Annotated in this window: 42 protein-coding genes and 10 pseudogenes (2 of these 52 only partly in view); 39 read left to right on the top strand and 13 right to left on the bottom strand. The window is 60.0% G+C overall.

Going from position 1 to position 57671, the window contains the following annotated elements; genetic code table 11:
* From ACFOJ9_RS04095 to ACFOJ9_RS38830, 7 genes and pseudogenes are all read left to right on the top strand, one after another.
* Positions 1–5059 carry the 3' portion of a DUF3320 domain-containing protein gene (locus ACFOJ9_RS04095; RefSeq protein WP_378922621.1) on the top strand. It extends 905 nt beyond the left edge of the window, so 5059 of the gene's 5964 nt are visible here — the last part of the coding sequence; the start codon falls outside the window, past its left edge; it ends in the stop codon at positions 5057–5059.
* A 13-nt stretch (positions 5060–5072) separates the two neighbouring features.
* Positions 5073–6196, top strand: a pseudogene (locus ACFOJ9_RS04090) (metallophosphoesterase family protein).
* Complete coding sequence (locus ACFOJ9_RS04085) at positions 6193–8826, top strand: AAA family ATPase (RefSeq protein ID WP_095088828.1); 2634 nt, start codon at positions 6193–6195, stop codon at positions 8824–8826. Before ACFOJ9_RS04090 ends, ACFOJ9_RS04085 begins: the two are co-directional and overlap by 4 nt.
* A 36-nt stretch (positions 8827–8862) precedes the next feature.
* Positions 8863–9066, top strand: coding sequence for a hypothetical protein (locus ACFOJ9_RS04080; protein ID WP_378977014.1), 204 nt, complete (start codon positions 8863–8865; stop codon positions 9064–9066).
* 519 nt (positions 9067–9585) lie between these two features.
* Positions 9586–9804, top strand: coding sequence for an HAD family hydrolase (locus ACFOJ9_RS04075; RefSeq protein WP_378920658.1), 219 nt, complete (start codon positions 9586–9588; stop codon positions 9802–9804).
* 210 nt (positions 9805–10014) lie between these two features.
* Positions 10015–11328, top strand: coding sequence for a sigma-54 dependent transcriptional regulator (locus ACFOJ9_RS04070; RefSeq protein WP_378920656.1), 1314 nt, complete (start codon positions 10015–10017; stop codon positions 11326–11328).
* Positions 11329–11542: 214 nt separating this feature from the next.
* Positions 11543–12212 (top strand): annotated as a pseudogene (locus ACFOJ9_RS38830) (transposase); the annotation flags it as partial.
* Here ACFOJ9_RS38830 and ACFOJ9_RS04055 read toward each other — a convergent pair.
* Positions 12211–12647, bottom strand: a pseudogene (locus tag ACFOJ9_RS04055) (transposase); the annotation flags it as partial. The pseudogenes ACFOJ9_RS38830 and ACFOJ9_RS04055 overlap by 2 nt on opposite strands.
* Between ACFOJ9_RS04055 and ACFOJ9_RS04050 the strand changes: the two are divergent.
* From ACFOJ9_RS04050 to ACFOJ9_RS03955, 20 genes and pseudogenes are all read left to right on the top strand, one after another.
* Positions 12618–12821, top strand: a pseudogene (locus ACFOJ9_RS04050) (IS256 family transposase); the annotation flags it as partial. The pseudogenes ACFOJ9_RS04055 and ACFOJ9_RS04050 overlap by 30 nt on opposite strands.
* A gap of 383 nt (positions 12822–13204) precedes the next feature.
* Positions 13205–14167 carry an NADH-quinone oxidoreductase subunit B family protein gene (locus ACFOJ9_RS04045; RefSeq protein WP_378920652.1) on the top strand — a complete coding sequence of 321 codons (963 nt, stop codon included), beginning with the start codon at positions 13205–13207 and terminating at the stop codon, positions 14165–14167.
* Positions 14168–14225: 58 nt separating this feature from the next.
* Positions 14226–15824, top strand: a complete 1599-nt coding sequence (locus ACFOJ9_RS04040; protein WP_095090101.1) for a nickel-dependent hydrogenase large subunit — start codon at positions 14226–14228, stop codon at positions 15822–15824.
* A gap of 98 nt (positions 15825–15922) precedes the next feature.
* Positions 15923–16237, top strand: coding sequence for a hypothetical protein (locus ACFOJ9_RS04035; protein WP_095090103.1), 315 nt, complete (start codon positions 15923–15925; stop codon positions 16235–16237).
* A gap of 18 nt (positions 16238–16255) precedes the next feature.
* Positions 16256–16579 (top strand): hypothetical protein, encoded by a 324-nt coding sequence (locus ACFOJ9_RS04030; protein WP_095090105.1) that lies wholly within the window; start codon positions 16256–16258, stop codon positions 16577–16579.
* Positions 16558–17079 carry a hydrogenase maturation protease gene (locus ACFOJ9_RS04025; RefSeq protein WP_245331252.1) on the top strand — a complete coding sequence of 174 codons (522 nt, stop codon included), beginning with the start codon at positions 16558–16560 and terminating at the stop codon, positions 17077–17079. The genes ACFOJ9_RS04030 and ACFOJ9_RS04025 overlap by 22 nt, the downstream gene beginning before the upstream one ends.
* Positions 17064–17390 carry a hypothetical protein gene (locus ACFOJ9_RS04020; protein ID WP_378920649.1) on the top strand — a complete coding sequence of 109 codons (327 nt, stop codon included), beginning with the start codon at positions 17064–17066 and terminating at the stop codon, positions 17388–17390. The genes ACFOJ9_RS04025 and ACFOJ9_RS04020 overlap by 16 nt, the downstream gene beginning before the upstream one ends.
* Positions 17391–17492: 102 nt before the next feature.
* Positions 17493–18503 (top strand): hypothetical protein, encoded by a 1011-nt coding sequence (locus tag ACFOJ9_RS04015; RefSeq protein ID WP_095090109.1) that lies wholly within the window; start codon positions 17493–17495, stop codon positions 18501–18503.
* Between the two features lie 37 nt (positions 18504–18540).
* Positions 18541–18753 carry a hypothetical protein gene (locus tag ACFOJ9_RS04010; RefSeq protein WP_095090111.1) on the top strand — a complete coding sequence of 71 codons (213 nt, stop codon included), beginning with the start codon at positions 18541–18543 and terminating at the stop codon, positions 18751–18753.
* 9 nt (positions 18754–18762) lie between these two features.
* Complete coding sequence (locus ACFOJ9_RS04005) at positions 18763–18987, top strand: hypothetical protein (RefSeq protein ID WP_095090114.1); 225 nt, start codon at positions 18763–18765, stop codon at positions 18985–18987.
* Between the two features lies 1 nt (position 18988).
* On the top strand, positions 18989–19861 hold the full coding sequence (locus ACFOJ9_RS04000; protein ID WP_378920645.1) for a NifU family protein: 873 nt from the start codon (positions 18989–18991) through the stop codon (positions 19859–19861).
* Positions 19861–21054, top strand: a complete 1194-nt coding sequence (locus ACFOJ9_RS03995; protein WP_378920643.1) for an NHL repeat-containing protein — start codon at positions 19861–19863, stop codon at positions 21052–21054. The genes ACFOJ9_RS04000 and ACFOJ9_RS03995 overlap by 1 nt, the downstream gene beginning before the upstream one ends.
* Positions 21051–23477, top strand: a complete 2427-nt coding sequence (hypF, locus tag ACFOJ9_RS03990; protein WP_095090123.1) for a carbamoyltransferase HypF — start codon at positions 21051–21053, stop codon at positions 23475–23477. The genes ACFOJ9_RS03995 and hypF overlap by 4 nt, the downstream gene beginning before the upstream one ends.
* Positions 23478–23479: 2 nt before the next feature.
* Positions 23480–23761, top strand: coding sequence for a HypC/HybG/HupF family hydrogenase formation chaperone (locus tag ACFOJ9_RS03985; RefSeq protein ID WP_095090125.1), 282 nt, complete (start codon positions 23480–23482; stop codon positions 23759–23761).
* A gap of 96 nt (positions 23762–23857) precedes the next feature.
* Positions 23858–24550 (top strand): D-sedoheptulose-7-phosphate isomerase, encoded by a 693-nt coding sequence (locus ACFOJ9_RS03980; protein WP_095090501.1) that lies wholly within the window; start codon positions 23858–23860, stop codon positions 24548–24550.
* Positions 24547–25704 carry a hydrogenase formation protein HypD gene (gene hypD / locus ACFOJ9_RS03975; protein ID WP_378920640.1) on the top strand — a complete coding sequence of 386 codons (1158 nt, stop codon included), beginning with the start codon at positions 24547–24549 and terminating at the stop codon, positions 25702–25704. The genes ACFOJ9_RS03980 and hypD overlap by 4 nt, the downstream gene beginning before the upstream one ends.
* Positions 25701–26768: a hydrogenase expression/formation protein HypE gene (hypE, locus tag ACFOJ9_RS03970; protein ID WP_095090128.1), complete on the top strand. Its 1068-nt coding sequence runs from the start codon at positions 25701–25703 to the stop codon at positions 26766–26768. The genes hypD and hypE overlap by 4 nt, the downstream gene beginning before the upstream one ends.
* Complete coding sequence (locus tag ACFOJ9_RS03965) at positions 26768–27106, top strand: hydrogenase maturation nickel metallochaperone HypA/HybF (RefSeq protein ID WP_095090130.1); 339 nt, start codon at positions 26768–26770, stop codon at positions 27104–27106. The genes hypE and ACFOJ9_RS03965 overlap by 1 nt, the downstream gene beginning before the upstream one ends.
* A complete protein-coding gene (gene hypB / locus ACFOJ9_RS03960; protein ID WP_378920637.1) occupies positions 27106–28227 on the top strand; it encodes a hydrogenase nickel incorporation protein HypB in 1122 nt (373 codons plus the stop codon). The genes ACFOJ9_RS03965 and hypB overlap by 1 nt, the downstream gene beginning before the upstream one ends.
* 174 nt (positions 28228–28401) lie before the next feature.
* A complete protein-coding gene (locus ACFOJ9_RS03955; RefSeq protein ID WP_378920660.1) occupies positions 28402–29409 on the top strand; it encodes a HoxN/HupN/NixA family nickel/cobalt transporter in 1008 nt (335 codons plus the stop codon).
* A gap of 654 nt (positions 29410–30063) precedes the next feature.
* Here the strand turns inward: ACFOJ9_RS03955 and ACFOJ9_RS03950 are convergent.
* A complete protein-coding gene (locus ACFOJ9_RS03950) occupies positions 30064–30402 on the bottom strand; it encodes a glycine cleavage T C-terminal barrel domain-containing protein (RefSeq protein ID WP_378920635.1) in 339 nt (112 codons plus the stop codon).
* Positions 30403–30484: 82 nt separating this feature from the next.
* Positions 30485–30682 (bottom strand): annotated as a pseudogene (locus ACFOJ9_RS03945) (hypothetical protein); the annotation flags it as partial.
* A gap of 113 nt (positions 30683–30795) precedes the next feature.
* On the opposite strand from ACFOJ9_RS03945, the pseudogene ACFOJ9_RS03940 reads away from it, so the two are divergent.
* The 3 genes and pseudogenes from ACFOJ9_RS03940 to ACFOJ9_RS03930 all read left to right on the top strand — a co-directional run.
* Positions 30796–31206: pseudogene (locus ACFOJ9_RS03940) on the top strand (S1 family peptidase); the annotation flags it as partial.
* Positions 31207–31349: 143 nt separating this feature from the next.
* The gene (locus tag ACFOJ9_RS03935; protein WP_378920633.1) at positions 31350–31961 is read left to right on the top strand and encodes a PAN domain-containing protein; all 612 of its coding nucleotides are present in this window, start codon (positions 31350–31352) and stop codon (positions 31959–31961) included.
* A 296-nt stretch (positions 31962–32257) separates the two neighbouring features.
* Positions 32258–32716, top strand: coding sequence for a hypothetical protein (locus tag ACFOJ9_RS03930; RefSeq protein ID WP_206073790.1), 459 nt, complete (start codon positions 32258–32260; stop codon positions 32714–32716).
* Between the two features lie 5 nt (positions 32717–32721).
* On the opposite strand, the pseudogene ACFOJ9_RS03925 reads toward ACFOJ9_RS03930, so the two are convergent.
* Positions 32722–32933 (bottom strand): annotated as a pseudogene (locus tag ACFOJ9_RS03925) (SMC-Scp complex subunit ScpB); the annotation flags it as partial.
* 1491 nt (positions 32934–34424) lie between these two features.
* Here ACFOJ9_RS03925 and ACFOJ9_RS03920 point away from each other — a divergent pair.
* Positions 34425–35405 carry a LysR family transcriptional regulator gene (locus tag ACFOJ9_RS03920; RefSeq protein ID WP_095090136.1) on the top strand — a complete coding sequence of 327 codons (981 nt, stop codon included), beginning with the start codon at positions 34425–34427 and terminating at the stop codon, positions 35403–35405.
* Between the two features lie 71 nt (positions 35406–35476).
* Here the strand turns inward: ACFOJ9_RS03920 and ACFOJ9_RS03915 are convergent, their stop codons facing one another.
* The 9 genes and pseudogenes from ACFOJ9_RS03915 to xopAG form a co-directional block, all read right to left on the bottom strand.
* Entirely contained in the window at positions 35477–37090 is a 1614-nt protein-coding gene (locus ACFOJ9_RS03915; RefSeq protein ID WP_378920630.1) for a hypothetical protein, read from the bottom strand.
* 108 nt (positions 37091–37198) lie between these two features.
* Complete coding sequence (tssM, locus tag ACFOJ9_RS03910) at positions 37199–40012, bottom strand: type VI secretion system membrane subunit TssM (protein ID WP_378920628.1); 2814 nt, start codon at positions 40010–40012, stop codon at positions 37199–37201.
* A 57-nt stretch (positions 40013–40069) separates the two neighbouring features.
* Positions 40070–41356 carry a type IVB secretion system protein IcmH/DotU gene (gene icmH / locus ACFOJ9_RS03905; RefSeq protein WP_378977010.1) on the bottom strand — a complete coding sequence of 429 codons (1287 nt, stop codon included), beginning with the start codon at positions 41354–41356 and terminating at the stop codon, positions 40070–40072.
* Positions 41346–41636, bottom strand: coding sequence for a type VI secretion system-associated FHA domain protein (locus ACFOJ9_RS03900; protein ID WP_378920624.1), 291 nt, complete (start codon positions 41634–41636; stop codon positions 41346–41348). Before ACFOJ9_RS03900 ends, icmH begins: the two co-directional genes overlap by 11 nt.
* Before the next feature lie 26 nt (positions 41637–41662).
* Positions 41663–42979 carry a type VI secretion system baseplate subunit TssK gene (tssK, locus tag ACFOJ9_RS03895; protein WP_378977008.1) on the bottom strand — a complete coding sequence of 439 codons (1317 nt, stop codon included), beginning with the start codon at positions 42977–42979 and terminating at the stop codon, positions 41663–41665.
* A 482-nt stretch (positions 42980–43461) separates the two neighbouring features.
* A pseudogene (locus tag ACFOJ9_RS03890) lies at positions 43462–43599 on the bottom strand (IS5/IS1182 family transposase); the annotation flags it as partial.
* A 511-nt stretch (positions 43600–44110) separates the two neighbouring features.
* Positions 44111–45256 (bottom strand): annotated as a pseudogene (locus tag ACFOJ9_RS03885) (recombinase family protein); the annotation flags it as partial.
* A 380-nt stretch (positions 45257–45636) separates the two neighbouring features.
* Positions 45637–46335, bottom strand: a pseudogene (locus ACFOJ9_RS03880) (IS5 family transposase); the annotation flags it as partial.
* Between the two features lie 237 nt (positions 46336–46572).
* Complete coding sequence (xopAG, locus tag ACFOJ9_RS03875) at positions 46573–48147, bottom strand: XopAG/AvrGf1 family type III secretion system effector (RefSeq protein ID WP_378926033.1); 1575 nt, start codon at positions 48145–48147, stop codon at positions 46573–46575.
* A 701-nt stretch (positions 48148–48848) separates the two neighbouring features.
* On the opposite strand from xopAG, the gene tssA reads away from it, so the two are divergent.
* From tssA to ACFOJ9_RS03835, 8 genes are all read left to right on the top strand, one after another.
* Positions 48849–49838: a type VI secretion system protein TssA gene (gene tssA, locus ACFOJ9_RS03870; RefSeq protein WP_095090142.1), complete on the top strand. Its 990-nt coding sequence runs from the start codon at positions 48849–48851 to the stop codon at positions 49836–49838.
* A 39-nt stretch (positions 49839–49877) separates the two neighbouring features.
* A complete protein-coding gene (gene tssB / locus ACFOJ9_RS03865) occupies positions 49878–50411 on the top strand; it encodes a type VI secretion system contractile sheath small subunit (protein ID WP_095090504.1) in 534 nt (177 codons plus the stop codon).
* A gap of 8 nt (positions 50412–50419) precedes the next feature.
* The gene (gene tssC / locus ACFOJ9_RS03860) at positions 50420–51922 is read left to right on the top strand and encodes a type VI secretion system contractile sheath large subunit (protein ID WP_095090143.1); all 1503 of its coding nucleotides are present in this window, start codon (positions 50420–50422) and stop codon (positions 51920–51922) included.
* Positions 51923–52053: 131 nt separating this feature from the next.
* On the top strand, positions 52054–52590 hold the full coding sequence (locus ACFOJ9_RS03855; RefSeq protein WP_095090145.1) for a type VI secretion system tube protein Hcp: 537 nt from the start codon (positions 52054–52056) through the stop codon (positions 52588–52590).
* 54 nt (positions 52591–52644) lie between these two features.
* Entirely contained in the window at positions 52645–53148 is a 504-nt protein-coding gene (gene tssE / locus ACFOJ9_RS03850; RefSeq protein ID WP_378926036.1) for a type VI secretion system baseplate subunit TssE, read from the top strand.
* Positions 53148–55034 carry a type VI secretion system baseplate subunit TssF gene (gene tssF / locus ACFOJ9_RS03845; protein WP_095090148.1) on the top strand — a complete coding sequence of 629 codons (1887 nt, stop codon included), beginning with the start codon at positions 53148–53150 and terminating at the stop codon, positions 55032–55034. The genes tssE and tssF overlap by 1 nt, the downstream gene beginning before the upstream one ends.
* Positions 54998–56071: a type VI secretion system baseplate subunit TssG gene (gene tssG / locus ACFOJ9_RS03840; RefSeq protein WP_095090505.1), complete on the top strand. Its 1074-nt coding sequence runs from the start codon at positions 54998–55000 to the stop codon at positions 56069–56071. The genes tssF and tssG overlap by 37 nt, the downstream gene beginning before the upstream one ends.
* 119 nt (positions 56072–56190) lie before the next feature.
* Positions 56191–57671, top strand: the 5' portion of a protein-coding gene (locus tag ACFOJ9_RS03835) for a type VI secretion system Vgr family protein (RefSeq protein WP_245331258.1). It continues 466 nt past the right edge of the window; the window shows 1481 of its 1947 coding nt (coding positions 1–1481); its start codon is at positions 56191–56193; the stop codon falls past the right edge of the window.

The raw sequence follows: 57671 nt of genomic DNA, 5'->3' as shown, positions 1-57671 counted from the left end.
GCCGGCGATGACGCTGGAGGCTGCGCAACGAGCAATCGAACAACGGCTCGACGAAACGCAGGTAGGCACCTTTGTCGCCGCCATCGATATCCGCCGCTCGCGTAGCGGCGGCATTACTCCGCTTGCCTCGCACGAACCGATGCGTCGCAGCGTGGATACCGAAGTGGCAACCGAAATCGCGCTGCAGCTGCCAGCGGCACCGGCCGTGACAGCCCTGCCTGCCGACATCGTCGAGGTGAAGCCGACGACAGCTGCCGGGCGGATCGACCGCTGGCAGAAAAAGCTCCTTGATTTGACACTGCGGAACCGCCTGCTCAATTTTCCGGACTCCAAGAAGACAATTCCGTTTCTTTGTACCGACGTCGGCTATCTAGAGGATCGCCTGATGGCAGGCGCTTCGATCAGGCTCATATCGCTGCCCGAACAGAATCCATTGGGCGAGCGTGATGCTGCCCTCTATCGCGAAGTCCATGGACGTGACCTGCAGCGCGGTTTTGCAGCAGAAGCGCTCCTGCGCGACGAGCTCCCATCGACGCTCGATGGACACCAATTGGAATCCCGACTGATCGATCTTTACCGCCAAGTTCGCAACGACTTTGCCGAGGGCGGCGCGAATACGCTTTTCCTGGCGGTCGGCTTCCTGCGCTGGAAGAAAAAGCCGGAGGACGAGCGCAGCTATCGCGCGCCATTGTTGCTCGTGCCGGTCAAAATCGAGCGCCGCAGCGCAACATCGCGTTTTACCTTGCGCTTTCATGAAGATGAGCCGCGGTTCAACGCAACCTTGTTGCAGTTTCTTGAGCGCGACTTCGAGCTCAAACTGCCTCAGTTCTCCGGGGAGCTGCCCGAAGACGAAAGCGGCGTTGATGTGCCCCGTCTGCTAAGTCTTATGCGTCAGGCAGTGCGCGACGTCCCCGGTATGGAGGTAGTGGACGAGACGGCGCTCTCAACCTTCTCCTTCGCCAAATTCCTGATGTGGAAAGATCTGGTCGAGCGTACCGATGCTCTGCGCGAAAACCGCGTAGTACGCCACCTGATCGATACGCCGGAGATAGCGTTCGAGGGCAGTGGCGCATCATTCCGGGACGAGCGCGAACTCGACCGGCACTATGCCCCGTCCGATATCGTTTCGCTGCTGCCGGCCGACTCTTCACAGACCGCGGCAAGCCTTGCCGCCGCTGAGGGCCGCGACTTTGTCATCATCGGTCCTCCCGGCACTGGCAAGAGCCAGACCATCGCCAACATGATTGCCAACTGTCTTTCAGTTGGCAAAACTGTGCTGTTTGTGGCCGAGAAGACGGCGGCGCTCGATGTGGTGTATCGCCGCCTGCGCGAACATGGCCTGGGCGCGCATTGTCTCGAACTCCATTCCAGTAAGGCGGACCGACGCAACTTTCTCAACCAGCTCAGGATCAGCTGGGAAAGCGGCGTGCGCGTGGACGCCGCGGAGTGGATTGCGATCAATGAGCGGCTTCGCGTCCGTCGCGACGAACTGAATACCTATGTCGAAGCGCTGCATCGGCGCCATATCAATGGTCTCACGCCCTATCTGGCGCTTGGCATCGCTCTCAAGAACAAGCAACGGCATGCTCCGGGATTGTCGTGGCCTTCGCGCGATGGCCATGACGAGGCAAGCCGGCTGGCGCTGGAGCGTATTGCCGCCGAAACAGGTCTCGCATTTCAGTCAGTGGAGATGCGACCGGTCTTGCGTCTCATAGATGTCACCGAGTGGACGTCGGGCTTGCAGGATAACTTGCTCGAAGGGGCAAAGACCCTCAAGAGTGCGTCCGAGGTTCTAGCCACCGCACTCGACGCCTTCCTGGTGAGCATCGGCCTGCGCGCCAAAGGCGATGCGTCAACAGCAGAGCTCGAAGCGCTGCGAAAACTAGCAGGGGCACTCCAGGACAGTGCCGGCTATGACCTCAGCATTGTCTTTGATCGAGATTTCGCCCAGTTGCGGGGAGCCCTCGCGAGTCTCGATGATGCAATCAGGGACTATCGCAAGTCTCGCAAGGACCTGTCGGCACACTATGACGAGGCTGCTGTTGCGCGCATACGAATAGAGAACATAGAGCAGCAATGGCAACAGGCTGCTTCTGCCTTTTGGCCAAACAGTCAGTTGGGCAAACGCAAAGTCCAGAAGCTGCTTCAAGGCTATGTCACAGAGGGCGGGGCCGATCCTCAGCGGGACTTGCCACTGCTGCGCGTGATGCAGGACAGCCGCGCCACTGTCGAAGCCAACATCCTATCTGGCAAGCCGGTCGGATTTGCTGCACTTAATACCGACACCCGTAGTATCGATCAGATACTCTCGATCGCCGAAAGGCTTCGACAGACGCTACGCCTGCCCGGCCTCGGCACGGAGGATCTCAGAGCGCTCCTCCAAGCAACCGCCCCGAGCCTGCGAAGCGGTGCAGCAGATAGTACGATGCGCCATGGGGCAGCTCGCTTCCTTGCGGCTGCTACAGCATTCGAGGCTGCGAGGACCCAATTTGCGATCCCTGCTGGAAAGACGCCTTCGTGGGCAGGACATGATAACCCGCTGACCGAAATGACGACCGCGATGGGAGATTTGCTCAATGCCCGTCATCTTCTGCGGGACTGGACTTCGTGGTGCGGCATACGTCGCAGAGCTGTCAGTCAGAATCTGGGAGCGTTGGTCGACGATATCGAGGCGGGTCTAGTGCGACCAACCGAAGCTCAATCCGCGTTCCGCCTAGGCTACGTGCGCTGGTGGCTGCCGGCCACGCTGGATGCCGATCCGGTGCTGCGAGAGTTCCGGCGCTTCCAGCACGAGCATGCCATCGACGATTTCCGGGAAATCGACGATCTTGTCCGTGCTCAAGCAAGCCTTCGCGTCATCAGCGCCATCGCTCATGGTTTGCCGGCTGTGCAAAGCGTCCCTCGCAATTCCGAGTTGGGCCTGTTGCGCCATCAGATGGAATTGCAGCGGCCCAGCAGGTCAATCCGCGAGATGATCGGTGCTATGCCGTCGAGCTTTGCCAAGCTCGCGCCCTGCATGCTGATGTCGCCTCTTTCAATCGCTCAATACCTACCTCCCGACCAGGCGTTGTTCGACGTAGTCATTTTCGACGAAGCATCGCAGATCACCACCTGGGACGCCGTCGGTGCCATCGCGCGGGCCCATCAAACCATAATCGTAGGCGATCCCAAGCAGTTGCCGCCCACCAATTTCTTTGGCCGCAACGAGGAGAACGAGGAAGTCGTCGAGCACGAAAAGGATCTTGAGAGCATTCTCGACGAAGCCAAAGCGGCCGGCATCCCGGTGCGTGATCTGCGCTGGCATTACCGCAGCCGCAGTGAGTCGCTGATCGCCTTCTCCAACCATCACTACTATCAGAATAGGCTCATCACCTTCCCTTCCCCAACGGTGGAAGATCGGGCAGTGCAGCTGCGAAAAATCACGACCGGCATCTACGACCGAGGAAAAAGTCGCACCAACCGCATCGAAGCCCAGGCGGTCACCGACGAGGCGGTCAGCAGGATGCGGCGTTGGCTGGCCCTTCCGGAAAAGGACCGACCCACGCTCGGAGTCATCACCTTCAACGCGCAACAGCAGTCGCTCATCCTCGACTTTTTCGACAAGGCGCGACAGATGGAGCCGGAGCTTGAATGGTTCTTTGCCGACGATCGTATTGAACCCGCCATCGTCAAGAACCTGGAAAATGTCCAGGGCGACGAGCGTGACATAATCCTGTTTTCGATCACTTTCTCGCAAGATAACGCGGGCAAGCGCTCCATGGATTTCGGCGCGCTAAATCGGGACGGCGGCGAACGCCGGCTGAACGTCGCGGTGACGCGTGCGCGGCAGGAATTGATAGTATTTTCAGGTTTTACCGCCGACCAGATCGACCCCAACCGGACAAAGGCAATCGGTGTACAGCATCTCAAAACCTTCCTCGATTTTGCCGAGCGCGGCGCCGTGGCATTGCCAGCGCAGGAACGCGGACCGGTCGGGGCTTTGGAATCCCCTTTCGAGGAGGCTGTAGCCGCCGAGCTTGAGAAGCGCGGATGGACCATCGTTCCACAAGTTGGCATTTCTGGCTTTCGAGTGGATATAGGGATCCGGCATCCCGATCTTGCCGGAGCCTATCTGGCTGGGGTCGAGTGTGACGGCGCTGCCTATCACAGTTCTGCCACGGCGCGAGATCGAGACAAGGTCCGAGAGCAGGTCCTGCGAGGCCTCGGGTGGAACATTGTCCGGGTATGGTCAACCGATTGGTGGTTTGATCTCGAAGGTTGCACCGAGAGGCTTCATGCCAGCCTGGCCGCGCTGCTCGAGGAAAGCCGTCGCAAGCAAGCTGAACAACAGGAAGGTGAAGCGGTGATCCAATGGGACATGGGACATAAGGTCGACCCCATAGACCCATTGCCAGCCGAAGAGTTTGCATCGATCGGCGAACCTGCAAGCTTGTCGATAAAATCAGAGCCAGAGCTTGTCGCCGCTCCCGTCGCGACGGTAGAGCACCCATCAGCATCTGGAGCAATTTTGCCTGCTGCCGCGAATTCGACGCATGATTCCATACCGACGGACGACCGTTATCGCCTCACAGACCTATCAGCATTCGCTACCAGCCCGGATCATTTTTACGACTTCGCCTACCGAGGCACTTTGCGGACCATGGTCGACGCAGTGATCGAACAGGAAGGCCCGCTGCGAGAAGACGTCCTTGCGCAGCGCATCGCACGGGCGCATGGCTGGCTCAGAACGGGCAACAAGATTCGGGAGCGGATCGACCTGCATCTGCGCGATTTTGATAGAACTGAAGAATCCAGCGGCAGCTTCCTATGGAAGAAGGGGACGGTGGTCGATCTGTTTGATTATCGCATGCCGTTTGACGCCTATGCCCGCCGGTCCATTGCCGACATTCCAATGGCCGAGCTAGCCGCTGTCGTCGTCGCGAACAAAGACATTCTGGAACAGTCGGATCCCGCTCTCGACCTTGCACGTATGCTCGGCGTCGAGCGACTTGCGGCGATATCACGCTCCCGGCTGGATGAGGCCATCGATCGCGCCCGGCACTACCTGGCACAGACATAGTCTCGGAGACTCCATGTTTCGTTTCATCCACAGCTCCGATCTTCATATCGGCAAGCGGTTCGGCAACATGCCGGAGGATCTGCGCGGGCGGCTCCGTGAAGCGCGCCATAGCGCGATCAGCCGGCTGGCAGAACAGGCACGGGTCCATGGTGCATCCACCATATTGCTGGCCGGCGATACGTTCGACACCGAAACGCCTACACCAGCGATGTTGCGGCAGGCCCTTGCCGAGATGAGCCGGAGCGCGCCCTTGCGCTGGATATTGCTCCCTGGCAACCACGATTCACTGTTAGCTGATCAATTGTGGAGCGCTGCGGGCAGCGTTGTGCCGGACAATGTCATACTGGCCACCCGGCCCGAAATCCTGACCATTGCTGCGGACGTGGCGCTGCTGCCCGCACCGTGCACGACCCGCAGACCCGGTCGCGACCTTACCGAGTGGATGAACAACGCCGCGACACCGCAAGGCGCCATCCGGGTCGGACTTGCTCATGGCGCCATTCAGAACTTTTCAGAAGATTCAGTAGCGTCCGACGTCATTGCACCAGATCGCGCGACCAAGGCCGGCCTCGATTATCTGGCACTTGGCGACTGGCACGGGCCCGTCACCATCAATGAGCGCAGCCGCTACAGCGGTGCGCCCGAACCTGACCGTTTCAAGCATGATACACCCGGTCAGGCCCTTGTCGTTTCCATTGCCGGGCCTGGCGCCCTGCCCGAGATCGTGGCCGTCGAAACAGCCAGCTTTTCCTGGAAAACCGCTCCACTGCATTTGCTGTCTGGCGATGACAGCGCGGCGGCATTCGAAGCGTTGCTACCACCGGCAGACTTGCGGCGTCAGACCTTGCTGCGAATTGCCGCGTCTGGCCGGGTACGGGTAAGCGGACGAACCGCCCTCGAAGCCGCGGTCGCGGCAGTCGCGCCGGACTACGCCTATCTGGAGCTGCAAGGGGACGGCCTGGCGACCGACTGCGAAAGCGGCGATTTGGATCGGATCGGTCGCTCCGGCGCCCTTCGCGAGGCAGCGCAGGCACTGTTGGATGAAAGCACCGACGAAGGCGGTCGACTGTCGAACGCGACATTTCACGACAAGCACTGGTTCGGCTGTTTAGCTATTGCGAGGCGATGGGATCATGAAACTTACAGCCCTTCGGCTGCACAACGTCAAACGGTTCGCTGGGCAAGGCGTCGCCATCGAGAACATAGGCGACGGCGTCAACGTGCTTTGCGCGGTCAATGAATTCGGCAAATCAACTTTCTTCGAAGCACTCCATGCACTCTTTTTCCAGCCTCATACGGGGACGCCCGAAGGCGTAAGACTGCTACGGCCTTATAGTGGTGGCAATCCGGTGGTGGAGGCCGACATCACCACTTCAGAAGGACGCTATCGGCTTACCAAGCAGTTTTATGGTGGCAAGCTGGCCAGCGTTACCGACCTCGAGCGGAGCCGACTGTTGGCTCAAGCGGATGAGGCCGAAGCGTTTATTGGCAATCTAATCCATGGCGGAACCGCAGGACCGGCAGGATTGCTCTGGGTTCGCCAAGGAGTCACCGGCATCGAAAGGCGAAGCAAAAGCGAGGAGGATGGCGACAAACGCGTGCGCGAAAGCCTACTATCCTCGGTTCAGGGGGAAGTTGAAGCCCTGACCGGCGGGCGACGCATGGCGGAAATCGCCGCCGCATGCGAAGAAGAACTCTATAGCCTGGTTACGTCAACGCTGCGTCCCAAGAGCGGCGGTCTCTATGCGGCGGCGCTCGATGAGCGTGACAAACTGCTGAAAAAAGAACTGCGCCTCAGCGCCGAAGTTGCAGGTCTGCGCGATGCGCTCGACAAGCGGCGCATGGCGTTGGCGCGTCTGTCTGAGCTTGAAAACCCTGAAGAAGGCGCTACCCGGCGGGAGGGTATCTCGGCCGCCGAAGCCGCGGTCGAGGCTGCCAAATCGCATAGCGAAGCCCTGAAGGCTGCTGAAGCGGAAGCTGCCCTGGCCGCAATTCACCACGACGCGGCGAAGCAGGCCCTCGATAGTTTTCGGACCGCGCTCAAACGAGCCGCGGATTTGCGCGAGCAGTCGACAATTGCGCAGCTTCGCCGCAGTGAGGTTCTCGATCGGCGCGCTTCTGCCATAGTCGAAAACGAACAAGTGATGGCAGAAGTTCAAGTAGCCGAACAGGAAGAGCGCGAAGCTCGCGAACTGCTCGCGCGGCTGGATGCGACCCTCTTGGCGCGCGACGCAGCCGAACAACTGGCAAGCCTACACAACCGGCTGAAACAAGCCGAAGTCGCCAGAACCCAGATCGAAGATGGAGAGGCAGCGCTGGCGATGCTGGCGGTGCCGGAACAGGCTGTCGAGCAGCTCCAAGCGCTCGAAATCGACATTGCCGGCCTTCGTGCAGCTCAACTGGGAACCCTGCCGACGCTACGCATGGAATATCGGGACGGCGCCGCCGATTTGGTGACCATCGATGCCAAGCCTTTGCTCCATGCAGTAGACCAAAGCTTTGCTGGCACCGTGCGCATAGACATTGCCGGCATCGGAGCTTTGACCCTGCGCTCAATTCGGCCCCAGCAAGCCAACCGGACCATCGAAGAAGCCGAAGCGAAGCACCACAGCCTGCTTGCGTCCCTTGGCGTCGACAGCCTCATGACGGCACGCCAGCGCCTGGTTGAAGCGCGCGACAAGGCTGCCGAACTGGGCTTGGCGCGTCAGCGGCTCGGCGATCTCGCGCCCAAGGGAATACAGCAATTGCACGAGGAGCTTGCCCGACTGAGTGCCCTCGCGGCCGGGAACCTCGAACTTATAGTCGATTCGCGACAGATCCGGCAAAATCATGCAGCAGCCCAGCAGCGTGTGGCGACAACACGCAACAACGTGCGCGAGGCCCTGCCCCTGCGCAGCCACGCCGACGAGGCTGTCATGGCCGCCGAGACTGCTTACCTGACCATCCAGGCGGAACTGACCAGCCTCGAGGTCATATTGGGACCTGACGCAGCGCGCCAGGAAAAGGAGCGCTTGCTCCTTACCGAGGCCACCGCACGACAAACTCTGCGCGAAGCGGCTGAGATGCGCGCTGCGCCGCTGCGCGACGGCGCTCACGATCTCACCAGCGCCGAAGCTGTCCTGCGCCGTGCCCGCTCGGTCCAGGATGCCGCCACGCAGGAAGCAAGTCAGTTGCGTGTAACTCTAGCCGATCTCAATGGCCATATTCGCACCCGGTCCGACGACGCGGTGGAAGAAGCTTGGCGCGAGGCCAGAGAAAAATTGGAAGTCGCTGAAGAGCGAGTGGGACGCTTCGAAATCGAAAAGGCCGTCCTCGACCGGCTGCGTACAACGCTGGTCGCTGCGCGCTCGGCGGCACGCGATCTATATCTCACGCCGGTCATGTCCGAGCTGCGGCCGCTGCTCAGACTGTTATTCGACGACATCTCCATAGTGTTCGATGAGAATACACTGTTGCCGCAGACCGTTCGTCGCAATGGTCAGGACGAGGATGTCGAGAGGTTGAGTGGCGGCATGCGAGAACAGCTTTCGGTTCTGACCCGGCTGGCCTTCGCTCGTCTGCTCGCCCGCGACGGGCGACCCACACCGGTTATCCTCGATGACGCGTTGGTCTATTCCGATGACGATCGCATTGAGCGCATGTTCGACGCTTTGCATCGTCAATCACGCGATCAGCAGATTCTCGTTTTCTCCTGTCGCCAACGCGCGTTCGCAAAACTCGGCGGAAACATTTTGCAGATGAGCGACTGGCAACCAGGTAAGTCATAAGCGGAGACGAGATGGCTCTGTCCGAAATTTGTATATATGTTTCGGACAGGCGTGATCTCGGACGGCGCCGAAATCCTGAAGCGGCTGCCCCGCGCCATGCCGAAGCCGACAGCCCACATCATCGACTGGTTCCACATTGCCATGAAGATCCAGCCCATGCAGCAGATCGCCGATCACATCGTTCCCAGTCCGACCCTTTTGAAGTGCTTCCAACCATCGACAAGGACATCAAAGCCGTGAAGTGGCGTCTCTGGCACGGGCGGGTCGATGGCGCGATCCGCGACCTGGAGCAACTCCTGGCGAGACTGAAAGACTCGCAAAGGGACGGCGAGTTCTCGATTGCACGGCTTTTTAGCCTCGCCTCGCAGCTCCTGACCTATGTCCATTCAAATCGCGGCGCGATCGTCAACTATGGAAAGCGCTATCGGGCTGGGCTTCGCGTTGCCTCCGCTCTGGCCGAGTCGGCGGTGAATTCACTCGTCGGCAAGCGGATGGTCAAAAAGCAGCAGATGCGCAGGTCCTCCTACGGGGCCCACATGCTCATGCAGGTCCGGACGGCGGAGATCAATGGCGAACTTCGCGATCGGCTGCGGGCACCCTTCCGACAGCCAGAGCCAAACGTGCCCCCCACTATTCAAGCCCAACCCCCCTTCTGCGCGCCGCGTAACCCCAGAGAAATTACCGGTCTCTCGTCGCAAATGCGGCATTGGTACCCAAGCCCGCGCCTGACATGCTCTTGTACGCACTCGCCGGCTTGGCGTGGAGCCCCGCGATGCCGTCATGGTGGGCGACAGCGCCATCGACATCGATGCAGCGCACAACGCTAGCCTGCCGGTCGTCTTCCTTCTCAACGGCTATATGAGAAGCCCCAACGAGGCCGCCGAAGCCGATCTGACTATCGCCGATCTCGGCGATCTTGCAGCCGCCATTGAAGCGATCTGGGCAGTCGGCCGACCTCGCTTTTCGAAAAGCACTTGACGCCTGATGGCCTAAACTCGCGATTGATGTCTATGTGTCCCGCTGCTAACAAGATACGCAGAGTGGAAACCATCTTTCATGGATCAGCCAGGCACGATCGTCATTCTAGCACGACCCGGAAGCGAATGGAGGTCGCCATGCGAGGTGCTTTCGGAGCGCTATGCCTATCGGGTTGTCCTTGCAAGTTCCCCTGCCGAGGCGCTTACGGCGATGAGCAGTATCCAGGTTGACTTGGCGATTGCGGAAGACGGTGGTGACGACACGAGCGGGCTTGACTTTCTAACCCAGCTGCGCGTCTCTCATCCTGACATTGTGCGCGTGTACGTAACCCCAGATTCGCACCGCGTGTCCATGCAGGCGCTGGCGCGAGCGGCGATCTACCAATTCCTTCTCACTCCACTCGACGCCGTGCAGCTTGGTCTGGTCGTAGAGCGAGCACTGGAGACTCGCGAACTGGCTCGCCGCCATCGGATTCTCGCGCGCGAGTTCAAGATCTCTGGTGCCTCGCTCATCTTCGGCGAGCGCAAAGGCTCGCCCTTTCGGCCGGAAAGCCAACGCTTCGAGAAGCTTGTCTATGTCAGTGAGAAAATGGCTGAGATGTGCGACCTGGCACGCCAAGCCGCCACCACGGAACTGCCGATCCTCATTCAAGGCGAAACCGGCACTGGAAAGGAATTGCTTGCGCGCGCTGTCCATTACAATTCGACGCGACGAACCAGTCCGCTGCTTGTGCAAAATTGCGGCGGAATGTCGGACGAATTGTTGCAGTCTGAGCTGTTCGGCCACAAGCGCGGCGCATTTACCGGAGCAATCTCTGATCGTCTCGGACTGTTTCGCGCTGCTGATGGGGGCACGGTGTTCCTTGATGAGATTTCGGAAGTGTCACCTTCGTTCCAGGTCAGCTTGCTGCGCTTCCTTCAGGAAGGAGAAGTCAAGCCGCTGGGTGCAGATAAGGTCCTTCATTGCAACGTTCGCGTCATCGCGGCTTCAAACCGTCCGCTTCATGATTTGGTCGCGCGAGGCGAATTTCGACAGGATCTCTATTTTCGACTGAAAGGTTTTGAGTTCGAAGTGCCGGCGCTGCGTGAGCGGCCCGATGACATCGCGCCGCTCGCGGAATTTTTCGCTGCCAAGCACGCGGACGCACTCAGCCGAAAAATCCTTGGCATCAGCGCCAGCGTCATCGACAAACTCTCCAATGGAGAGTTTCCCGGCAATGTGCGCGAACTCGAGAATGAAATCCGTCGTATGGTGGCGCTGGCAAAGGACGGCGAGTATCTAACGACTCGAAATATGTCGCCTGCATTGCTGAACGCCGCGCCGCGTCCCAAAGGGGATGGGGCAAGCATCTTCCAGCCGGAAGGTGTGACGCTAAAGGATCAGGTCGAAAGCCTCGAAAAGCAAATTGTCCGCCGGGCGCTCACACGTCACCACTGGAACCAAAGCCGTGCTGCCGACGAGCTCGGCCTGTCACGCGTCGGTCTTGCCAACAAGATTAAGCGATATAATCTTAACCACAATTAGGTGGTCGATCAGTACGGCACCACTGTAAGTCGAACCGTCGTCATCGCCGGTTTCCGCAATCGCGGGTATCGCCAGTCGGAGCAAAAAAGCCAGCCAAAATTCTAGGGCTTGGGCCGGAGCTATGGCGGAAACTGGGTGATGACGGTTTGAGGAGAGCGGCGTATCGAGGCGGGTGACGAAGCCTGCCAGAACCTCTCAAGGAGAGCGATACGCCATGAACAAGACTATCAACATTGTTCGCCTTCGTCAGCCCGACGAAATTGATGATCCACTGACGGATGTGCTTCGCAGCGGCGCGCGCAAATTGCTTGCGCAGGCGATGGAGATGGAAGCCGACGCGTTTCTTGCCGAGATGCGGGATCTCAAGCTTGGCGATGGCCGTGACCGGCTTGTCCGGCATGGTCACGGCCCGGAGCGGAGCATCCAGACGGGCATCGGTCCGGTGCCTGTCAGCCGGGTGAAGGTCCGGGATCGCGGCGCGACCGACGAAGCGGACCGGGTCCGGTTTTTCCTCATCGATCCTGTCGAAATGGGCGCGTCGGACGCGCAGTCTGGATGCGCTGCTTCCCGTTCTCCACCTGCGCGGCGTTTCGACGGGGGATTTTCAGGACGCTCTGGCGGCCCTCTTGGGCAAGGAGGCGCCGAACCTGTCACCCTCGGTGATCACGCGGCTGACGGCACAGTGGAACGCCGAATACGATCGTTGGCAAAAGCGCGATCTTTCGGCGCGCCACTATGTCTATGTGTGGGCGGACGGGATCTATCTGCAGGCCCGGATGGAAGACCATGCCGAATGCATGCTGGTTCTGATCGGCGCCACACCCGAGGGCAAGAAGGAACTTGTCGGCTTCCAGACCGGTATTCGCGAGGGTGCGCAAAGCTGGTCGCAAAGACGCTTTCGATGGGATTGGTAACCGACGTTCGCAGATGATCCCAGTGTTCGGCGAAGACGGCAATTGCCGTCTCGGCGGAGGCCCGGTTGGGAGCGAGATAGATTTCGCGCAGGTCTGCCTTCATGCCGGCCTGCACCGATTTCGGCACCGGGGAAATCGTAGAACGCCAGCAAGGCATTCTGATCTTTCGTCAGGCAGTCGACCGCTTTGGCATATTTCGCGTCATATTTTTCGACGCTTGTTGAGAACGTTGGCTGTCTTGTGCACCCAGCATCGCTGGTGTTTGGTGCCGGGAAGGAGCTCATCGAGCGCCTTCCAGAAGCCAAGCGCGCCGTCGCCCACGGCAAGATCGGGCGCGATCTTAAGGCCACGACGCTTGACGTCGACCAGCAGCTCGCGCCCGTTCGCCACCGCACGGTGCGTACCAAGGGCTCGCTGTCCTCGAAAACCGCCAGGCTGATGGTCTTCAAGCTGGTCATGGCCGCAGCCAGGACGTGGCGACGATTGAAAGGACAAAATCAGTTGCCGAAACTCATCGCAGGTGCCAGGTTCCTGGACGGAATCGAGGTCATCGAAACGAAGCCGCAGAGCGCCGCTTGATCAGCCTCGTCATCCAAATTCCAGCATAGCTCCTTGGGCCGATGGCGACAGTTCTTGGCGCTCCCGAGGAGCAGACCATCGGCCATTGGTGCAGCCGCTGCCGAGGCATCTGGTACGGCTATCTGCTTGAGGTCGCTTGCCCAGTCTGCGGCAACAGGCATGGCTGAGGGCCTTTCTGGCGCGGCAAGCCCTTGGCAGAGAGGTAACCTTCCTTGCACATGAAAATGAAGTATGCGCAAAGCACAGCCTCATTGCCGCAGCGCAATATATTGGTTGGCGGATTTTGCTGGCTTTTTTGCGTTTCCACAGATTGGCACGAAGGTTGCTTTTCTCCTTTTTGAACGGCTGCGCCAAAATGCAGCGTCGATCAGGATGAGGGAACTATGGCCAATCTTCTATGGCTCCAGGGCGGAGCCTGTTCCGGCAACACGATGTCGTTCCTCAATGCCGAGGAGCCAAGCGCCTGCGATCTGGTGACGGATTTCGGCATCAATGTGCTTTGGCACCCCTCTCTGGGCATGGAGCTGGGCGACAACCTTAAGAAACTGCTGAGGGCGCTGACCTCCGGCCAGATGGCGCTCGATATTTTCGTTTTCGAAGGCACCGTCGTGAACGCTCCAGACGGTACGGGCGAATGGAACCGCTTTGCCGGGCGGCCGATGAAGGACTGGGTTGCCGATCTCGCCAAGGTGGCGAATTTCACAGTCGCGATTGGCGACTGTGCGACTTGGGGCGGTATCCCTGCGACGGCCCCCAATCCGTCCGAAAGCAACGGGTTGCAATTCCTCAAGCGCGCCCATGGCGGCTTTCTCGGCAAGGATTACAAATCCAAGGCTGGCCTTCCGGTCATCAACATTCCTGGTTGCCCGGCCCATCCCGACTGGATCACCCAGATCGTGGTGGCGGTGGCCACCGGGCGTGCTGCCGATCTGACGCTCGACGAGTTCCAGCGGCCAAAAACCTTCTTCACGTCCTTCACACAGACAGGTTGCACGCGCAACATGCACTTCGCCTACAAGGTTTCTGCGACCGAGTTCGGCCAACGCAAGGGCTGCCTGTTCTATGATCTGGGCTGCCGCGGGCCGATGACGCATTCACCCTGCAACCGAATTCTGTGGAATCGGCAGTCGTCCAAGACACGCGCTGGGATGCCGTGCATGGGTTGCACCGAGCCGGAATTCCCGTTCTTCGATCTGGCCCCTGGCACTGTTTTCAAGACCCAGACGGTCATGGGCGTCCCCAAGGACATGCCCAGTGGCGTCGACAAGATTGGTTACGTCAAGCTGACCGCCGCGGCCAAGGCGGCGTCTCCGCGCTGGGCTGAAGAGGACATCTTCGTCGTCTGAGCCAGTTTTGTCCCAAATTCGCTAGCGATCAAACTTCATTTCAGAAAGGTCATCGACCATGTCCGCTGCTATACAGACACTTGATATTTCACCTGTTGGCCGCGTCGAGGGTGATCTCGACGTCCGTGTCGACATCAAGGACGGTGTTGTCGTCAACGCCTGGACACAGGCTGAACTCTTTCGCGGCTTCGAAGTTATTTTGCGTGACAAGGATCCGCAGGCAGGCTTGGTGGTGACACCGCGAGCCTGCGGCATCTGCGGGGCGTCGCATCTGACCTGCGCCGCTTGGGCGCTCGACACAGCATGGAAGACCGAAGTTCCGCGGAACGCTATTGTGGCGCGCAATCTCGGTCAGATCGTCGAAAGTCTGCAGAGTTTGCCCCGCCATCACTACGGTCTGTTTATGATCGACTACACCAACAAGAATTACGCCAAGTCCAAGTTTTATGAGGAGGCCGTCAAGCGCTGGGCACCTTTCACGGGCACCAATTATGAGATCGGCGTGACCATTTCGGGACGGCCAGTCGAGATTTATGCGCTGCTCGGCGGGCAATGGCCGCATTCGAGCTATATGGTACCAGGTGGCGTAGTGTGTGCTCCCACGTTGACGGATGTCACCCGTGCCTGTGGTATTCTTGAGCACTTCAAGCGTAATTGGATCGAAGCCGTGTGGCTCGGCTGCACGCTGGAACGCTACCAAGAAATAAAGTCCTACGATGATTTCATGGCCTGGCTCGATGAACGTCCAGAACATGCCAATTCCGATCTCGGCATGTTCTGGCGCATGAGCCTCGACATCGGCGCCGACAAATACGGCAACGGCGTCGGGAAGTATGTCAGCTGGGGATACCTGCCGCACGAAGACAAGTATCAGAAGCCGACAATCGAGGGCCGCAACGCGGCGTTGATCATGAAAAGCGGCGTCTATGACGGCCACGCCGACACTCACAAGCTGATGGACCAGAAATTCACCCGCGAAGACACGCTTCGCGCCTGGTATGATGAACCGGGCGGCGTGCATCCCTTCGACCGTACAACCAAGCCGACCCGAAAAAACACCGTCGACATGGCCGGAAAATACTCTTGGGCGACCGCCGTGAGACACAACGAGGACGGTCGCCTCGAGGCAGGGCCACTGTCGCGTCAATTGATTGCTGGTGGTAGGCATGGCGAGAGCTTCCAGCATTACGATCCACTGGTTCTTGATATGTACAAGAAACTCGGTGGCGCCAGCGTCATGCTCCGCCACTTTGCCCGGATGCATGAGGGATTGGCGCTTTACCGCCAGGCCGAGCACGCATTGCGCGAATTCAAACTCAACGATCCCTGGTACATCAAGCCGACGGAGAAGGATGGTCGCGGCTGGGGTGCGACAGAAGCAATACGTGGGGCGCTGTGTCACTGGATCGAGGTGCAGGGCGGCAAGATCAAGAACTACCAGATCATAGCGCCGACGACGTGGAACGTCGGTCCGCGCTCGCAGGACGGCAACAGAGGGCCGATGGAGGAGGCTCTGATCGGGGCGCCTATCGCCGACCCGACCGATCCGGTCGAAGTGGGTCACGTCTGCCGGTCATATGATTCCTGTCTGGTGTGCACGGTGCATGCCCATGACGCCAGCACTGGCGAAGAACTCGCGCGTTTCAGAACGGCTTGATTGGAAAAAGTTCTCCTTCAACAGTCGGTATCTCGGCGTCCCGCTTATCAGGATCGCCGACCATCCCGGATGGCGAAGCTCCAGACAAGGCGAGTGAAATGAATAATGAGCAGCAAAAAGCTATGCTGCGAAAGATGGCCCATTTCATGGATAATGGGCTGAAGACGCAGACCGAACCTTTTCCGGAAACGGAAAAGGAGTTCGCAGCTATCCTTGACGAACTGCGCGCTCTCAATCCCGACGACCTGGAAGCCAAGATGGTTATCAGCGGTTTCTTCAATCGTCCCTATGGGCCGGATCGGCAGCGCTGCATGGAGTGCCTGTACTATCTGGTGCATCGCGAATGGTGTGACTTGCCAGAGCTTGCCGTGCCCGTTGATGCGGACTGGTGGTGCCGGCTCTGGCGCATCTGACATTGTGGGGAGGATGCCATGGCGCAAACGGCAGCAACGGATGCTGAGGTCCTCGAGCAGATCCGCTCGATGCTGGCAGGCGGCCTCAAGACCGAGGTTTTCCCGAGAGGTGACACCCACGAAGAGATTGCGCAGATCATCGCCCGTCTGCGAGAATCCGATGGAAGTCTGGAATCCAAGCTGGTGATCGGCGGCTTCACGCTCGAAACGATCGAGCATGGCGGCATCGAGCAACCTTGCGAGACCTGTATGTACTATCTCTTGCATCGCAAGTTCTGCGAATTGCCTGAGTTCGCTGTTCCGGTCGAACCGGAATGGTCATGCAGGCTCTGGCGGATCTGAACGGTGGCGAGATGATCGCAATCATCGGATGCGGCAACCCTAACAGGCGGGACGATGGCGTCGGCCCAGTTGTCATCGACCGGCTGAAGGCGCGCGGAATAGAACACTTAGGCGTCAAATTGTTCGATGCCAGAACAGATGGAATGTCGGTCATGTTCGCTGCGCGGGGCTGCACGACTTTGATCGTTGTTGACGCTTCCAAATCCGGAGTCGAACCAGGAACCATCCACGAGGTGCCGGGGGTGGAACTGGAGCGGGCCTATTCACCGGGGCTGAACCTGCACGATTTCCGCTGGGACGCCGCCCTCTACGCCGGCCGGCAGATTTTTCGCGATGCGTTTCCGCAGGATGTGACCGTGTTGCTGATCGAGGCGTCTGAACTGGACCTTGGCATTGGTCTTTCCGACGTGGTGGCGTGTTCGGCTGAAAAGGTCGTAGGTCGTATCGAAGTCCTGGTTGCAGCACTTATACCGGGGCAACAAGCATGTCCGGTGTCTTAATCGAGCTTAGGCGCGGCGGGCTCTATCTGTCCTGCGAGGTCTATGAGCGCTTCTTCGCGGGGCTGGAGACCGTGGTCCTTCTGCGGCGAAAGAGCGACCTGGTTGTGCTGCCTGTGCGTCACCCGGCGGCGGGCGGTTATTTGCTGAAGCGGCGCAACGGAGTTGGGGATCGCGTTGTCTTCGCCCCCGATTTTTTTCGTGAACATGGGATCAGCGATGATGCCGACTGCAAACTTGAGGCCGACTGGGATGCCGAGCAGGTAGCGCTAATTGCCAGCGAATGTTTTGCTAGCACGCATTTTGCATACTAAGTTTACTATTCGTAATTTATATAGACAGGTAGAGGAAAGTGCGTTAGCATTTTTGCCAATAAAGTAAGCTGCATCTCACGCGGTCAGTGGAGGAACCCAAGAATGAACGGCGATCGCGTTGGCGACGAAGTGCGGGCAGCGTTGAGTGTGGCGGACGATGCGGGCGCAAGTCCCTCGGAGCGAACCGAAATGCTCATGGAAATCGCCATGGGGCTGCAGCAGCGTCCGAAAAATCCCGAGCAGATCGCCGCCGCCGTTTTTCTCTACGACCGCGCCTTGGCGCTCTGCCCCGAGGACCAGCGCCTGCTTGACGCGCGTATCATGGCGCGCAAGGGCACGGCGCTTCTCGTCCTGCCGGAAGGCGGCACGCTGGCGCTGCAGCAGGCCCGCGAGGCTTTCGAGGCCGCCATCCCGCATTTCACCGATTTCGGACGTCCGGAGGAACTGGCCGAGACAGAGATGAACCTTGGTCTTGCCATCCAGAATCTCGCCGGTCAGCACAAGGCCCGCATCACCGACGCGATCTCGGCCTATCAGCGTGCTTTGCGCACCTTCGACAAGCTGCGGTTCCCCAAGGAATTTGCCATCGTGCAGAACAATGTGGCGACGGCTTTCCTGTCGATGCCGTTCACCGACTCCAGAGCCAAAATGCGGGAGGCGCTGGCCGTGCAGGCGTTCGAGGAAGGCCTGAAGGTTGTCAATCTGATCGATCATCCGACCGAGTACGCCATGCTGCAGAACAATCTCGGCAACGCACTGCAATATGCTTCATCGAGTCGTACGCTGGAAAATAATTTGCGCGCGCTTGACGCTTACGATGAGGCCCTGAAAGTCCGATCGCGTGAAACGATGCCCCTCGAATTTGCCAATACGATCGCCAACAAGGCGAACTGTGTATGGAACCTGCCGGACGATCCAGAGCATCCCGAACGTGGCAATCGAGTTAACCTGCTTCTCGCGCAACAGTATTACCAGGAATGTCGTACTATTTTCAGCCGTAGCGGCGAAGCAGAAAAATCTCGCTTCGTTGCCGAGGCCTGCGACCAGATCGGCCGCGAATTGCTTGCCGTGGCGCCCACGAACGGAACCGGCGCGCACGCGCAAACCGGGTGATGGTTATTTCATCAAGCATACGAAAGGAGAATGGCAAGTGACGGCAGTAGTACTCACAATAGGCAGCGTCGCATTGGCGCTTGCAACAGGGCTCGTGGCCTCGGGTATCGGCGGAGCCATCGGCGGCGTGGCGACCGGTGGCAAGGCTCTCGGCAACGAGCTGGCCGCTATGTTGGGCTCCTTCTATGGCCCGGTTGGCGGATTCTCCGGCGTGCTTGCTGGTATCGTCATCCTGGCTCTTGTCGGCTGAGGCGGCGCCATGTGGGAAATGGCCAAGAGCTCCATCCTCCTGTTTTTGCGCGGGAAACTGTTTTCCGAACCGTCCAAGGTCTATCGCCAATCGGCGATAGGCGCCGTCACAACAGCTGTGCTGGTCGTAGTGCTGGCCAAGCTCGGCCTGCCTGTAGCCGCAGCGACTGCGATCGCCGGCTTGATCGGGGGTGCGTTGCAGCCATATCTCTTCAAAGATCTGCGGTATCGGTGAGATGAACGCCGTCGACCTCATCCCGACTAAACGCGACGATCTCGCCGGTCTTGCCGGCGACATCCTGCGGGTCGAGGCGATCTTCGCCATTTGGGACGAGACCCAGCGTAGCGCCGTCGAAGCCTACCGGCGCGCCATCGAAGACCTGAACGGCGAGGCGCTACGCCGGCTGGTGCAGGCGCTGAAAGAAGAGCCTGCCGCGCTCGCGGCCATGAAGCAAGCGGTGACCGACGAGGTCGTCTACGCCGTGCTTCGCCGTCACAACATCTTGAAACCCAGCCTTAGCGAACGGGTGGGGGCAGCACTTGATGGCGTGCGCCCGATGCTCGCCTCGCATGGCGGCGATGTCGAACTGGTCAGCGTGAGGCCGCCGGCGATCGAGGTGCGCTTTGTCGGCGCCTGCGATGGATGCCCGGCTTCGGCCCTGACCTTTCATGCCGGCGTCAAAAAGGCCATCGAGGAGGCCTGTCCGGAGATCTCCGACATCATCCAGATCAAGAGCATGAGCAATGCGGCCGACAATGACAGCGTCCGCTTCGTCAGCCCGTTCGCGCTCGGCGCCGTCGGCGGCTGGCACCTGGTCTGCCGCCTCGACGAAATCCCGCTCGGCGGCATAAGCACCCTCGTCGTCGGCGGGCAGGACGTGATCCTGTCGCGACAGGATGCGATCGTGTCCTGCTTTCAGAATGCCTGTGCTCATCTCGGCATTCCGCTCGATAGCGGCGATGTCGAACAGGGCATCATCACTTGCCCGCATCACGGCTTCCAATACGACCTTTCCAGCGGCGAATGCCTGACAGCTCCGGAAGTGGCGCTGCAGTCACACGCCGTGCGCGTTATCGGCAATCGCGTCGAGGTGAGGCTATCATCGTGATGCGCATCTCGCTCTCGCCTGACTATCGCCGAGCCCTGCCGCCAGTTGGCATGGCACTGCCGCCGATGCTCGACCCAGCCGGCGCGCGCGTCGTACTTGGCAACCAAGTGGATGCCGACGGGCTGCCTGACTCGGTCGCGCCGAAACCGCATACGCTATTCGGGCCGCGGGGCGTCTGCTTCGCGCCGCACGAAGGGCCGTGCTTCGTTGCCGACACCGGCCATCATCGCTTGATGGTCTGGAACAAGGTGCCGGATCAAGACAATGCACCTGCCGACCTTTTGATCGGCCAGCCCGACTTCTTTTCCGAAGGCCGCAACGCGCGCGGCGTGGTCGGTGCGGCGACCTTGAACATGCCGACCGGCATTTCGACCGACGGCACGATACTCGCCGTCGCCGACGCATGGAACCACCGTGTGCTGATCTGGCGCACTCTGCCCGAGCATTCGAACCAACCGGCGGACCTGGTGCTGGGGCAGGCGGATTTTTTGAGCGGCGTTGCCAACCGTGGCGATGCCGTTGCGGCCGCCGACACGCTGAACTGGTGCTATGGTGTCACCGTCGCCGACGGACGGCTGTTTGTCGCAGACACCGGAAATCGTCGTGTGCTGGTCTGGAACTCGCTTCCTCAACGCAACGGCCAGGCCGCTGATCTGGTGCTGGGCCAGACGGATATGGTAACGCGCGACGACAACGCGTCGGGCTCGGGCGCCGCGGTCGGCATGCGGTGGCCGCACAGCGTGGCTGTCGATGACAGCCGGATCCTGGTGGCGGATGCCGGCAACAACCGCATCATGGTCTGGAACTCGATGCCCAATGTCGACGGCGCGCCATGCAGCTTCGTGCTGGGCCAATCGAGCTTCGACGGCAACGACCACAACCGTGCCGGTTACCATCCCAACTATCGCTCGCTCAACATGCCTTACGGGACGGTCGTTCACGACGGCCTCGTTTTTTGTGCCGACACCGCCAATTCCCGTCTGGTCAGCTATTCCCTTGATGATCTCGGGATGGACCGCGCCGCTTCCGGCCTCGCCGCCCAAACCAGCTTCTGCGACAAGGGCGACAATCGCTGGCGTTTCGCCGCACGCGATAGCGTCTGCTGGCCGTTCGCGCTGTCGGCGTCAGGTACAACGCTGGCGGTTGCCGACACCGGCAACAACCGCGTGCTGTTGTGGGAGGTGGCCGCATGAACACGCTGCTTTGCGTGCCGCGCACCGATCCGGCCGAAACGGTCGAGATCAGGCTGCGCGGTCGCGTGCAGGGCGTCGGCTTCAGGCCGACCGTGTGGCGGATCGCCCGCAAGCTCGGTCTCGATGGCGACGTTCTCAACGACAGCGAGGGTGTGCTCATTCGCCTGCGTGGCGCCGTGTCCGCCGTTTCCGCGCTGATCGACGAGTTACGAACATTGCCACCGCCGTTGGCCGAAATCACCGCTATCGAGACGCGTGGCTACGGTGGCACAATCGAGCCGGGTTTCGTCATCGTCGACAGCGTGGTCGGTGCGGCACGCACCGAAATCTCACCCGACGCCGCCATATGCGACGCATGCGCGGCCGAGATCGCCGACCCGTTCCTGAGCCGCTTCCGCTACCCCTTCACCAACTGCACCCACTGTGGTCCAAGGCTGAGCATCGTGCGCGCCGTGCCCTATGACCGCGCCACGACGACCATGGCGCCCTTCCCGCTCTGCGAAGCTTGTGGTACGGAATACCGCGACCCCGCCGACCGCCGCTTTCACGCCGAGGCGACCGCCTGTCATGTCTGCGGGCCGAAAGCCCGGCTGATCCGTTTCGACGGCCGCGCGCTCTCCTTTGAACAATATTCGATGCTCGACGACGTTGATGCCGCACTCGGCCTGATCCAGAAGGGCGAGATCGTCGCCATCAAGGCACTTGGCGGCTACCAGCTGGCTTGTGACGCCACCCGGCCGGAGGCTGTCGCCATGCTGCGCAAGCGCAAGCGCCGCGATGCAAAACCCTTCGCGCTGATGGCGCGCGATCTGGATGTGATCAGACGCTATGCCACGGTCAGCGACGAGGAGGCTGCCGCGCTGACAAGCCGCGAGGCGCCGATCGTGCTGCTTGCCGCCGACGGGCCGGAGAAACTGCCGGAGGCAATCGCGCCAGGTCTCGGCACGCTCGGCTTCATGCTGCCGTCGACGCCACTGCATCTGCTCCTGCTTCGCAGGATGACCCGCCCGGTCGTCATGACCAGCGGCAACCTATCGGACGAACCGCAGGTTATCGACGATGCCGAAGCGGCAAAGAAACTGTCTGAAATCGCTGCCTACGCCTTGATCCACAACCGCGACATCGCAAATCGCATCGACGATTCCGTTGTGCGCCGCATGGGTGGAAAACTGCGGGTGCTGCGCCGCGCGCGTGGCTATGCACCGGCCTCGATCGCGCTGCCGTATGGTTTTGAACAGGCGCCGGAAATCCTCGCCTATGGTGCGGAACTGAAATCGACCTTCTGTCTGGTCAAAGACGGACGCGCGGTGTTGTCGCAGCACCAGGGAGATCTCGAAGACGCGCTGACCTACGACGACTACCGCAATAACCTTGGGCTCTACCGGGATCTGTTCGACCATCGGCCGGTGGCGCTGGCGGCGGATCTGCACCCGGAATATCTCTCGGCAAAACTGGCGCGAGCGACAGCTGCCGCTGAAAACCTGCCACTGCTGGAAATTCAGCACCATCACGCTCACGCTGCCGCCTGCCTCGCCGAAAACGGCCGCGCGCTCGATGCTGCACCTGTTCTGGCTGTCGTGCTCGATGGGCTCGGCTATGGCTCGGATGGCGGCATCTGGGGCGGAGAATTCCTGCTGGCCGACTATCGCCGCTTCGAGCGGCTGTGCACCTTCAAACCGGTCGCCATGCCCGGCGGCGCGCAAGCCGTGCGCGAGCCATGGCGCAACCTCTATGCCCACCTGATGACCGAAATGGGCTTCGCCGCCTTCAAGATGAATTTCGAGGATCTCGACCTGTTCGCCGCCCTTTCTGCCAAGCCGCTTGCAACCATCGGCGCCATGCTCAAGGCTTCGCTCAATTCACCCAAGGCATCGTCCTGCGGCCGACTCTTCGATGCGGTCGCAGCCGCTGCCGGATTGTGCTTCGACCGGCAGGCCTATGAGGGCGAGGCCGCGGCTCGCCTCGAAGCCGTTGTCTGCCACAAAACCTTTGTCGAGGAAGGCGATCATCTCGCCTATCCCTTGCCGATCCCGAACCTGAAAGGCTCTGGGCTTCCTTATATCGAACCGCTCGGCATGTGGAATGCCATCCTAGGCGACCTCATCCTGAAAACCCCGGCCTCGGTCATTTCGGCCCGTTTTCACAAGGGCCTGGCGAAGTCGATCGCCGCTATGGCGCTGAAGCTGGCACGAGGTGATGAGGACGATGCCCCGCCGCGTTTTGACACGGTCGTGCTGTCGGGCGGATGCTTCCAGAACAAGGTGCTGTTCGAGCAGGTTCTCAGCAGGGTTGAGGCCGTGGATTTCAAGGTTCTGACGCACGCGAAAGTCCCTGCCAATGATGGCGGCATCGCGTTCGGCCAGGCGACCGTAGCCGCCGCTCACCTCATCGACGCCGGGCAAGTCCGGCAGAAAGCGAGCTGACCATGTGCCTCGGAATCCCAGGACGGATCGTCAAGATCGATGACCACCTGAAGAAGCTGGCGACGGTCGATGTCAGCGGCGTCAGGCGGCAGGTCAACATTGCCTGCATCGTCAACGAAACCCATTCCGTCGACGACTGCGTCGGCGACTGGGTGCTGATCCATGTCGGCTTCGCCATGAGCCGCATCGACGAGCATGAGGCCGCCGAGACCCTGAAAATTCTTACCGAACTCGGCGAAGTACAAGCCGAAATGGAGTCGATGAGGCTGTCGTCGGTGCATTAGACCGCCGTCGGCGCGCTTCAAGTTCTGTTTTTATGCACGTCGTTGTCCCAAAACCGCTCCGCACTTTTGGGCGGCATGCAAGAGGAGGACGCCAGAATGTCCAGCGAAAGCGAACTGAAAGCGCTCTATCCGTTCCTGCACGGCAAGGCGCAGGACCCGGAAAAGATGAATGCGGCTTTGCTGCATTCCGTTGCCGAGAAAGCGCGCGACACCCGCGAAACCAATGAGAGCTTCTTCGGCGGCCAGGCCGAAATCCTGGTCGCGGCCGCGCACACGCTGGCGGATGTCTACCGCAACCATGGCCAACTCTTTTCGATGGGCAATGGTGGCTCGAGCTGCGATGCTTCGCATGTCGCCGTCGAGTTCGTCCATCCGGTCACCGCCGGCCGGCCGGCGCTCGCCGCCACCAATCTCGTCGCCGACCTCGCCATGATCTCAGCCGTCGGCAACGACCTCGGTTTCGACCATGTCTTCGTGCGCCAGCTGCTGGCGCACGCCCGCAAGGGCGACGCCGTCATCGGCATTTCGACCAGCGGCAATTCGCAGAACCTGGTGTCGGCCTTCGCCAAGGTCAGGGAGATGGGCGTTCACACGATCGGTCTCGCCGGTGGCGACGGCGGTCGCATGAAATTATCCGGCACCCTCGATCATCTGCTGGTCGTGCCGTCGACCTCGATCCACCGCATCCAGGAATGCCACGTCGCTGCCTACCACATCCTGTGGGACCTCGTGCACACGCTGCTCGCCGACGAACGTGGTTCCGCCGCCGGAAAAGGAAGCGTCCAATGAAATACACCGACGAATTCCGCGACCGCGAAAAAGCAAAAATCCTGATCAAGGAAATCAACAAGCTCGCCGCCACGATCGAGATCGCTAGGACGCGTCCAATCAACATCATGGAAGTGTGCGGCGGTCACACACATTCGATCTTCCGCTATGGGCTTGAAGGCATGCTGCCCGACGCCATCGAACTGGTGCATGGGCCCGGCTGCCCGGTCTGCGTCTTGCCGATGGGCCGCGTCGACGACTGCGTATCGATCGCCGAACGGCCCGAGGTGATCTTCACAACCTTTGGCGACGCCATGCGCGTGCCGGGTTCGAAGAAGAGCCTGCAGCAGGCCAAGGCCGACGGCGCCGATGTGCGCATGGTCTATTCGCCGATGGATGCGCTGACGCTGGCCAGGAAGAACCCGGATCGTGAGGTTGTGTTCTTCGGCCTCGGTTTCGAGACCACCATGCCGTCCACCGCGCTGACCGTGCTGCAAGCTGAAGCCGATGGCATCGAAAACTTCTCGGTGTTCTGCAATCACATCACCATCGTGCCGACGATCAAGGCGATCCTCGACAGCCCCGACCTGCATCTCGACGGCTTCCTCGGCCCAGGCCATGTCTCGATGGTCATCGGCACCGCGCCCTACGAATTCATCGCCGACTTCTACAAGCGGCCGATGGTCGTCGCCGGCTTCGAGCCGCTCGACGTGCTGCAGTCGATCTGGATGGTGCTGAAGCAGATCAAGGATGGTCGCGCCGAGATCGAAAACCAGTATGCCCGCATCGTGCCTGAGGCCGGCAACAACGCGGCACTTGCCGCGGTCGGCAAGGTCTATGAACTGCGTGAATTCTTCGAATGGCGAGGGCTTGGCTCCATCGACCATTCCGGCGTCAAGGTGCGCGACGACTACGCCCGCTTCGATGCCGAGCGCAAATTCGCCATTCCCGGGGTCAAGATCGCGGACCCGAAATCCTGCCAATGCGGCGAGGTGCTGAAGGGCGTCATCAAGCCATGGCAGTGCAAGGTGTTCGGCATCGCCTGCACGCCGGAAATGCCGCTCGGCGCGCTGATGGTTTCGTCCGAAGGCGCTTGCGCCGCCTACTACCAGTATGGCGGCGTCAAGAAGCACACGGCGGCCCGGCCCGATGCCAGCGTGGCGGCCGTGTCATGAACGTGCGGCCACCGCCACCCAAGCGCGTGCTGGGGGGCGTTTTCATCCCGACCGTGACGCTTGCCCATGGCGGCGGCGGCAAAGCGATGAAGGATCTGATCGACGACGTGTTCATCAGCGCCTTTGCCGGCGCGGCACCTGAGGTTCTGGAGGACCAGGCCCGTTTCGATCTGACAATGCTGGCGACTCATGGCGACCGCCTCGCCTTCACGACAGACTCTTTCGTGGTGGATCCGCTGTTCTTTCCGGGCGGCGACATCGGCAAGCTTGCCGTCTACGGCACCGTCAACGACCTCGCCGTCGGCGGCGCAAAGCCGCTCTATTTGTCCTGCGCCGTCGTCATCGAAGAAGGCATGCAGGTCGAGACGCTGCGCCGCATAGCGCTGTCGATGGCCGAGGCCGTGCGCGAGGCCGGCGTCAGCATCGTTACCGGCGACACCAAGGTCGTGCAGCGCGGCGCATGCGACAAGATCTTCATCACCACCACCGGCATCGGTGTGATCAGGCCAGGCCTCGAACTCGGCATTGATCACGTGAAGCCGGGCGATGCCATCCTGGTCAATGGGCTGCTCGGCGACCACGGCGCGGCGATCCTGTGCGCACGCGGCGACATGGAGCTGGAAACCTCGATCGAAAGCGATTGCGCGGCCTTGCACGGGTTGATCGAGGTGCTGCTGGCAGCCGCACCCGGCACGCGTTGCATCCGCGATGCGACGCGCGGCGGTGTCGCCACGGTCCTCAACGAGATCGCCGACGCCTCCGGTGTGTCGATCGAGATCGACGAAGCTTTGACGCCGCTACGCGAGGAAGTGCGCGGCTTCTGCGAGATCCTCGGTCTCGACCCGCTCTATCTCGCCAACGAAGGCAAGATCGTCGTCGTCGTGCCACCTGAGGAAAGTGCGGCGGCACTTGCCGCTCTCTCCGGCCATGCGCTGGGCCAGGGGTCATCGATCATCGGCCATGCCGTGCGCGGCGAGGCAGGGCGCGTCACCATGCAGACGGTATTCGGCGGCCGGCGCATCGTCGACATGCTGGTCGGCGAACAATTGCCGCGGATTTGCTGATGCACGAGCTCGGCATCACCCGCAACATCGTCTCAATCGTCGAGGAAGCGGCGAAGGGCCGCCGTGTCAAACGGGTGACGCTCGACGTCGGGCAATTCTCCGGCGTGATGCCCGACGCTATCCTGTTCTGTTTCGACATCGTCGCCAAGGGCACGCTGCTCGATGGCGCGCTTCTCGACATCCAGAAGATAGCGGGGCGGGCGCGTTGCCGGAGTTGCGGCGGGGCCTTCGACACCACCACGCTCTACCAGGCCTGCGCCTGCGGCTCCCGCGCCATCGACCGGCTGGCGGGTGAAGAGCTGAAAATCCGGGAAATGGAAATCGAGGAGGCTCCCTGATGTGCGGAACCTGTGGTTGCGGCTCGAAGGACGAAACGCGAATCCTCGACCTCCAGACCGGCAAGGAAACGGCGCTGGGCAACGCGCATGATCATGCCCGTCCGCATGACGACGGCATGCAGCATCGGCACGACCACGGTCATGAGCACAGCCACACTCACCCGCACGACCACGACGACGGTCACATCCATGATCACGAACATCCGCACTGCCACTCTCATGCGCATAGCCACGGCCATGAGCAAGGCCACGACCACCGGTCGGACCACGTGCATGAGCATCACCATCATCACGATAATGCGCATGGCGATGCGGAATTGCATGAAGCCGGTCACGATCATTCCCACGGTCATCACGACTACGCCGATGGCCATCACGATCACTCGCATGATCATGGCCATGACCATGACCGTGACCGTGACCGTGACCATGGTCACAGCCACAACCAAGGCCACAATCTGGTGGTCGAGCTTGAGGCGCAGATACTTGCCAAGAACGATATGCTCGCCGCGAAGAATCGGGGTTGGTTCGCCGGCCGCGAAATCCTGGCGCTGAATCTGGTCTCCTCGCCCGGCTCCGGCAAGACGACGCTACTCGAGCGCACCATCCGCGACCTTAAGGACAGGATGCCGATCTCGGTCATCGAAGGCGACCAGGCGACTGCCAATGACGGCGAGCGCATCCGCGCCGCCGGTGCCGCCGCTGTCCAGGTCAACACCGGCGCCGGCTGCCATCTCGAAGCCGATATGATTGCCAAGGGCCTTGCCGAGTTGAAGCCGGCAGTCGGCTCTGTGGTCATGGTCGAGAATGTCGGCAACCTCGTCTGTCCGGCAATGTTCGATCTCGGCGAGCGCGCCAAGGTCGTCATCCTGTCGGTGACCGAAGGCGACGACAAGCCGCTGAAATACCCGCATATGTTTCGAGCGGCGGAGATCATGGTCATCAACAAGACGGACCTGTTGCCGCATGTCGATTTTAATGTCGAGGAGGCCATCGCCAATGCGCAAACGGTCAATCCGCAGATCAGGGCGATCCAGGTCTCGGCGAAAACCGGCGACGGGCTCGCCAGCTGGTACGACTGGCTGCAGGGTGAGGCGGCTCAAGCGCGGCTTGCAGGTTAAGCGATATCACAATGCCTCGACACGAGGCTTGCCATCACATCATCGGATCGAGAGGACGAAGTCATGAAGGACACGATCGTATCCGCTTTGCCGCCGACACAACATGCGCCGGCGGGTCATGGACTTCCCAATCCCTTCGACGATCGGCCAACTCGGGTGAGAACCAGGGCGGCGATGACCTACGTCCTGCTCATCGCCGCCAACATCACGGCATGGGTATGGGCGTGGATCGCCTTTGCCGATCGGCCAGCGCTGCTCGGCACCGCACTGCTCGCCTATATGTTCGGCCTGCGCCATGCCTTCGACGCCGACCATATCGCGGCGATTGACAATGTCGTGCGCAAGCTGACGCAGGAAGGCAAGGCGCCCTACTCGGTCGGCCTCTTCTTCTCGCTCGGGCACTCGAGCATTGTCATCGTGGCCTCCATCGCCATCGCCGCAGCAGCGACAATGATGCAGTCCAGGCTGGACGAATTTCATAGCATAGGCGGCGTCATCGGCACCGGCGTGTCAGCGCTGTTCCTGCTGGTGATCGGCATTGCCAACCTGTTTATCCTGAGAGGCATCTGGGCGGCGTTCTCTCGCGCGCGGCGCGGCGAAAAGGTCGTCGACGAAGACCTCGATGCGTTGCTTGCCGGTCGCGGCTTCATCGCCCGCATCTTCGGCCCGCTGTTCGGCATCGTCTCGCGCTCATGGCACATGTATCCGATCGGCTTCCTGTTCGGCCTCGGCTTCGACACCGCCACTGAAATCGGCCTGCTCGGCATTTCGGCAACCCAGGAGGCGCAAGGAATGTCGTTCTGGTCGATCCTTGTCTTTCCAGCACTCTTCACCGCTGGGATGTCGCTGATGGACACGACCGACAGCGTCCTGGTGACCGGCGCCTATGGCTGGGCTTTCGTGAATCCGATCCGCAAGCTGTGGTACAATCTTACCATCACGGCGGCGTCCGTGGCTGTGGCGATCTTCATCGGCGGCATCGAGGCGCTTGGCCTGATTGCCGACAAGCTCGGCCTCGAAGGTGGGATCTGGGGCTTCGTCGGCGCGATGAACGACAACCTCGCCAATTTCGGTTTCGCGGTTGTCGGCATCTTCCTCGCCAGTTGGCTGATATCCACTGCGGTATACAAGGCGAAGGGCTATGACAGCTTGTCGGTTCGGCAAGCCCGATTGGATCGATGACTTGCAACAAGTTGATCCATGATGTGAGGTTCGTCGGCATATAGGCAGGCATTGCGCCGGCGGATGGCGGGGAAGGCCCTGGAGCCACAGGAAGACCTCCATGGTCTTCCATGCGTCTTGCCCGCCCGAGCCAAGCCGATTTGGGGTCAGCACGGCGTTGAGGCCAGAGCGCCCGCCGATCTTCTGACGAGAGCGCGACTGCCTGCGTCCTCGTCGCGCACATCCGAACCCACGCGACGCCTCGCAAGGCCTCGTCGTATCATCAGGATCCAAGTATCCATGATCATGAAGGACAATTAGCCCAAAGCCTAAAAGCTAATTTGACTAACTCTAGACGAACTGTTGAAGACATTTTCCAGTACTTTCTCATTGCGCACGCGCTGATAACCTTCTCGATCCTTCGCAAACGCGCGTACTGGCCGCTCGGTCACGCTAATATAATCTGTCGGTCGTGACAATCGCGGGCATCAAGGAGCGAGCGGTTTCGGTCGGCGTTGGGCGCAGTAATAAGCAGCCACAACATTATTTCGAAATACTTCGCCTTTGAAATCGGATTTTGTTCACCTGGCGCTTTAATCCGGGCGGAGGGCGATGAAATGCGGAGGAACGGGGCTGGACAGGGCCGAGTACGTTCGGACCTTGCAGCCTGCGGGGCTAGATCTTCGTCCTGAGGCCTTTGGGATCGAAGAAAGCCTGCAGGGATGCGTCGGCGTGGAACAGCTCGCCGTCTATTTCGATCTGCCAGCTTCCCGAGTCGATCCACCCGCGACTGACTCCACCAGCGTGGTTGACGTAGCCGAGTCCTATCGATGACCCCAGGGTAAAGTTCCGGACCCCAGAGGAGATGTAGCCGACAATGCCACCATCGTAGCGGATTAGCTCCTCGCGAAAGAGTAGGGGGCTTTGGATCCCGCAGCTTAAACGACAGAAGCGGCTTGCGCGGCGTGCCTGCCGCCTTCTGGGCCTCTGTGGCGGCCTTGCCTTGGAAACCACAGGCCTTTGACCAGTCGATCGTAAACCCAAGTCCGGCCTCGAGCAGTGTGTCGACCGGGGTTAGGTCAAGCTCGTACTCACGGTATGCTCGCTCGGAGCGGAGGTGCTCCAGGGCGTGATAGCCTGCCGGACGTAACCCGTGCTCGCCACCGGCTTCCCACAAGACATCAAAAACGTGCTGAGCCATCTCAGTGGGAATATGGAGCTCCCAGCCCAGTTCTCCGATGTACGTCAGCCGGTTGGCGATAACCCATGCTCTCCTTGTCTGCGTGCGCGCCATTAAGCAATCCACTTGTGCTCGTGCCTGACAAGATTAAAAGCTTCGACTAGGCTGTGGTCTGTTTTACTGTGTTTCGTTTCTCGAAGCGATGTATCGCCGTCAGTGCTGCAGTGATGGCGTCGATTTGCGCCATCCATCCAGCTTGGTCGCAATCATCGGATGTCTCATCATCGGGCACGGCGTTTTTCGTCAGCGCCGACGGATGGCTGGTCACTAACGCGCACGTCGTCGACGGTTGCAAGAGCGTAACGGTGGTCGGCCGAGGTGAGGTCACCGACCTTAAGGTCGACGTTCAAAGGGACTTGGCTGTTGACAAGAGTGCTGGCGCCGTACCGGCTGTCCTCAAGTTGAGGAATTCTGAGCCGCGGCTGGGAGAAGACGTCGCGGCGTTCGGCTACCCGCTAACGACCGCCCTGTCGAGTTCAGTGAAGATCACGACCGGCAACGTGAACTCGCTACTCGGAATCGGTGACGACTCCCGCTACCTGCAGATTTCTACGCCAATTCAACCAGGCAATTCCGGCGGTCCCCTCGTAGATCGAAGCGGTGCGGTCCTCGGTATCACGACGGCGGTCCTAAACGACCGCGCGACCGGCATAATGTGCCCCAGAACGTCAACTTCGCCGTCAGGGGAAGTGCGGTTCGATCGTTCCTTCAGAGCCGAGGCGTGGCATTCGATGCCGTCGATGCCATCGGGCCGCACCTGGAGACGGCGGATCTCGCAGAGAAAGTCGCACCAGCTGTGGTGCTGGTCCTCTGCCATAGTCGTGAGAGTGCTGCTGTCACCGACGCGGCGCCCGCTACGAGCAGCCCCGCCCCCGAGCCCTACGTGGCGTCGCGACCCTTCCGCAGCGTTGACGATTACGACGTGATCGGTTTTGACTACGCGACGCTGCGAAACGTTTCCGAGGCTCAATGCCACGCAGCCTGCAATGCCGATCGTTCTTGCCGAGCTTCGACCTACAACAAGCTGGCTCGATTTTGCTTTCTGAAGAGCGACGCCAAGTTGCTCGTGAAGAACCCGGATGCGTCGGCCAGCGTGGCCGAAGAACTGAGTTCTAGCGTGCTGGTGTCCACGTTCGCCGTCGCTTCTGGTCGTGACATGGTGGGCGGCGACTACGCGCGCATAAAGACAGATTTCGTGGGATGCTACATTGTGTGTGAGGCCAATCTGCAATGCCGCGCCTTTGCGTTCGTGAAGAAGAAGCCTACGTGCTGGCTGAAGGATCGGTTGGGGTCGCTTTCGGCAGAGCTGGGCGTCGATCTCGGCGTCAGGTGAACCCGCCTCGCTCGCGGCGCGCGCCTTCCGCCTCGTCAAAGACCCGGAGCTAGACGATGATTCGTGCCTTCCTTGTCGTGACGATCGCGACCCTCTTCGAAAAAGCCGCTCGCTATCGTCCTCGCAGGCCACAACGGTTCAGGAAAGTCCACGATGTGGCGGAAAGTCCTGTCGGATCGTCTGCAAATTCCACTCATCAATGCTGACCGGATGATGCTGTCGATTCTGCCTGAAACGGGCAGCGATGGGGCTCTTGTTCCCGGGCACAATCTCTCAGGGATACCGATAGAAGCTGGATGAAGGTGGCGCAGGATGGCGTTCAAGCTTTCGTCGGCCATGCGATGCAGTCCAAAGTTCCCTTCGCTATGGAGACGGTCTTTTCGTATTGGGAAGAGCTTCCGGATGGCATCGTTCATTCCAAGCTCGATCTCATCCGTGACATGCAGGCAGCAGGCTATTTTGTTCTGCTGCTATTCGTCGGCCTCGCCAATGTCGAACTTTCAATCCTGCGCGTTCAGACTCGTGTCGCGGAACATGGGCATGACGTTGAGACGGAGCGGCTGCTGCGCCGGTTCCCGAAAACCCAAAGAGCCATCGGGGCAGCGTCAATGATTGCCGATGCATCGGTGTACGTAGACAACAGTCGAGGAGGGGTTGGCCTTCACGGTCTGCCGTGTGCAAGTGGGCGAACAGTGCCTGTACGATCTGAGGCAGACGGGCCGCTCGGTACCATCGGCGATCGCACAATGGATTGATATCGTCAGCCCGCAAGCATGAAACGCAACAGCTTCTCCTTTGACAGCAGCCCGGCATCCTCGAGCGCCTCGAAATCCGGCAGTCGCGCAGCGTCTCAAGCCCGAACTCCAGCAGGAATTCTTTGGTGGTGACGTAGGTGTAGGGCGCGCCGGGTGTTGGGCTGCGCGGACCGGAGGCGATCAGACCGGCACCGCGCAGATGGCCGATCAGGTCGACCGCTATTGCGGCGACGGGTATGGAGACAGAGTGGGCCAACTCTTTGCGAGGTCGATACCAACTGTGGCAAGCTCGGACATAGATGGCTCCTCTGCTAGGGACGATAACATCCCGACTATGGCGCAATACGACGCCGGGAGAAGCTCAAGGCGCTGCTGCGCAAGAAGGCGGCCAGAACCTTCAACGCCCTCTCCGACGCTCTCGGCGAAATCTGCCACCTTTTTGACCCGACACAGTGTCGAAACTTCTTCAAGGCTGCCGGATATGAGGCCGATTAAGCGCGACACGCGCTTTAATCGGCGTCCGCTGCCAGAGGCACGCAAGCTGCGGCGATATTTGGAGAAGTTCAGCTGCCGATCTCATCCCGAACTTCGCTGAACGCCACCGTTCTCGGGAGGTCGTTCAAGCCCTTCGTTGAGTCAACCATCAATCAGGCAATCGCCAAGCGGTTTGCCCAAGAAGCAACAAATACAATGGACGCCGCGTGGCGTCCAACTGCGAACGCGCATCCTCGACGGCACGCTCGACAGCGACTTCAAGCGCTGGCGAGAAACGGCTGAGACCAGAAAATGCACCCAAGCTGGCCGCCTGACGACCCCCAGCTTTTTCATGCTCCCCTTCCTGATCAGCACTCGCCAATACGCGTCAGTCGCAACATCTCCTTCAAAAAAATTCATAGACTCTTAGCAATTCCAAACGGCTGGGCAGGGTAGACCTATCGCAACATCTTAGGTCAGCGGGTCAACGCCATTGTGCCATGTAGTCTCCGGCCGCCGAACGCGGCAAGTCACTTTAAACAGGACGTCAAGAAGGATGCTCACCTCTGTAAAGGAGCGTATATATCATACTTAATATAATGATACGTCTATCAAATAATTGTCAAATGTAAAAGCCGTGAAGCCAAATAGAAAAGGTGTCTAACCAAGTTGCCTTTCTTTTTATCATTCATGATTATTACCAATGATGACACTGTCAATCGCCTAAGGACGGCGGCATTTATTATGCGACGCGCAAGCAGAGACGATAGATCCACTCACTCATCCAGGCACTCAGACGAGACCGCTCTATTCGGAACTAAGTCTGTGACTTTCGCTGAGATTTCAGATGAGGACCACTGCCTCGTCAAGCGGAGGCGAATTGGCTGCTGCAATCGTTACTTGCGGCCGCGAGCGAGAATTGTCGGAACAAGGCCAAGCTCATGAATTGCCGTCTCGCCGTCCCGGTGACCACGCACGGCCCGGTTGATCGGAGGGGTGAGGATTCGACCAAAGGCAACTGCGGCCAAACGAATCGGTTTGCAATTCCGGCTTCGCCGAAACGCGGATTGTGCTGTGTTGACCCCGGTTTTTCCCAAGAGCCTCAGTGGCACCGACATGCAGAGCCGATGCCCGCGAGGAAGCTCGCAGAACACTACCCTCCCAAGAGGAGAGACAAACGGCTGAGCCTGCTTGCGGCTGGAAGAAGGCAAAAGAGTACGTGGGATCGCAGCTAATGAAACGTCGTAACGCCGCGCGGCAACGGCAGATGCCGAACCTTGCATCGATCGACCTGAACCTGCTGATCGTGCTTGAGGCGCTGCTGGAGTACCGTAACGTAACTCGTGCGGCCCACCACGTTGGCCGAAGCCAACCGGCAACCAGCCGGGCGTTGGCAAGGCTGCGCGGCCTGTTCGATGACGATCTCCTGGTTCGCGCCTCAACCGGATTGACTCCGACGCCGCTCGGCGATCGCCTCGCCGAAATGCTGCCGGCAGCGTTAGATTCGATCAGTGAGATCGTAACGAGCCGCTCCGCCTCCCCGGAAAGGCGGTGGAAGGCAACGATCATGTTACCCGACCATCAAGCGCTGCTCTTGCTGCCGCGGCTGTACGAGCGCGGCATTCATCTCGACATTGCCACCGATCGGCTCCTCAGCGATGCCGCGAGCCGGCTTGAGCAGGGTGAGATCGACCTGGCGATCGGGCAGATTGACGCCGCTCCCCCTGGCTACATGCGGCGCAGCCTGTACACCGACCGCTTTGCTTGCCTGGTACGCCACGAACACCCAGCCGTGACACGGGGATGGACCAGGGAGAATCTTGCGTCGCTCCGCCACGCGGCCATCTCCTCGAACTTCAACGGCGGTTTCGGCCTGATCTATGATAGCCTGGCTAGGTTAAGCTTGCCGGACCAAGACCCAATGCTGGTTTCCGACGTGCTGACGGCTGCCCTAGTGATCTCGACAACCGACATGGTGCTAATCGTACCGCAGCTCGTTGCTGCGCGACTCGCCGCCATGCTGCCGCTGACGGTCGTCGACCCGCCTGTGCAACTGCCGACCTATGAGATTGGGTTGATTTGGCACGAGCGTTGCCATCACGACCCGGGCAATAGTTGGCTGCGCCGCGAGATCGCCGCCGCGCTGAGCCCCCACAACAAAACCGTCGAAACAAACCGAGGCCCGACGGCCGAATGTTTCGTCACATCGCAATAGCGTTGAAGTCGGGCATGCCAGTCAGGGCCAGGATGGCGCGTTCGGTTGCAGATTGATAAAGCCGTCGTTCTCTAGGGCGCGGATGTTGCGTGCGAGGATTTGATGCGCTTTAGGCCGTTGATGATGTCGGCGAGCCCCGCCCGCAGCGTCTGCCCGATGGTGCCCGGGCCGAGGTCCATTGGAGGATTATCGAGCAATGCAACAGTCGCGTTGCTGTCGAGATAGCTGAGCTTGCTATGGACTGTGGCTTCGAGGCGCTCAATCGCGCCTGGCATTGCCTCGCCTTCTTCCTCGATGAGGGCGGTGAGTTGATCCGAGAGCTCATCATTGAACTGCAGGAAGATGTCGTCGACACGCCTCCAGCTTCCGCCACGGGTTTCCACATCGATCAGCCGGTTGATCCTGCTCTTTACGTCGTCCCTCAGTGTCAACGCAGTGCCGAGACACGCCTCCCATGTGTCCTTGATGTTTTCGACCAAATTCACGATGACCTTCTTGCCTTTCTGATGGTCGGTCACTTTGACGCCAAGCAGATCAACGAGGTGATCATCGTTGCCAAGCCGCTGCTCCACCACGGCGATCAGACGCTCGACAATCTCGCGCCTGCGGGCTGCATCGCCTTCTTCCTTGGGCCATTGCGACGACACTATCATCGCGATTTTTTCAGAATTCGCCTCCGCCAGGGCAAAGGAAAGCTGTCGCTCTTGAGCCTTGGCCTTGGCCAGGCGAAACAAGGTCTCTATCACCTCGTCCTGTTTGAGGGAGTTGGTCGGGACTCTGTTAAGATCTATGCCGTTTACCGCGATCTCTTCCGGGCCGGAGCCGTGTGTCTCGTCCTGGACCACGCCGTCGGCCGTCTCGTCCACGTATTGGAGATTTCGCAGATTCTCAGGACATGCCAACATCAGCATTAACCGGCTGGTGGAGTTGTGCAGCTTTGCCTCCTGCTCGTCCGGGGGCGTCGCAGCCAGCATCGGCCCAAGCCAATCGGTAACTTTCTTAGTCAATCGGGCCAACTCGGCGGTCTGGCCCGCGCCGATTTGCTCGCTCAGACTTAGAACGTGATTGGAAATTGTTGCCGCCGCGCTGGCAACGCCCTGCTTCAGCACGTCCGAAAGAGGCCGCTGCGAATGCCCTTCCGCTTCGCTCCGGTCTATCCCCTCCCCGTTTTCGACACGTTCCGAAAGGGTATCCTCGGCGTTCTTGACGGTGTTCGTCGGTTGTTCATCGTCGTCTGCCGGGAGATATTGAGAGTTCGTCATGACAGTGCCTTCAAATAACCGAACGTCTTGTTCCGTTAACACTCCAGCTTCTTCCATGTCGGGTAGCCTCAGGCCGAAGCCCCTGAAATACTCTTTCATCCTCCTTTTCACCTGCTGGAATCCGGCTTTGCCTCCGCGGGCAAGTCGCAGAAGGATAACGCCGTCTTCGTTCATCTTGCCTGTGCCGCGCTGCAGAAGCGCAAAGCCGTCTGCTTTACCATCCTCACCGGTTTCATAAGGCATTTTTTTCAGGATTCCGACCAGACTATTGAGCCCGCTCTTCTTCACCAGCACGACAGCTTTCTCCTCCGGATCCCCGATTGTGCCAACGGCAAAACAGAACTCCACATCGGCTTTGCCTTTGGTCTGTTCGATCAGGTTCAGGAACGTCAGTGCTCTTTGCCTGTTATGGGCCTTAGCCATTGTTTGTCTCCAGTTCATCCTGTCCTTGATTATGGTGTGTCGGGTGAAGGGTGGGACAGGATCCGCTCACCCATCAAAGTAACTGGCGTCTTCAGCTCGCCTCTGAGTTCATTGTTTGATAGGCTCGGGCAGATTGGTGGCTCCCGACTCAATTTGGCGGATCGCAACGCCCGCCTGATCGTCTTTTTCCAAGCAGTCCGAACCCGTCAGCCCTTGGGTCTGGCTGAGCGAACGATACAGTTCGCCGAGATTCTGGAGCGCACTGTCGATCGGCGCCTGCGCGCTCACCTGACTATTCGGCAGTATGTCGACGCGTTGGTGCAGCCACCTAAGATGATCGTCCATATAGAGCCGGACGTAAGCTTCAGGCTTGTCCGCGACCGCTCGCGAGCGGATCAGTTCCGCAACGTAAGTTGGTGGTGCCTCGCTCTTTGCGACGCCGTTACCTTTCGTCATTCCGTCCTCGGGGGCCGGTCGCTGCTCGAGCCTTAACTTTTGCGCCGTCGCGACAAGGAACCGCAGCATCGGCGACGTCGGCGCGGACGGCGTATCCAAGGTTCGCAGCGCGTCATCCATGGTGCCAATTGGGCGCAGAGACACATCGCCAATGAGCTGGTCCCGGCGGAACGCGAACTCCCGGGGGTGGAGGTCTGCCGCCGGGCGCCGCAGCTGCTGGCTCACGTCACCGGCCGCGGCCGGCGCGACTGCCTGTGCATCGAGCACCCAGCTTTCTGCAGCGACAGCGTCAGCCACCTGCGGCAGCAAGTGCAGGAAAGTCCCGTAGAAACCCATTCGTGTATAAAGGCCAGGAATTTTAGCACTGAGCGGCTGTCCCGATTTACGGACCAGGACGGTTTCCGCTAACGGCGCGGCATGGTCGTCCAGACTCGAAGTGGGCGGCTGCGAGGCCGCGGGACTGGTCGCGATGATGTCGAACACGCCGCGGGGCATCGAGACGGCCTGCAGTTTCGCGCGGCTCTTCTCGATCAGTTCACTATTAAGCGCTACATGAGGTAGTGGCGGGTCCAGGAGGGCGTCGAGGTGATCAGCGAGCGCGTGCCGAAGATCGGCGTCCGCTTCGGCCGGAAACATCACGCGCCAGTCAACAGCCATCCAGTTCTTGACGACCTCGCGCTGGAGCGGAGCCTGCTTACCCAGCATCAGGTAGACATTCAGTACCTCGTAGAGAAACAAAGGATCGTGTGTTTCCGCAAGTAATGTTTCCAAGCGGGAGATCAGCCGTGGCAGCAGGACAGTATTGAGAGCGCGGTGGTACGCCGCGCGCGCTTGAAGCGAGATTTTCTTGCTTTGGTCGAGACCCAATCCCGCGAGGCGATCGCCCGCCGTGTCGCCGTCGGCATTGCCGCCCCTGATATTGCGTAGCCGCTGGAGCAATGGCAGGATGGGTCGAAGCTCGCTGTTATCAACCCGGTCGAGGTTCAGCTTCTTGGCCTCTGCGGCATAGCTGTCAGCTGTTAGACGAACGCTCTCGATCAGCGTGACGTTTCGAACATAGGTGACCGTCCAGAAGACGCCAGCGGCGATCATGGCCGCCGCACCGATCGCATAGACGCCATATCGGACCCGCCGCTGACGCCGGAGGAAGCGGGGATCGGCATCGACGAGCTCAGCTTCGGCGAAAACGACATCGCGGAGCAGCCGGCCGATGAAATAACTGCGCCGCGGGCCAGGGAGCCCAGGACAAGGCGGCCTAGCGACCTCGAATATCTGAGATCTGGCCTCCGCAACACGATCAAACCGCGTGCCGACTTGCGTCCCGCTTACGAAGTAGACGCCGCGGAGCATAATCGGCTCCTGAAACGGATTCCGGGCGAATGCCTCCTGCAAGAACTGCTCGGTCACATACTTCAGGCTAGCAACCTGCTGTGGAAAGTCGAATATGAGTGCGCGACCTTGGGGGTTACTTTCTTGCTGCATTCGTTCAAGCAGCCTTTCGTTCAGGCGGCCAACCAGCGCATCGTATGCTGGTATGTAAGACTCCATCGGATCGCCGTCGCCCTCCGAAGGCTCTCTCGCGAATGTGAATCCGCACACGGCCTCCGTCCCCTCGCCACCAAGTTCACCGAAGAACTCGACAAATCCCGCCGCCAGATCACTCTTGGTGAATAGAACATAGACCGGCAGCTGCAGGCGGAGCTCCCTGTTTAGTTCAAGGAGCCGCTGACGGATGCAACTGGCTTGGTCGACGCTCACGTCGTCGGATGTCGAGTTCAGGTCGCTGATTGCGATGGTTACCAAGACCCCGTTCAGCGGCTGGCGCGGCCGATAGCGACGGAGCAGCCGAAGCAAGCCGCGCCAAGCCGCTTTGTCCCGCTCTGAATCGCTTTCATGAATCGTGTAGCGGCCGGCGGCGTCGATCAGCACCGCTTCGTCGGCAATCCACCATTCGCAGCTGCGCGTTCGCCCGAGGGCTCTCCGGCTGGACCTGTCCGCCAGCGGAAAGCTGAGCCCGCAATTGACGATTGCGGTGGTCTTGCCCGATCCGGGGGGGCCGATGACCAGATACCATGGCCGCTGATAGAGCCAGCTCTTGCCGACGATTCCGGCCAAGCGGCGCCCCTTGAGGATAGTAAGGGTCTCGCGGAGACGAAGGAGTGTCGTCTGCAGCTCCTTTTCAGCAGCCGTGCCAGCTCGGACCACGTCGGGGTCGGAACTCGCGGGATTCGCCTTCTTTCGCTCTGCCCCAGTCCCGTCCAGCGCGTCGGACACTTGTGATTGGACGAGGTCTTCGAAATAAGCCCGAACCCCGTCGAGTTTAGACTGAAGCGCGACGCCCACGGCATATCCGAGAATCACCATCGACGCCGCAATTTGACTGCCGAGGTCGTCGAGTGGCGTAGATTCACCGACCGAGATGTGCGGTCCGAGGATGAAGATTAAAGCACAGGCGATGCCCGCCAAGCTGACACGCACCCATAGCGACCGAAGCGTCTTTCGGATTGACTTCATGGCTGCCTCTCAGCGTGTCTTCCTGATGATGATTTCGATGCGACGGTTCTGCGCGCGGCCTTCGGGCGTATTGTTCGGCGCGATCGGCTCCGCGCGGCCTTTGCCTTCCTCTCGCACTCGCCCTGCGTCGCTCATCATGGATTTGATAATCTCGCCAGCCGCCTTGGCACGGGCAAGCGAGAGGTAGTGGTTTGAAGGAAAGACGAGCGATTGGATGGGCATGGCATCGGTGTGCCCGATCAGGACGACCGTTCCTGCCTCATCATTAAGAGATTGGCCGATCCGCAGAAGAAGCGGCACGAATGTTTTTTTCACCTTCGGACTCGCAGAATCGAACATCCCTGCGGCGTGGATGGTGACGACGACCTGCTGCGCGTCCTCGCTCACAGTGACGAGTCGATCACGGATTTCGGGCTCGAGAAAGTGACGCAGTCGATCGCCGCGCAATGCAACGGCTGGTTGCGGTACGATCCTCACCACGCTCCCTGTGCCGTTCGGCGGCAATTTCGCGAGATCGTTGAGGACTGTGTCAGCGCGGGCATTTAGTGCAAACAGGAGCCCGGTATAGATCGACAGGAGGACACCTGCCAAGAGCGCTACGACGACCCAGATCGGAACCAATTTGCGGCGCAGTTTCCGATCTTCACAGTCCCCGCGCCAGTGCAGGGACAGGTCGCGCTCCAAATCACCGCGGCCTCGGCGGATCAGACGGTAAACGTCTTCGCAAAGTACGCTGAGCTCGGCGGCTCCGCGCATAGTGACCCGGTGTCGGCCCTTAAAGCCCAACCTTATGCAGTAGTAGAGCAGTTCTAGGAGTTCGAGATTGGCGCGCGGTTTTTTTCTCAGGTGCGCCATCACGTCGAAAAAACGGTCGCCACCGAAGGTATCGCCAAACAGTGATCCGACCATGCTCCGTGTCATCCAGACGCTGTGGCTGCCCCAGCGTGTGTTGAGAACAACGTCATCGATTGTCGCGCAAAGGGCGTATTTGCAGATCTTGATCGCTGGGGAGGACAGTCCAAGCGGCATGATACGACGCTCAAAGGCACCAATCTCTTGCAACACTTTCAGGCGCAATCCCTCAACGTCGGAATGGCTGCCACCGCGCTTGAGTTGAGCGCAAAGGCCCAGCAGCGCCGCCGCGGCCGCGATCAGCGGATTAGGTTGATGGAGCGCAAGCGTCTCCCAGAAAGACTCGTTTGGTGCCGCCGCCGGCGGCGGAGGGATTTCCAGCGGCTTCTCGGCTGGCAAACGGGCCGGTGGCTGGTAAATTGGGATCGTTTTTTCAATCAACATCACCCCCCAGCTCATGCCTCTCGGAACGGGCGCTCTCGTCACGGCCCTGTGCCGGGTGCAGGTCGCCGACGCCCTCGCGATACGCGGATTCGAAGTGGGCGTCGAAGCTTCGGAGCTTATCAGTTTCGATGCTTGAGACGACTTCATCCAGGACACGGCCGAACGCATCCCAGCTTGCCGCCTTATGTTTGCTGGGCCAGATTGAACGGGTCCGCCCCAGCGCCCTTTCGATCGCTGATGGGGAGAGACGTTCACGGACACAGAACAGAGCCTTCTGCATAGTGGGCGCCCCAGGAAACTGTTTTGCTAACAGGCCCGAATGGCCCACAGTGCCATTTCGAGCTTGGGGAAGTCGCCGGCGACGTGCAGGGTCAACGCGGCGGAGCGAGGCAAGTCCATCCAGCAGCGGCTGTGCGGATCGACCTCGAAGTAGGTGAATCCAGCATGGAACGGAATCTGACGCGGCGCGACCGATATGGGATTGATGGTGATGCCCGGCAATGCGACTTTGACGAGTTCTTCGATCTTCTCGGCCGGCCCGATCTTGACATAGCGCGGGAACTCGCGTCGGAGTCGCTCGATCTCGACATCGGCCCGAGCGGCCAGCACGAAGCTTGCGGTCGTAAACAGCGACCGATCGGTCACCTCGGCGATATGGAACCCATATTTGTGCGGCCGTAGCGGCACCGGCTCCGCCGTCTGTTCGGGTATGGCGTTTAGTGACGACCGGATAGACTGGATCACAGGCAAAAAAGTATGCGCGAGAGCGTGGTGCTTGTAGTCACCGAAGCTCTGAGTACGTTTCTCAACCAGGGCAAAGGTGGCTAGTTCGCCCGCCAGTTGGAGCATGACGCCATACAGTGATTCCGGGTTTACGACCGCTGCCTTGGAAAGGTGGGAGAAGTAGGGCTCGTAACGATTGATCGCCTGTAGCAGAAGGAAATCGGCGATTTCCGCGATCCCATGCGTCCCCGAGTGCGAAACTCGCGCGGCCAAAGCCTCACCACGATGGTGAAGCAGGCCAGTGATCTCGGTGATGTAGTTCGAGAGGACGTGGGAGCTGGCACAGTCGGGAGTTGGCGCGACGTGCGCCTCATCGAGAATGACTTGCCGGTCGGCCCGGACTTGCATGATACGGGCGATCGGGAGGCAAGTGAAGGCTGACCGATCCGCCGCGTCCGGCAAGAGCTGAAACCGCAGCTGCGCCACCTCAATGGAGGCGCTGCCCCTTTCGCCGGCATTTGTGTCGATGATATCCTGACTTACGCCCGCGAAGCGGATCGGCACGTCAGCTTCCGCTCGCACGTCGGTTTCAACGGCCCCGCTTCGATGAAGCGGTACCGCCAAATGGATGAGCGAATCCCGAAGGTACTCCGGAACATCGTATGGAGTTGGCTGGTCGGCGTCATCGGGGATGCTGAACGGCGTGCCATCCTCCAAGACGCCACATGCCGTTTCGACAGCGATCTTGCCGAGAGCGAGTAGTTCGCGATTGATGCGGAGCTCAGTGATGCCCCAGCCATAGCCATGTAGAGCGGCAGTCCTGCCGCGCAGCAACTTTTCCACGTAACGGTCGTTCTGCTGAAAGTGCTGCGGTCGAAGAAACAGGCCTTCCGACCACACCACCCTGTTTTCTAAAGACACCTTAACTGCCCCGCGTCTGACGCACCGATGATTCAACCGCAGCGGCAATTTAGCAGGCTTCTACTGCTCCCTAACATGCGTAGCCGATATGCAACCATTCGCGGCCCGAATGCAGTGTCTGGGGTCGCCAAAAGAGGCTGCTGGCTGCCGCGATTTGCCATACAGGGCTCTCGGATTGAGATAACGGATGCCGTTTCTAATGCGACATCGCCAATTATTCCAATCTGATGCCGCGTGCGGATTGCTGAATTCGGGGGCGGGCAAGCGTCGATCTAGCCCTTCTGGCGTGCCGCGAGTGGTGGGCCGGAGCGGCAACCGAAACCGCCCAACTGCGTGTTGGTGCTTACGCGTCCACGTGACGGCCAGCGAGCTGATCTTCAGTGTATTAGCGCCGGCGGACGCTGACGGGTGCGAACAAGATCACGTATCTAAGTGTCTGAATCAGAACGACCGCGGTGTTTTCAGGCTCTTGCGAGCCGTCGGGTGAGCATGCGGATGTTTGCGATGAGAACCCAGGCCTGTGCGGATTCGATGGACCGCTCGAAGTCCTTTGCCAGCCTTCGGCATCTGCCCAGCCATGCGAAGGTCCGCTCGACGATCCGCTGTACAATGTTGCGTGGAACTGGTTGTCCGGCTTGGCGGTTTCTGGCCGGCTGAGCCATCGAGTGGCGGAACCCTGAAGACGATCTCTACCTGCGTGTTGTCGATTTCGACCCGGCGGACCACGGTACGGATGATCTGCTGCGTTCCGATCCTGTCAAGGCCGGCGAGCCCTGCTTTCACCTTGGCTGAGAAATCTTCCAGACGGTTGATCAGGAGTGAGAGCTCGTGTTCGTTCTCGGCCACGTCGACCGCTGCCTGGTGCCGCACCTGAAGCTGAGAAAGGCGTTGTTTCAGACCCGCGATCCGCGGTTCGAATTCCGCCTTGTCGATGATGCCCTCGGCATAGCTGTCGATCAGCCGACCGATGCCGCGACGCAAGGTGGCCATTTGTCGTTCGAGGCGGGCGATCTCCTCCGGCTCACGGACTTCGTCACGGGCCGCAAGGAGGCGGCGACGGTATTCCTCGGCCATGCGGCGCGGATCCTCCAGGAGACCTTTGACTTGATCCCACACCGCTTCTTCCAGGTGATCGCCGCGCACCTGCGGGTTGTCGCAAACGGGGTGGCCGCTGAAGCGATAACCGTCCGTACCGATACAGCGATAGTAGCGCAGCGTGTCCGTCGGGTCGTATTTGCGGGCGCGAGGTGCGCGCTTGCCATAATAGGCGTAGCCGCAATGCCGGCACACCGCGAGGCCCTGCAGCAGCCAGTCCGAGCTCGGCGTGCGTTGGCGCTTGCGCTTCCGGTTCTCCTCAAGCTGAGCATGGACCGCCTCGAATTCGGTCGGATCGACGAGCGGGGGAACAGGAATTTCGATCCACTCTTCAGGCGGTACGGGAACGCGCGAAGTGGCGTGCGGCGAGGGTTGTGAGTGGCCGCGGATCGGCCGCAACCGCGGTCGTGGCGGCACGTAGCGGGCTCGCCCGAAAGCGGCCCGTCCGATATAGGCGGGATTGGCGAGCATGCCGCGGATCGTGGAGGCGTACCAATGCGTCGTTCCTGTCCGCGTCCGGCAGCCGATCTGCTCGAGCCGGCGGCATACCCCTCGCAAGCTCATGCGATCCAGGCCGACCCATGCGAAGATCAGTCGAACAATGTGTGCCTCCTCCTCCACGACCTCAAAGCGTGCCAGGCCGCCACTCTGGTCGCGGCTCACATAACGGTAGCCGAAGGGAGCACCCGTCAGCGCGCTGACGGAGCCGGAGCGTGCCGCGTGACGGCGACCACGCCGGCTCCGCTCGAGGATTTTGGCCCGTTCATATTCGGCGATCACACCCTGAACCTGAAGCAATAGATCATCCTCGGCCGTGCCACCAATGGGGCGGTTGAGGAACACGATCTCCACACCGGTACGACGAAACTCGTCGATCAGCAGCGCCTGATGGGCATAGCGGCGGGCGAGCCGATCGGGGGCGTGGACATAGAGACGGTCGACTTGGCCACCGGCAACCGCATCCCTCAGCCGTTCCAGCGCCGGTCGAAGCAATGTCGAACCACTGTAGCCGTCATCCACGTAGCTGTAACCTGGCTCAAGCATGAAGCCGTCGGTGGCAATGCGTTCCTGCAACGCAATCACCTGACTTGCAATCGTGTTATCGCGCGCCTGCGCCTCGCTCGACACCCGCGCATAGAGCGCACATTGCGTCTCGGTCATTGCTCACCTCCCGATCTCGTCATCGCTTTCGTCACCTTCGATGAGGGGTCCGCTCGACGCTTCTGCCGTTGCTTCGTGCGCCGTATCGTCGGCACAAGATGGGCGTAGGCCTCGAGCAGATGTTGGGGGCCGGTTCTTGTCGCTTCGAACGATACCTGCATGCGCAGCACAGGGCGATCCTTGCGCCGGACCATGTGCGCCTCCATCGGCCGGCTCGCAGCTCGGCCGTCGATGGCGCATTAAATCCCCAGTTGGCTCTGATTCGGCCGCGACAAATCGACTCGCATCCCAACCGCGGCGAACCTCAACAAGCGACCGCATACGGCGTGGAGGCTCAATGCGCACCGACCACTCGAAACCAAACTTGGCAACATTGTACAGCGGACCACGACCCATCGGCGCGGCAGGACTTCGAAGCCGTTGGCGCTGTCCGACCGCTTGACGATCTCCATCGTGAACGTTCCGAGCTTTTGCAGGGCGCCGCGCAGTTTCGGCCCCGCATAGCCGCCATCGGCAAAGACATGGCGCAGCCACGGCCAGCGCTTGAGGATGGATTTCAGGACGGCCGGCGCGCCGTCGCGGTCTTGAATGTCGGCGGCGTGAACGACCACGCCGACCATCAGGCCCAGCGTGTCGACGACGATGTGGCGCTTGCGGCCCATGATCTTCTTGCCAGCGTCGAAGCCTCGTATTCCGCCGCTTTCGGTGGCCTTGACCGTCTGGCTGTCGATGACGCCGGCAGACGGGCTTGCTTCCCTGCCTTCGCGTTCGCGCGCCGCCATGACGAGTTCATTGTTGATGGTGCGCAGCAGTCCTTCGTCACGCCAGCGCCAGAAGTATTTCTGCACCGTCGAGAACGGGGGGAAGTCCTTGGGCAGAAGCCGCCATGCTCCGCCCGACGAAGCCATGTAAAGCAGCGCGTTCACAACCTCGCGCAGGTCCGTCTTGCGGGGGCGGCCGATCCGGTTCGGCGCCGGCATCAGCGGCTCGATCAGCGCCCACTCCGCGTTCGTCAGGTCGCTTGCGTAGCGCGGGCAGCGCCGTTCATAGTGAGGGCGAGTGGTTTCGGTCCAGGGCATCGTGATCTCCGTCGAATCTCAGCAATCCGACTGAATCACAACCCGCTGAAATCACTCACTTCTTTTTGGAGCAGATACTTAGAGCCGCGGCGGTCCACCAAATGCCTTCTGGATCAACGGCGAAGCAGCGGAATCCGACGCTGCACGCATCGAACCACCTGCGAATGATCGCCAAGCAACATCGAATGCCGTCGAGGCCGGTCCTTCCCAATGGTATCGGTTAAAGCGCGGGCCTGTCTACGTAGAAGGCCCGACACTATCACCAATACGCTTCGAGAGGTTCCTTCCACCATAAAACTCTTCCGCTGCCTTTCGGCAGACAACCGTGTAGAACTCATCAGCATCCTCGATGGTGTAGCCAGCGCCCGCGAAACAGCCGCGCGCTATCTCGTGAAGCGTATGCCGCATTGAACCCGTGTCATCGTACACTGCGTTGACGCACGCAATGATTACCATGACCTCTTCCTTCGAGAGCCGCTGCCGACCACTCATTAAACGAGCGTGGTTGATGCAGGCGACGGCATTGGCGCATGTGAATGAATCGCCCAGTCCAGAGCAGTCCTCGAAACCATTACCCTGCTCGTTCAACTTGAAATGCGCGATGGGCAGGTATTTCATGTCCGCGATTTGCGGATGGTTCAGATCCGCGACCACTGCGGGCTCCTGACCCGATCGGATCTCCTGGAGCCGGGTTTCGAAATTGTGCAGCCACGGACCCACCAAGCTAGTGTTGCGCTGCAGCTTGTTCTTGTCGGGTTTCTCGAACATCAGAGTCGAATCGAGCTTCTCAGTCTCCACCGGTGACAGGAAGCCGTGCTCAACCAGAGTCTTCATCACGACCTTTTCGGCATGGCCCCAGTGCGCAGCATAGACCTGTCTAAAATTAAGAATGGCTTGGCCGGCCGCGAACTGAGCTTCCTCGCCAAGCCCGCAGTCCTTGTCGAGGAGTGCTTCGAGTGTCTCGTTGCATCGCTTGAGAGTTACGCCCTTCTCGCTGCGGATGGTATCGTGGAAGTGCCGGGCACCCTTGTTCACGAAGGGATGAGTGATTGACCTTGACGTGTAGCCGTAGGCACCGGTCTTCTCGTTGAGTACGCCTGTCAAAGCGTACTTGTTCTTCTGATCGTACAGCTGGCTCTTTGTAAGGTCCGGATCCTTGGGGACTTGCGGCGGCCTGTACTTGGTCACGCACTCATTTTTAACAAGATGACCCTTCATGCACGCCAGGTTCAGAATGAGTGACGCGCGCGCCTGCTCATCGTCCACGAGGCGCGCGACGTGCACGCGGGTCGCCGCCCGGTAATCAATCAACGTTGCAAATTGATTGTTGCCACAGGTACGGATTCGATCCGCGGTGCGCTCACTCGAACGCTGGGTTTCGGCGCCGGCGGCGTGATAGCTGTCATAATACTCCCTCGCTTTCGCGTGAGCGGTCCTGAGCCGCTCGTTGCTGGTGAAGCCCATTTTCCCGTCATGCAACGCCGTGGTGGACAGGAAGAAGTTGTTGGCGACTTCGTTGTAGGCGTAGCCCGCACCCGCGAGGAACAAGCCGTACTTAACCGCGCGCGCGGAAAGGCTCGATCCTTGCCCCGTTCCGCCTTTCCCCGCTCCTTTCCTGCCGAGCTCTCCCTCCGGATTCAGCAGTGCAGAATGCCTTGCAGGGGGTGGCGCCGTGCTCTGGGAACCAACCTCGGTGAGTGCACGAACCCAAGCGTAAAATACACTCCTCGCACTCGGATCCCCAGCCACTCCGTCAAGAAGCCGCTGGGTCACCGTTAATGCGCCTTTAGGTTCTCTATTTCCACCCCTCATGTCGCCCTTACGACGCCTCCGCTTCGCCGCTTTTTAATCTGCCGCACAGATCGATGTCGCGGTTACCAAACACCTGGCGCGTCAGCTCGCCCTTAATTTCGCGGGCGATCTCGTTACGGATGTGAATCCGAGCTCCCGCTCGGCGTCAGCGTCGCCGGCACCGGTCAAACCTGCTCTGGCCAGTCATCGCTGCAGGCGTCTTGTTGCCTCTTCCCGATTCTCATTTTCTCTTTGATCCTCTTTTGCAACCCATGCGTCCAGGACGTGGTCCAGCTCCGCTTCCCCTTGGGTCATGCCTTCGATCCACCATTCCGTGGTCACTGCCGCCACTCCATACCAGGATAGTGAGCGTCCCATGCTAGTGCCTGGCAGCCGCCCCTTGCCATGCACAATCAATATTCCATGATGCACGGCGACAGAGTTGCTCTCGGTCAGGCTCGACGACCAAGCAGCCTCGTGGCCGCCCCTTTTTGCAGAATTTGACGCACACAACCGCTCACCCCAGGCATTCACTGCTCCTCTACATGCGCAGCCGATATCAGCCACAGGATGAAGCGTGGACTCCGCGCTTCAGCATACCTGCATATCAATCACGCATGCGAAATATCCCGGGATCATCATTAAAATGAGCGAAAGGGCCCAAGGCACTCCGGGATCGGGGTAGCACGGACCCAGTAAAAGTCACGACGTCCAGGGTTGTCATGCTCGATGCAGAATATCTATTGAGGCCGGTCAGCGAGGGCAACGCGTGCGGGGACGCTCTCGATTACGACTTAAGCTTCCTGGAATTTGAGATGGCGTCGCAGGGGAGGCCTGCCCAGCATATCGGCGGCTCTCTCAAGGCGGAAGAGGCTCCCAATTGGGAAGAGGTGTGGCGGCTCGGCCTCGACCTTGCTACGCGTACCAAAGACCTTCGCATCGGCGTCTTGCTGACACGCTCCGCTGTCAGCCAGTTCGGCTTCTCTGGACTGGCCAAGAGCCTTGAGCTTCTCGTCGCTTATGTCGAGATTTACTGGCCGGAGCTACATCCGCGGCCGGATGCAGACGACGGCGGCGACCAGACCGTGCGTCTCAATGCTTTGGCAAATCTGTGCGATCCCTCCGGGCTTATGGCGGACATCCGCCGCGTTCCTCTCACCGCTTCCAGGCGGTTCGGAGCATTTGCGCTCGGTGACTGGATGTCAGCGCAGCAGTCTCAGCCATGTGAAGTTGATACCACGACCATCAAACTCGCCTTTGGCGACACCGATCCTGGCCAGTTCGACCAAACAAGCGGTGATCTCGACGCCAGCCTCTCGGCGGTCATCGATTTGGATGGTAGCGTTAAGCGGCGCGTCGACATGGCCGAAGCCGTCCGTTTCCAACCTCTAACAGCGCTGCTTCGCCAAGGCAAGGAACTGGTCGATGCCCATAGACGCTCCGAGCCCGTGGCCGCAATGCCCCTGTCGGAGGATTCTGGCGACGCCCCATATCCGGGAGAGATCCGCGACCGAGATGACGTCGTCAATATCCTCGGCCGCGTTTGCCGCTGGTATCAAGTTAACGAGCCGGCCAGCCCCGTACCAGCGCTGCTCGAGCGGGCGAAGCGTCTCGTGTCGAAGGACTTCATGGCTCTAGTGGCAGAGCTGGCGCCGGAGGGTGCTGCGCACTACCGCTCCATAGCCGGCCTGATTGCCGACGAGGGTACTTGAGGCATCGCAACTTCATAGCCGACAAGGAGAATGGAACACATGGCAAAGGAGAGCAGTCAAAAGTTCATTTCGCGAAATCGCCCTCCTCGCGTCCAAATCGAATACGACGTCGAGACCTACGGCTCGCAAAAGAAGGTGCAGCTTCCCTTCGTGGTCGGCGTCATGTCTGATCTCGTAGGCGATCCTGCCGCGCCGTTGCCTCCGCTTGCCGAGCGCAAGATGATGGAGATCGACATTGACAACTTCGATGATCGGCTCAAATCGCTGAAGCCCAGGGTGGCGATGCGGGTAGCGAACCTGTTGACGGGCGAAGGCCAGCTTGCCATCGAATTGAGTTTCGAGCGAATGCACGATTTCTCGCCTGCGGCCGTGGCGCGTAAGGTCGACAGTTTGAACAAGCTGCTTGAGGCGCGAACGCAGCTTTCTAATCTTCTAGCCTACATGGACGGCAAGAACGGTGCCGAGCGGTTGATCGCCAATTTGCTCGCCGACCGGTCCCTGCTCAGCGCCCTGAGCGGCGTGCCCGAGGCTGAACATAAAGCGCCTCAGTTGCCACCCACAGAGACGAAGTAGAATTGATCATGACGTCCACAGATACAATCTCCGCCGTGTTGCAAGACGCCACTGTTGCTACGTTTGATCCGGACGGTTTCAGCAGCTTGCTACAATGCGAGTTAAGGATCTACTCGGACCAAGCCCGTGATGCCGTGGATAGCGCAGTCAGAACACTGGCCGAGCAGGCGCTTGGTAACACGTCCCTGATCAGCGACGACATCGTGGCTACTATCCAGTCGATTATTGCGTCCATCGATGACAAGCTGTCCACACAAGTCAACGAGATCCTCCATCACGAGGATTTCCAAAATCTGGAATCAGCCTGGCGGGGCTTGCATCACCTTACGGTGAACACCGAGACAGACGAGACGCTAAAGATTCGCTTTCTTCCCGTCTCCAAGAAGGAGCTTTCTCGTGCCCTGAAAAAATACAAGGGCGTCTCCTGGGATCAGAGCCCGCTATTCAAGAAAATCTACGAAGAAGAATATGGGCAGATCGGCGGTGAACCCTATGGCTGCCTGATTGCCGACTACTATTTCGACCATACCCCGCCAGACATAGAATTGCTATCGGGACTCGCGCAAATTGCTGCGGCAAGCCACTCCCCTCTCATTTCTGCTGTCTCCCCGCATCTGCTGCAGATGGACTCTTGGCGCGAGCTCTCGAACCCACGCGACATCACGAAGATTTTCCTAACGCCCGAGCACGCCACTTGGCGAGCATTTCGCGAGAGCGAAAACTCGCGATACGTGGCGCTGACGCTGCCGCGCACCCTCGGGCGGTTGCCCTACGGGACCAAGACCAACCCGGTCGACGAATTCGCCTTCGAGGAGGAGACGGACGGCGGCGATAGCCAAAGGTACCTCTGGACGAACGCAGCCTATGCCATGGGGGTAAACATCACACGCTCGTTTAAGCTCTACGGCTGGCTCTCCAGAATACGCGGTGTAGAATCCGGTGGCCTCGTCGAAGGCCTGCCGGTGCATACCTTCCGAAGCGACGACGGCGGCGTTGATCTAAAATGCCCCACTGAGACCGCGATCAGCGACCGCCGCGAGGCCGAGCTCTCCAAGAACGGCCTTCTGCCGCTGCTGCACCGCAAGAATACCGATCTTGGCGTATTTATTGGCGCTCAGACCGTCAACAAACCGATCAAGTACGAAGACTTGGACGCGTCAGCGAATGCTGAGCTCAGCGCTAGGCTACCCTACATTTTCGCAATCTGCCGCTTTGCCCATTATTTGAAGTGCCTGGTTCGGGACAAGATTGGCACGTTTAAAGAGCGCCATGAGGTCGAGGAGTGGCTCAACCAATGGATCCAGCGTTACGTCCACCCCTCGCCCGAGCTGGGGAGCGAAGAAAGCAAGGCACAACAGCCGCTCTCCTCAGCCAAGGTCGAGGTGGACGAGGCTGAAGACAATCCTGGTTATTACACTGCCAGATTCTATCTGCGGCCGCATTACCAGCTTGAAGGCTTAACCATCTCTCTGAGGCTGGTGTCGCGCCTGCCGTCTGCCCGAAAAGGCTGAGAGGGTACGTCCTTCCATAAAGGAAGTGGCGAAGGCAAATTTGGTCCGCAGAGGGCCGTTCGCCGCACCCGGCAGCTCTATATGACAAAACCGCCCGGCCCCAGTGTCACGATACCGAAGGAGAATTCGTCATGGCGTTCGACGCAGTCATGAAGTTCAACACAGTGTCCAAGGATGGCATTCAGCCCAAAGGGGAATCTCTTATCCTGAAGGATGGTTTTACGCTTGCCGACGAATGGAGCTTCTCAATCGAAAACAAGCTCAACATCGGGCCTCACACTGTCGGCGCTGGGACAGGCAAGGCTGAATTCGAGGTTTTCACTATTAAGAAGCAGGTGGATAGCGCCTCATCCGCGCTGTACGTGGCCTGCGGTCGAGGCGCGCATTTTAACGACGTTGACTTAAAGCTCTTCAAGTCGACAGGCAGCGGACTTCTCACAGCTGATTCCAACCTATTCTTGCACTGGAGTTTCAACATGCTCGCGATCGAGAAGGTCGAGTGGGCCTATGCGGAAGACGCTCCGGAGGAGACGATCACCTGCCGGTTCGGCGCCTGCAAGATGATCTATTACAAGCAGGATATGCATGGCGCTCTAACCAAGGCAGGCGAAGGGATCTGGAACCAGGTCTCGAACAGCGCCGAGTTCAATAAGCTGGTTGTCAGCTGACGGTGGCGAAATTGGCAGTCGCCTCGTCGAAAATTGCGATTCTGGAGATCGAACATGACCAGGCATCTTAGGCGGGATCTGGTGCAGCCTTCCCTCCTCGACAGGCTCACTGACGATGAGCCGAACAGCGCGTGCGAAACGCAGGACAAGCGCAGTTTCTCAATTCGCCAACTACAAGAGGTGATTCTACGCGACGTGTCCTGGCTGTTGAACACGAATCAATTGGCTTCAAGCGTGGCACTCCACGCATACCCCCTCGTCGCGGCCAGCACACTCAACTACGGGGTCCGGCCTCTCAGCGGGCACATCCGCGAAGGCATCGATTCGAGCGCCTTGGGAGACGAAATCGCCGAGAGCCTGCAGCGATTCGAGCCGCGGCTCTTACCGCGCAGTATTAAGGTGATGGTCCTCAACGACGGACAGGACTGCAGCTCCTTTCGCTTTAAGATTGCGGCCGATCTGTGGGCGCTGCCTGCTCCGCTGCCGATGACAATGCGCACGGAGGTGGATCCCGAACTCCAAGTTGTCCGTGTTGGTTTGGATCCGGAGACAAGCTGATGGATCCCCGGCTTCTCGGATTGTACAACGATGAGCTGGCCTACATGCGCGAGATGGGGGCCGAATTTGCTCGCTCCTTCCCGAAGGTTGCCGGACGGCTCGGGATGGAAGCAGAAGAGGTCGCCGATCCTTATGTCGAGCGGCTGCTGGAAGGCTTCGCCTTCATGGCCGCGCGGGTGCAGCTGAAGCTGCAGTCACGTTTCCCGAATTTCACGCAGCACCTGTTGGAGATGGTGTATCCGCACTTTCTACCGCCGATACCGTCGATGACGATCGTGCGCTTCGAACCGGATGCGGAAGCCGGACCGATCGAGAATGCATACGTCGTGCCGCGCGGAACCAAACTTTTCGGCCGACTCGCTCCGGGCGCCGTCACCCATTGCGAGTTCCGCACGGCTCACGACGTCCATCTATGGCCGATCATGGTGAGCGCCGCCGACTACTTCGCGACGCCCGGGCAGATCTCCTCCCTGGATCTTCCGGCCCGGCAACAGGTGAAGGCTGCCTTTCGACTGCGGCTTCGTACCACCAACGGCATGCCATTCAATCGACTCTCACTTAAGGCCCTGACACTACACCTTCTCGGGCCCGGTGGCATCGGTGCGGCGCTTGCCGAGCAGCTGATCGCCGACACACGCGCCATCGTTGCCCGTCCCGTCGGCCGGCCAATCACTTGGCAGGAGAGAATCCCGCTCAATATGCTGCGGCAGCGTGGTCTCGAGCCGAACTGCGCGCTCCTGCCCGAGGTCCCACGCTCCTTCGACGGTTACCGTCTCCTGCAGGAGTATTTCGCCATCGCGGAGCGGACGTTGTTCGTCGAGGTGAGTGGGCTTGCCGACGCCGTGTCCCTGTCAACGACGGAAAGCCTCGAGATCGTGTTCGCGCTTGGCCGAGTCGAACCACGGCTGGAACGTCATCTCGGACCTGAGAACATCGCTCTCTTCGCGACCCCTGCGATCAATTTGTTCGAACGCCAAGCTGATCGAATTCACGTGAGGGAAAAAGACCATGAGCATAATGTAATCGTAGACAGGATGAGGCCCCTCGACTTTGAGGTTCACTCCATCCTCGCAATGAGTGGCTACGGAGAGAGCAACGGAGCAGCCCCCGCCGAGTTCCTCCCCTTCTACAGCATCAGCGCGCACGGCCGGGAGGAGCAGCACTCCAGGTACTACATGCTCCGGCGGGAGCAGCGGCAGATGTCGGAGCACCAACGATCGAATGGGGCGCGAACTGGCTATATCGGCAGCGAGACCTTCGTCTCTCTGGTCGATCGCCGGGCGGGTCCCTATTCGGCGGGACCTCAGCAGTTGTCGGTGCGCTGCCTGTGCTCGAACCGGGATTTGCCGCTGCTGTTACCGATCGGCCGAGACGAGACCGACTTCACCCTGGAAATCGGCGCTCCGGTTACCGCCACCCGGTGCATATCGCCACCGAGCCGACCAGGCCACTCCTTCGCCAACGGCGATTTCACCTGGAAACTGATCAGCCACCTTTCGCTGAACTACCTTTCAGTCAGTAATTCCGACAGGGGTGGTCACCAAGGCGCAGAGGCGCTGCGCGAACTCCTGCGCCTCTACATCGATCCGGACAATGCGTGCGCCTCACGGCAGATCGACGGCATCCGGGAGATCCGGTCACAACCTGCGATCCGGCGGCTGCCTGGCGGTGGACAAGCCGCCGTGGCACGTGGAATCGAGGTTGGCATCACCCTGGACGAAGCGGCTTTCGAAGGCGTCGGCATCTTTCCGCTCGCCTCGGTACTCAACCAGTTCTTCGCAAAATACGTTTCGATCAACAGCTTCACGGAGACGGTCGTCTCGACGTTGCAACGAGGGGAGATCATGCGATGGCCGACGATGACCGGCCGCCGGGCGATCCTCTGATTGCGGACGCTCTCGGCCAATTCCTCAGCGCCGTTGCAGCCGAACCGCATGGTTACGACTTCTTCGAGGCTCTGCGGCGGGTCGACGCGATCTGCTCAGATCGACCTCGACTGGGGGAATCGGGCCGGCCGAGCCTGGATCGGGTGCGGATCGGCCAAGAGCCCTCGCTCGCCTTTCCGACGCGACCGATCGCGGGCGTGACGGATGGAGGGGAGACTGATTTTGCGCGAATCTCCACTTACCTCTTCGGATTGTTCGGATCCAACGGTCCTCTCCCGTTGCATTTGACGGAGTATGCTCTTCTCAGACAGCAAAACGCCGCGGATGAGACGCTGGTCAGGTTTGCCGATATCTTCCATCACCGTATGGCCTCGTTCTTCTTTCGTGCCTGGGCGGAGAGTGAGCCGACCGTAAGCCACGACAGGCCACACGAAGATCGCTTCGCGCTTCAGCTCGCCTCCCTCGCCGGCTTTGGCATGACCGCCCTGCTTGCACGAGATGCTATGCCCGATCTGGCCAAACTCCACTTCACCGGCCGTCTCGCCTCACACACCCGCAATCCCGAGGGGCTTGCCGCCATCGTCGCGAGCTTCTTCGAGGCGCCGGTCGATACACGTGAGTTTGTCCCGCAATGGGTCAAACTGCCCCGCGTCTCGCTCTGCCTCCTGGGCCTCGACCCGCGCACGGGCAGGCTGGGCTGCACGGCTACTGCCGGTAGGAGGATCAGAGTGCACCACCACCGCTTTCGTCTCATTGTCGGTCCGCTCAGCCTGGTTCAGTACGAGTCGCTTTTGCCCGGGGCTCTCGGTCTTAGGACCATGGCTCAGATCATCCGCAATTATATTGGAGATGAACTGGACTGGGAGGTCAATCTTGTCCTCCGCCGCGAGGAGATGCCGGAAGTGCGGCTGGGTCGCCGCGGCAGGCTCGGCTGGACGAGTTGGATAGGCAAGCGGGAGATGCGGCGGGACGCCGATGACCTAACGACTACCCCGCCTGATCAGCGGCTGGAGCAATTGTGTCCAATTCCGCCGTAACTGCTTGAGCGTGGCGCCCACACCGGTTCGACGACGCTTTCCATCACATTTTGCTAGCGGGTCTTCGGTTGGGTCTTTTCCACTTACGCCAGATCGCAGCGAAACCAAGGAACACAATGATGGTCCGATCAAAAATCGACAATCTCCTGAAGCGCAATTGTTCTGCTGCGGTCACCTTGGCCGCGTTCGACCCCGATGATGTTTTTCTCCGACGGCTCACAGGCACCGAGCGGCTGGGGCAACTCTTCCACTACGAGGTGAGGCTCGTCAGCCGCCATCCGATCCAGAACTTTGCTACGATTCCCGGGCAAAGCTTGGCGGTAGGCCTTAAACTCAAGGGCTCTGCAATGCGCTTCTTCCACGGCATCGTTACGGAGTTCCAATACTTGGGGCACGATGACGGAGCAAACCTGAACTACGTGGCGCAGATGCGACCTTGGCTTTCGCTTCTCGATTATCGCTCCAACAGTCGGATCTTTCAAAACAAGACCAGCATAGAGATCATCACCACGATTTTTCGGGAACACAAAGGAAATTTTAAGAACCAGACCACCGGACGATTCCCACAGCGCTCCTACTGCGTCCAGTACGATGAGACGGATCTGGCCTTTGTCAGCCGACTGATGGAGCAGGACGGCATCTACTACTATTTTGAACATGCGGAGGACCAACACGACCTAGTGCTGGTCGACAACGCCGCGAGCCACATCGCCTGCGCGCCCGAGATCGTGGAGACGCACCACAACCTCAGGCCTGCGCCAAATCTACATCGGGACGACGTCATCCTGCGTTGGGAGGAGGTCGTGTCGCTCCAGCCGAACAAGGTCGTTCTCAAGGACTACAACCATGAGAAGCCGAGGGCAGAGCTCACGGCCGTCGCGCAAGTTCCTTCCGTGAAGATCGGAGGCATTCCAGCTTGCAAGCCTGTGGAAGGCACCTTCATCCGATCTCCCGAGGCCGGGCGCTTCAGGCCAGTCAATACCTCAACAGCCTTTGGCGGCGGCTCCACGGCAATTCGGGAGACCTTCGTCTATCCGGGACGCTACACCGAAAAAGCGGACGGGGATTTCTATGCTTGCATCCGCGCCGAAGAGCTCGCCTGCAACGCTTATCGTGCGCGGGTCGAATGTACGGCACGCCAGATTAGAACAGGGTTGATCTTCAAGGCTGCGAATCCCTTTTACTATGGCGATGTGGGTGCGCGCCCAACGCCCAGTGATCGGTTTTTGGCGGTCGCGAGTGATTTCACTTTGGTCGCAGAGTTGGGGGACATTCGCACCGAAGCGGACGCCGCGGGTCGGGAGAGAGAAGTCGTATATCGTAGCACGGTGGAGATTATCCCCGCGACCACCCAGTATCGCCCGCCGCGCCGCACGCCCGAGCCGGAGATTCGGGGACCGCATACGGCGGTCGTCGTGGGCCCAAAGGGAGATACGATCGCGACGGACCAGTTCGGCCGCATCAAGGTGCAGTTCTTCTGGGACCGCGAAGGCAATAAGGACGACACCAGCTCCTGTTGGATCAGGGTTGCCCAGAGCTCGGCGGGTAAGGGCTTCGGCCACGTCATCATTCCCCGGATCGGCCAGGAGGTTGTCGTGAA

The sequence above is a fragment of the Mesorhizobium cantuariense genome, from assembly GCF_042647205.1.
GTDB classification, from domain to species: domain Bacteria; phylum Pseudomonadota; class Alphaproteobacteria; order Rhizobiales; family Rhizobiaceae; genus Mesorhizobium; species Mesorhizobium cantuariense.
This window is presented reverse-complemented; position numbering and strand designations above follow the sequence as displayed.

Excerpts from the sequence above, each read along its gene's own strand:
- hypB (WP_378920637.1), top strand. The coding sequence starts at position 27,106 with ATGTGCGGAACCTGTGGTTGCGGCTCGAAGGACGAAACGCGAATCCTC.
- tssA (WP_095090142.1), top strand. The coding sequence starts at position 48,849 with ATGCTCGATGCAGAATATCTATTGAGGCCGGTCAGCGAGGGCAACGCG.
- tssE (WP_378926036.1), top strand. The coding sequence starts at position 52,645 with ATGACCAGGCATCTTAGGCGGGATCTGGTGCAGCCTTCCCTCCTCGAC.
- ACFOJ9_RS04030 (WP_095090105.1), top strand. The coding sequence starts at position 16,256 with ATGGCGCAAACGGCAGCAACGGATGCTGAGGTCCTCGAGCAGATCCGC.
- ACFOJ9_RS03930 (WP_206073790.1), top strand. The coding sequence starts at position 32,258 with ATGAAGGTGGCGCAGGATGGCGTTCAAGCTTTCGTCGGCCATGCGATG.
- ACFOJ9_RS03965 (WP_095090130.1), top strand. The coding sequence starts at position 26,768 with ATGCACGAGCTCGGCATCACCCGCAACATCGTCTCAATCGTCGAGGAA.
- ACFOJ9_RS03900 (WP_378920624.1), bottom strand. The coding sequence starts at position 41,636 with ATGCAGAAGGCTCTGTTCTGTGTCCGTGAACGTCTCTCCCCATCAGCG.
- hypE (WP_095090128.1), top strand. The coding sequence starts at position 25,701 with ATGAACGTGCGGCCACCGCCACCCAAGCGCGTGCTGGGGGGCGTTTTC.
- ACFOJ9_RS04080 (WP_378977014.1), top strand. The coding sequence starts at position 8,863 with ATGTTTCGGACAGGCGTGATCTCGGACGGCGCCGAAATCCTGAAGCGG.
- hypF (WP_095090123.1), top strand. The coding sequence starts at position 21,051 with ATGAACACGCTGCTTTGCGTGCCGCGCACCGATCCGGCCGAAACGGTC.
- ACFOJ9_RS04085 (WP_095088828.1), top strand. The coding sequence starts at position 6,193 with ATGAAACTTACAGCCCTTCGGCTGCACAACGTCAAACGGTTCGCTGGG.
- ACFOJ9_RS04000 (WP_378920645.1), top strand. The coding sequence starts at position 18,989 with ATGAACGCCGTCGACCTCATCCCGACTAAACGCGACGATCTCGCCGGT.
- hypD (WP_378920640.1), top strand. The coding sequence starts at position 24,547 with ATGAAATACACCGACGAATTCCGCGACCGCGAAAAAGCAAAAATCCTG.
- ACFOJ9_RS04015 (WP_095090109.1), top strand. The coding sequence starts at position 17,493 with ATGAACGGCGATCGCGTTGGCGACGAAGTGCGGGCAGCGTTGAGTGTG.
- ACFOJ9_RS03920 (WP_095090136.1), top strand. The coding sequence starts at position 34,425 with ATGAAACGTCGTAACGCCGCGCGGCAACGGCAGATGCCGAACCTTGCA.
- tssB (WP_095090504.1), top strand. The coding sequence starts at position 49,878 with ATGGCAAAGGAGAGCAGTCAAAAGTTCATTTCGCGAAATCGCCCTCCT.
- ACFOJ9_RS04070 (WP_378920656.1), top strand. The coding sequence starts at position 10,015 with ATGAGCAGTATCCAGGTTGACTTGGCGATTGCGGAAGACGGTGGTGAC.
- ACFOJ9_RS03955 (WP_378920660.1), top strand. The coding sequence starts at position 28,402 with ATGACCTACGTCCTGCTCATCGCCGCCAACATCACGGCATGGGTATGG.
- ACFOJ9_RS03995 (WP_378920643.1), top strand. The coding sequence starts at position 19,861 with ATGCGCATCTCGCTCTCGCCTGACTATCGCCGAGCCCTGCCGCCAGTT.
- ACFOJ9_RS03855 (WP_095090145.1), top strand. The coding sequence starts at position 52,054 with ATGGCGTTCGACGCAGTCATGAAGTTCAACACAGTGTCCAAGGATGGC.
- xopAG (WP_378926033.1), bottom strand. The coding sequence starts at position 48,147 with ATGAGGGGTGGAAATAGAGAACCTAAAGGCGCATTAACGGTGACCCAG.
- tssC (WP_095090143.1), top strand. The coding sequence starts at position 50,420 with ATGACGTCCACAGATACAATCTCCGCCGTGTTGCAAGACGCCACTGTT.
- ACFOJ9_RS03985 (WP_095090125.1), top strand. The coding sequence starts at position 23,480 with ATGTGCCTCGGAATCCCAGGACGGATCGTCAAGATCGATGACCACCTG.
- icmH (WP_378977010.1), bottom strand. The coding sequence starts at position 41,356 with ATGTTGATTGAAAAAACGATCCCAATTTACCAGCCACCGGCCCGTTTG.
- ACFOJ9_RS04005 (WP_095090114.1), top strand. The coding sequence starts at position 18,763 with ATGTGGGAAATGGCCAAGAGCTCCATCCTCCTGTTTTTGCGCGGGAAA.
- ACFOJ9_RS04035 (WP_095090103.1), top strand. The coding sequence starts at position 15,923 with ATGAATAATGAGCAGCAAAAAGCTATGCTGCGAAAGATGGCCCATTTC.
- ACFOJ9_RS03980 (WP_095090501.1), top strand. The coding sequence starts at position 23,858 with ATGTCCAGCGAAAGCGAACTGAAAGCGCTCTATCCGTTCCTGCACGGC.
- ACFOJ9_RS04045 (WP_378920652.1), top strand. The coding sequence starts at position 13,205 with ATGGCCAATCTTCTATGGCTCCAGGGCGGAGCCTGTTCCGGCAACACG.
- ACFOJ9_RS04040 (WP_095090101.1), top strand. The coding sequence starts at position 14,226 with ATGTCCGCTGCTATACAGACACTTGATATTTCACCTGTTGGCCGCGTC.
- ACFOJ9_RS03915 (WP_378920630.1), bottom strand. The coding sequence starts at position 37,090 with ATGGCTAAGGCCCATAACAGGCAAAGAGCACTGACGTTCCTGAACCTG.
- tssF (WP_095090148.1), top strand. The coding sequence starts at position 53,148 with ATGGATCCCCGGCTTCTCGGATTGTACAACGATGAGCTGGCCTACATG.
- ACFOJ9_RS04020 (WP_378920649.1), top strand. The coding sequence starts at position 17,064 with ATGTCCGGTGTCTTAATCGAGCTTAGGCGCGGCGGGCTCTATCTGTCC.
- tssG (WP_095090505.1), top strand. The coding sequence starts at position 54,998 with ATGGCCGACGATGACCGGCCGCCGGGCGATCCTCTGATTGCGGACGCT.
- ACFOJ9_RS04025 (WP_245331252.1), top strand. The coding sequence starts at position 16,558 with ATGCAGGCTCTGGCGGATCTGAACGGTGGCGAGATGATCGCAATCATC.